Below are 57,382 nucleotides of genomic sequence, written 5' to 3'. Positions count from 1 at the left end.
CCGTTCACGTTGACCTGCGAGGCGTCGATCATCTGCTGCAGCATCAGGCGCTCCGGGCTCCACCAGTAGCCGGTGTAGATCAGGCTGGCGTACTTGGGCATCAGCTCGTCTTTCAGGTGGGCCACTTCGCGGTCCAGGGTGATCGACTCGATGGCGCGGTGGGCCTTGAGCATGATGGTGCCGCCGGGGGTCTCGTAGCAGCCACGGGACTTCATGCCGACATAGCGGTTCTCGACGATGTCGAGGCGGCCGATACCGTTGATCCCGCCGACGCGGTTCAGCTCGGTGAGCACCTCGGCCGGGGTCATGTCCTTGCCGTCGATGGCGACGATGTCGCCCTTGCGGTAGGTCAGCTCGATGTAGGTCGGGGTGTCCGGCGCGTTTTCCGGGGAAGCGGTCCACTTCCACATGTCTTCTTCGTGCTCGGTCCAGGTATCTTCCAGCACGCCGCCTTCGTAGGAGATATGCAGGAGGTTGGCGTCCATCGAGTACGGCGACTTCTTCTTGCCGTGGCGCTCGATCGGGATGCCGTGCTTCTCGGCATAGTCCATCAGCTTCTCGCGGGACAGCAGGTCCCACTCGCGCCAGGGCGCGATCACCTTGACGCCGGGCTTCAGCGCGTAGGCGCCCAGCTCGAAGCGGACCTGGTCGTTGCCCTTGCCGGTGGCGCCGTGGGAGATGGCGTCGGCGCCGGTCTCGTTGGCGATCTCGATCAGGCGCTTGGCGATCAGCGGACGAGCGATGGAAGTGCCCAGCAGGTACTCGCCTTCGTAGACGGTGTTGGCGCGGAACATCGGGTAGACGAAGTCGCGGACGAATTCTTCGCGCAGGTCGTCGATGTAGATTTCCTTGACGCCCATCGCGCGGGCCTTGGCGCGAGCCGGTTCGACTTCCTCGCCCTGGCCGAGGTCGGCGGTGAAGGTCACCACTTCGCAGTTATAGGTATCTTGCAACCACTTCAGAATTACCGAGGTATCCAGGCCGCCGGAATACGCCAGGACTACCTTCTTCACATCCGCCATGCCATCACTCCACGGGGGTCGTCACGAAAAGCGACAATTCTACGCAGGGCATTCGGGAAATTACAGAGGGGCGACAGCTTTAGACGCAAAAGCGACAGATTCTATCGTTTGCGCGACTCAAACCGTGGGTTTTCCCTGAAGCGAGGCGGCCGGAGGCTTCGGTGCGGCAGGTTCTGCCGCGGGCGGCGCCGGCTTGTCCTCGGCCTTCGGCGCTTCCGTCGCCGGCTCGACCACCGCCTCGCGCGACAGGTGCACGGTGACCCGGCGGTTGCGCGCACGGTTGGCGGCGCTGTTGTTGGCCACCAGCGGGTAGCGCTCGCCATAGAAGCGCACGTTGATCTGGCTTTCCGGCACCCCGTTGCTCTTCAGGTACTCCTGCACCGCCAGCGCGCGGCGGCGCGACAGGTCGCGGTTGGTCAGGCGGTTGCCGCTGTTGTCGGAGTGCCCGTCGAGTTCGATCCGGTTGATGCTCGGATCGGCCTTGAGCAGTTGCAGGATGATGTCCAGCTTGGCTCGCGCCACGTCGTTCAGCGCCGTGCCGCCGTCGGGGAAGCCGACCTGGGCCAGCTTGACCTGGTCGAAGTTCACCGGCAGCAGCTTGGCGATGCAGGCCTGGTACTGGCTGTAGACGCTGGCGAAGCGCGCCGGCAGCAGGCGCACCTCCAGGCGATCGCCCTGCCAGGTGCGATGGCGGACCAGCGGGCTGCGCCCCTCGAGCAGGCCGGTGAGCAACCGACCGGCCTGTTGCTGGTTGCTGTTGAACGGCACCTCGCCGCTACCGATGCTGACCTGGCCAAGGTTGATGTCGCCCTGTCCCGGTCGCCAGGGCGGCGCGGCAGCCAGCAGGGTCGCCGACCCGCGCCCCAGCCACTGGGCCTCGGGCTTCAGGCGGAAGGTCGCCTGCTCGCCGGCACGCCGGACGAACTCGCCGACCCCGAAATTCGCCACCGGCTGCGACAGGCGGCATTCGAACTGGTCGCCTTCGACCTTCCACTCGACGCTCTCCAGCCGCGTCTGGAAGGTCACCGCCAGTGCCGGCAGGCTGCTGAGCAGGAAAGGCAATAGAAGAAGGCGCGGCTGCACGACGGCGGGCTCCGGGAAAGCGTCCAAATACGAAGGATGTATCGGACGGCCCGGACAAAACTTGATAGCGAGTGCCCCGCCCCCCCTTTTCCGGTAGCATTTCCCCCCACGAAATCCCGTCCTGGAAGCCCCATGTCCGACCGTCTCACCCTCCTGCGCCCCGACGACTGGCACATTCACCTGCGTGACGGTGCCGCGCTGGCCAATACCGTCGGCGACGCCGCCCGCACCTTCGGCCGCGCCATCGTCATGCCGAACCTGGTGCCGCCGGTGCGCAACGCCGCCGAAGCCGACGCCTACCGGCAGCGCATCCTCGCCGCCCGCCCCGCCGCCAGCCGCTTCGAGCCGCTGATGGTGCTGTACCTCACCGACCGCACCAGCGCCGAGGAAATCCGTACCGCCAAGGCCAGCGGCTTCGTGCATGCCGCCAAGCTCTATCCGGCAGGCGCCACCACCAACTCGGACTCTGGCGTGACCCGCATCGACAATATCTTCGAAGCGCTCGAGGCGATGGCCGAGGTCGGCATGCCGCTGCTGGTGCATGGCGAGGTGACCCGCGCCGAGGTCGACGTATTCGATCGTGAGAAGCAGTTCATCGACGAGCACCTGCGCCGGGTGGTCGAGCGCTTCCCGACCCTGAAAGTGGTCTTCGAGCACATCACCACCGGCGACGCCGCCCAGTTCGTCCGGGAAGCCCCGGCCAACGTCGGCGCGACCATTACCGCCCATCACCTGCTGTACAACCGCAACCACATGCTGGTCGGCGGTATCCGCCCGCATTTCTATTGCCTGCCGATCCTCAAGCGCAACACCCACCAGGAAGCCCTGCTGGACGCCGCGGTGAGCGGCAACCCGAAATTCTTCCTCGGCACCGACTCGGCGCCGCACGCCCGCCACGCCAAGGAAGCCGCCTGCGGTTGCGCCGGCTGCTACAGCGCCTACGCCGCCATCGAGCTGTATGCCGAGGCCTTCGAACAGCGCAATGCGCTGGACAAGCTGGAAGGCTTCGCCAGCCTGCATGGCCCGGATTTCTATGGCTTGCCGCGCAACACCGACCGGATCACCCTGGTCCGCGAGGAGTGGCAGGCGCCCGCCAGCCTCCCCTTCGGCGACTTCGACGTGGTACCGCTGCGCGCCGGCGAGACACTCCGCTGGAAACTGCTGGAGGCCGGGGCATGAGCGAAGACAACTTCGACGACGAATTCGACGGCAGCCTCCCCAGCGGCCCGCGCCATCCGATGGCGCGCCGCTTCCGCGGCTACCTGCCGGTAGTGGTGGACGTCGAGACCGGCGGCTTCAACTCGGCCACCGACGCGCTGCTGGAAATCGCCGCGACCACCGTCGGCATGGACGAGAAAGGCTTCCTGTTCCCGGAACACACCTACTTCTTCCGCATCGAGCCCTTCGAAGGCGCCAACATCGAGCCGGCCGCGCTGGAATTCACCGGCATCAAGCTCGACCACCCGCTACGCATGGCGGTGCAGGAGGAAGCGGCACTCACCGAGATCTTCCGCGGCATCCGCAAGGCGCTGAAGGCCAATGGCTGCAAGCGGGCGATCCTGGTCGGCCACAACAGCAGCTTCGACCTCGGTTTCCTCAATGCCTCCGTGGCGCGTACCGGGATCAAGCGCAATCCGTTCCATCCCTTCTCCAGCTTCGACACCGCCACCCTGGCTGGCCTCGCCTACGGCCAGACGGTCCTGGCCAAGGCCTGCCAGGCCGCCGGCATGGAGTTCGACAACCGCGAGGCGCACTCGGCACGCTACGACACCGAGAAGACCGCCGAGCTGTTCTGCGGCATCGTCAACCGCTGGAAGGAAATGGGCGGCTGGATGGATGACGACGACTGAGCCTCGGCCCACTTAGGCGGATAACGCCAGGACGTTATCCGTCCTACGCGACCGGTCAGGCAATCTCCCCCTCTTCGGAGCGAGGCGCGTGACCTGGGATGGGGCTGCCGGCCCTCGCGAGCCCATGAAAAAGCCCCGCCGAAGCGGGGCTTTTTCCAACGCGCGAAGCAGGCTCTTCTTACAGCTTGCTGGCGTTCTCGGCCAGGTACTTGGCCACGCCTTCGGGCGATGCGGTCATGCCCTTGTCGCCCTTCTTCCAGTTGGCCGGGCAGACTTCGCCGTGCTCCTCATGGAACTGCAGGGCATCGACCAGACGCAGCAGCTCGTCCATGTTGCGGCCCAGCGGCAGGTCGTTGACGATCTGCGAGCGCACAACGCCTTCCTTGTCGATCAGGAACGCGCCACGGAAGGCCACGCCACCGTCGGACTCGACGTCATAGGCCTTGGCGATCTCGTGCTTGGTGTCGGCCGCCAGGGTGTACTTGACGGCGCCGATGCCGCCCTTGTCCACCGGGGTGTTGCGCCAGGCGTTGTGGGTGAAGTGGGAGTCGATGGAAACGCCGATCACCTCGACGTTGCGCGCCTGGAATTCCGGGATGCGGTGGTCCAGGGCGATCAGCTCGGACGGGCAGACGAAGGTGAAGTCCAGCGGATAGAAGAACACCAGGCCGTACTTGCCCTTGATGGCCTCGGACAGGGTGAAGCTCTCGACGATCTCGCCATTGCCCAGTACCGCGGCAACGTTGAAGTCAGGCGCTTTCTTACCTACGAGTACGCTCATTCCATGTCTCCTTTAAGCGGAAGGTTGAAGGACGGCACCGCAGCCTGCCGGCTCCTCGTGAAGCCTCGATGGCAGGGGCGCCGTTCCCCGGGAAACGGCCATCATACACCCCGCCCCAGCCGGCGCTAAGTCTTTGTCCGACAAAGCCATTTGTCGGGGGGCGAAAAAAACCCGACTAAAACGCTCCAGGGAACTTTGACAATCATTCTCATTATTATTAGTATCTTTTCCAACTCAACTTCCCAGTAGCCAGATCGCCATGTACGTCTGCCTCTGCCAAGGTGTTACCGACAACCAGATCCGCGATGCCATCTACGAAGGCTGCTGCAGCTATCGTGAGGTTCGCGAAGCCACCGGCGTCGGTACCCAGTGCGGCAAGTGCGCATGCCTGGCCAAGCAGGTGGTACGCGAAACCCTCAACGACCTGCAGAGTGCCCAGCCGGTACCGGCGTTCGGGACTACGGCGTTCGTCGCTGCCTGAAAAATATTTTTTATCCCTCTTTCAGAAGAACCGGGCCTGGCGCCCGGTTTTTTTATGCCTTCAATTCAATGACTTAGCGGCAGAACGCGGAAAGAAAACATTCGTATTCATATTCTTTTTCCCTTATATTTCAATAACTTAGGTTTGACACCCTGCTTCGTCGCGGCCAAACTTGGCGAATCACACCCACTACGACGGCAGGATTCGGCATGAAAGGCGACAAGAAAGTCATCCAGCACCTCAACAAGATCCTCGGCAACGAGCTGATCGCGATCAACCAGTACTTCCTTCACTCGCGCATGTGGAACGACTGGGGCCTGAAGCGCCTCGGCGCCCATGAGTACCACGAGTCGATCGACGAGATGAAGCATGCCGACAAGCTCATCGAGCGCATCCTCTTCCTCGAAGGCCTGCCCAACCTGCAGGACCTCGGCAAGCTGCTGATCGGCGAGAACACCCAGGAAATGCTGCAGTGCGACCTGAACCTGGAGCTGAAGGCGACCAAGGACCTGCGCGAAGCCATCGTGCATTGCGAGCAGGTGCACGACTACGTCAGCCGCGACCTGCTGAAGGACATCCTGGAGTCGGAAGAAGAGCACATCGACTACCTGGAGACCCAACTGGGCCTGATCCAGAAAGTCGGCCTGGAGAACTACCTGCAGTCGCACATGCACGAAGACGACTGATCGGGAACCACGACGAAGCGCCGGCGGCCTGCCCCGTCGGCGCTTTTTTCTTGCCCGCCAGAAAGCCTCAGGCGCTGCGCGGCCTGCGCCGGACCAGATCGGCGCGCAGGGCCAGCAACAGGCAAAGACCGACCAGCACCAGCAATGCCCAGCGCAGGCCGATCTCGTGGGCCAGCAGGCCGATCAGCGGCGGCCCCATCAGCAGTCCGCCATACCCCACGGTAGAGACGGCGGCGACCCCGATCACCGGATCGATGCCCGGCTGGTTGCCAGCAGCGCTGATCACGATCGGCACCATCACCGACAGTCCCAGGCCAACCACCCCGAAACCGGCGATGCTCAGCGCCGGCCAGGGGCTGAACAGCGCCACCAGCATGCCCAGCGTGGCCAGCGAACCCAGGCCGCGCAGCAATGGCGCATCGTCGATGCGTCCGCGCAGGCGGTCGCCGAACAGGCGCCCCACCACCATCGCCGCGGAAAACGCCGCGAAGCCCAGCGCCGCCACCCGCTCGGAAGCATCCAGAACGCTGTGCAGGAACAGCGCGCTCCAGTCAGCCACGCCGCCCTCGGAAACGAACGCGCAGAGAATCAGCAGGCCCAGGCCGAGCAAGGCCCGCGGCGGCAAGGTGAAGCCGCCGCCCTTGCGCGCGCCCGCCTTGCTCGGGTCCGGCGGAAGCAACGCGCGTACGAAGAATGGCAGGCTCAGCAGGCCGAGTGCGGTGAGAATGAGGAAGTGCCAGAACGGCGTCAGTCCGGCCAGTGCCGCGGCGCTCAACGCACCGACCAGGCAGCCGAGGCTGTACATGCCATGCAGCATGGACATGCAGGGTTTGCCGAGCAGGCGCTCGACATCCACCGCCTGGATGTTCATCGCCACGTCCATCCCGGCGAAGCTCACGCCCAGCACGTAGAAGGCCAGGGCCAGTTGCCACCAGCCCTGGCTCAGGCCGAGCAGCGGAAACACCAGCAGCATGATCAGGCAACCGCCGATCACTACGCTGCGGCTGCCGATGCGCTGGACCAGGAAACCGCTCAACGGGAACGCCGTGAGCGCGCCGACCCCGACGCCGAGCAGGGCCTGGCCGAGCGCGCGCTCGTCCAGCTGGGTCTGCTCCTTGAGCGCCGGGATGCGTCCCATCAGGTTGCCGATGACCAGCCCGGCCATGGCGAAGAAATAGATGCAAGCCAGGCGACCCTGGCGAGGATTGACTTCCGACATGGAGGTTCCCGGTTTCCTTGCTGGTTTCTCCGGACAAAAAAGAAACCCCGCACAAGGCGGGGCTCTTCGTCGGATGCGCGGATCAGGCGTTGGCTTTGGCCGCCGCGTCCTTGACCAGGGTCTGCAGTTCGCCCTTCTCGAACATCTCGGCGAGGATGTCGCTGCCGCCGACCAGTTCGCCATTGACCCACAGCTGCGGGAAGGTCGGCCAGTTTGCGTACTTCGGCAGGTTGGCGCGGATTTCCGGGTTCTGCAGGATGTCGACGTAGGCGAACTTCTCGCCACAGGCCATCAGCACCTGGGCCGCGCGCGAGGAGAAACCGCACTGCGGGGCGTTCGGCGAACCCTTCATGTACAGCAGGATGGGGTTGTTGGCGATCTGCTCTTTAATGGTTTCGATGATGTCCATGGCTTACCTCAACAGGAACGTTTCGACACGGTAACTCGGCAAATAATGACCGGTATTGTATCGGAAAGCCTAGCGCGACGCTCGGCTTTACTCTCGCGTTCCGTCGACCCGCTCAGGCCGCTTCCACCTCCACCGGCAGGCCGTTGAGCGCGGCGTTGCCCGACAGCAGGTCGAGATGACGCTCGTCGGTCAGGTCGTTGGCGCTGGCGCCGGCCTGGGCGCGGGCGATCGCCAGTTGCACGCCGGGCCGCGCGTGGCCCCAGCCGTGCGGCAGGCTGACCACCCCGGGCATCATCTCGCTGCTCGCCGCCACCTCCACCTCGACGCTGCCGACCCGCGAGCGCACCCGCACCCGTTGCCCGTCGACCAGGCCGCGACCCTCCAGGTCCCGCGGGTGCATCAGCAACTGGTGACGCGGCTTGCCCTTCACCAGGCGATGGTAGTTGTGCATCCAGGAATTGTTGCTGCGCACGTGGCGTCGTCCGATCAGCAGCAACTGGTCGGACGCAGGCAGTGGCTGTGCGGCGAAGCGTTGCAGGTCGTCGACGAACAGCGGCGGCGCGGCCTGGATGCGCTGGTCGGCGGTCTTCAGGCGCGGCGCCAGGTTCGGCCGCAGCGGCCCGAGGTCGATGCCGTGGGGATGTTCGCGCAGAGTGGCCAGGCTCAGCCTGTGCTCGGAACGGTCGCCGTAGGCGCCAGCGCGCAGGCCGAGGTCGATCATCTGCTGCGGCTCCAGGGTCGGTTTCAGCTCCAGGCCGTTGCGCGCGGCGAAGGCCCGCGCCAGGCCGACGAAGATCTCCCAGTCGTGCAGCGCACCCTCGGGACGCGGCAGCACGGCCTCGTTGAAACGGGTCACGTTACGCACGGCGAAGACGTTGAAGGTGGTGTCGTAGTGATCGTGCTCCAGCGGCGCGGTGGGCGGCAGGATGAGATCGGCGTAGCGGGTCGTCTCGTTGATGTAGAGGTCGATGCTGAGCATGAACTCCAGGCCGTCCAGGGCCTGTTCGAGCCGCCTCCCGTTAGGCGTGGACAGCACCGGGTTGCCGGCTACCGTGACCAGCGCGCGCACCTGCCCCTCGCCTTCGCCGAGGATTTCTTCCGCCAATGCCGCCACCGGCAGTTCGCCGCCATATTCCGGCAGCCCCGAGACGCGGCTGCGCCAACGGTCGAAGTGGCCACCCGAGGTACTCGCCACCAGGTCCAGGGCCGGCGAGGTGCACAGCGCGCCACCGACCCGGTCGAGGTTGCCGGTGACCAGGTTGATCAGTTGCACCAGCCACTGGCAGAGCGTGCCGAAGGCCTGGGTGGAAACGCCCATCCGGCCATAGCAGACCGCCCGTTCGGCGGCAGCGAAATCCCGCGCCAGTTGGCGAATGCTTTCGGCCGGCACGCCACAGCGCACGCTCATGGACTCGGCGTCGAAGACCGCGACCGCCTCGCGCACTCGCTCCAGCCCGTCGACCGGCAGCGGCGTGGGGCGACCGAGGTGCTCCTCGAACAGGGTGTTGAGTATCCCGAGCAACAGCGCCGCATCCTGGCCGGGACGAATGAACAGGTGCCGGTCGGCGATAGCCGCGGTCTCGCTGCGCCGGGGATCGACCACCACCAGCCGGCCGCCGCGGGCCTTCAGCGCCTTCAGGCGCTTCTCCACGTCCGGCACGGTCATGATGCTGCCGTTGGACGCCAGCGGGTTGCCGCCGAGCACCAGCATGAAGTCGGTGTGGTCGATGTCGGGGATCGGGATCAACAAACCATGGCCGTACATCTGCTGGCTGACCAGGTGATGCGGCAACTGGTCGACGGAAGTCGCGGAGAAGCGGTTGCGCGTTTTCAGCAGGCCGAGGAAGTAGTTGCTATGGGTCATCAGGCCGTAGTTGTGCACGCTCGGATTGCCCTGGTAGACCGCCACCGCATCGTTGCCATGGCGCTCGCGGATCTCGCCGAGGCGGCTGGCCACCAGCGCGAAGGCCTCGTCCCAGCCGATCGGCTGCCACTCGCTGCCGACCCGGCGCAACGGCTGGCGCAGGCGGTCGGGGTCGTCCTGGATGTCCTGCAGGGCCACCGCCTTGGGACAGACATGGCCGCGGCTGAAGCTGTCCTGCGGGTCGCCCTTGATCGAGCGGATCCGCGGCACGCCGCCCTCGTCGCTCTCGGTCTCGATGGCGAGCCCGCAGATGGCCTCGCAGAGATGGCACGCACGGTAGTGGAGGGTCTTGCTCATGGCTCGCCTCTTCATTGTCGTCGCCGGCCGCCGCGGCCCGGCGCGTACGCGAGGACCAGACGACCGGTCTAGTCGTCGAATCGGCACTATGCGGCGCCTTCCGCCGCCGCGCCAGCAGCGTCAGTCGGCTGAATCGCCAGGCATCAGGCTGGCCGATGGGCGCGGTAGAGGGGAAGCGTGCCGTTTGTCCGGCTGTCAACTATCCACCTGGGAATTCCGGCGCGGCGAAAGCCGGTGCTAAACCTTGTCTCTTCGAGTCCGCCCCTGTCCGACAAGACCAATAAAGCGTGGAGACCGCATGACCGACGCCCGCCCCTTCCGCCCTCGCCCCACCTCGTTGTCAGCCGCCCTGCTGCTGGGCGCCTGGATCGCCCAGCCGGCCACGGCCGCCTATGTCGAAGCCGGTCGGCCCGGCGATCCGGCCAGTTGGCGCTCCGCCGAATACCAGCAGGACTGGGGCCTGGAACGGATGCGGGCCGACCAGGCCTATGCCGCCGGTATCGACGGCCAGGGCGTGAAGATCGGCGAGATGGACTCCGGTTTCGACCCGAGCCATCCGGATACCCCCGCCTCGCGCTACCAGCCGGTGACGGCCAGCGGCACCTATGTCGACGGCACGCCGTTCAGCGTCAGCGGCGCGATGAACGGCAACAACGACTCCCACGGCACCCACGTCGGCGGCACCCTCGGCGCCTCGCGCGACGGCGTCGGCATGCACGGGGTGGCCTACGCAGCACAGGTGTACGTCGCCAACACCAACCAGAACGACAGCTTCCTGTTCGGCCCGACGCCCGACCCGAACTATTTCAAGGCCGCCTACCAGGCGCTGGCCGACGCCGGGGTGCGGGCGATCAACAACAGTTGGGGCAGCCAGCCCAAGGACGTCAGCTACGAGACCCTCGACGGCCTGCACGCCGCCTATGCCCAGCACTACGGGCGCTCCACCTGGCTGGACGCCGCCGCCGGCGTCTCCCGCCAGGGCGTGATCAACGTCTTCAGCGCCGGCAACAGCGGCTACGCCAACGCCAGCGTGCGCTCCGCCCTGCCCTACTTCCAGCCGGACCTGGAAGGCCACTGGCTGGCCGTGTCCGGCCTCGACCAGCAGAACGGCCAGCGCTACAACCGCTGCGGCATCGCCAAGTACTGGTGCATCACCACGCCCGGCCGCCTGATCAACAGCACCATGCCCGGCGGCGGCTACGCCAACAAGTCCGGTACCTCGATGGCCGCGCCCCACGCCACCGGCGCGCTGGCCCTGGTCATGCAGCGCTATCCGTACCTGAACAACGAGCAGGCGCTGCAGGTTCTGCTGACCACCGCCACCCAGCTCGACGGCACGCCGACCGGCGCCCCCACCGACACCGTCGGCTGGGGCGTGCCGGATCTCGGTCGGGCGATGCATGGGCCTGGACAATTGCTCGGCCGCTTCGAGGCCAACCTTCCGGCCGGCCTGCGCGACGAATGGAGCAACCCGATTTCCGATAGCGCCCTGCTCCAGCGCCAGGCCGAGGACGCCGCCGAGCACGCGGCCTGGCAGCGGACGCTGAAGGACAAGGGCTGGGAAAACGGCCTGCCGGCCGGCGCCAGCCAGCAGGAACGCACCGACTATGCCATCGGCATGGCCCGCGACCAGGCCGCCGCCCAGCGCCAGTACCAGGGCAGCCTGGTCAAGGCCGGTGCCGGCAGCCTGGTCCTGAGCGGCGACAGCACCTATCGCGGGCCGACCCTGGTCGATGGCGGGCTGCTCAGCGTCGACGGTTCGCTGCTGTCCGCCGTCGAAGTCAATGCCGGCGGCACCCTCGGCGGCAGCGGCAGGATCGGCGGCCTGCTGGCGCGCTCCGGCGGCACGGTGGCCGCGGGCAACTCCATCGGCACCCTGGAGGTCGCCGGGGACCTGCGCTTCGAATCCGGCTCGACCTACGCGGTGGAGCTTTCGGAAAGCGCCAGCGACCGGATCGTCGCCAGCGGCAAGGCGAGCATCGCGGGCGGCAATGTCACCCTGGCCATGGAAAACAGCCCCGACCTGCTCAGCCAGTCCCAGGTCGAGAGCCTGGTCGGCCGCCGCTACGACATCCTCGACGCCGCCGGCGGCATCGACGGGCGCTTCGACGCGGTATTGCCGAACTACCTGTTCCTCGGCGGCACCCTGGACTACGCGGCCAACGCCATCCGCCTGGATATCGGACGCAACGGCACGGCCCTCGCCAGCGTCGCGCAGACGCCCAACCAGGCGGCGGTCGCTGGTGCCGTGGAAGCGCTCGGCGCCGGCAACCCGGTCTACGAAAGCCTGCTCCTGTCGGAAAACGCCGCAACCGCCCAACGGGCCTTCCAGCAATTGTCCGGGGAAATCTACCCGGCGCTCGCCGGCCTGTTGCTCAACGACAGCCGCTATCTGCGCGACAGCGTCGGCGAACGCCTGCGCCAGGCCAGCGACGGCGAGGCCGGCAGGGAGGCTCCCGAAGGCTGGTTCAAGGCGCTCGGTTCCTGGGGCAAGAGCGCCGATGGCAGCCACGGCAGCGAAGGCTACCGGCATTCGGTCGGCGGCTTCCTGCTCGGCGTCGACAGCCAGGTCGCCAGCGACACGCGCCTCGGCCTGGTGGCCGGCTACAGCAACAGCTCGCTGAACATGGACAGCAGCCTGCAATCCTCCGCCAGCATCGACAGCTACCACCTCGGCGCCTACCTCGGCCGGCAATTGCAGCAATGGCGCCTGAGCCTGGGCGCGGCGCACACCTGGCACCGCGCCGAGGTCAAGCGCGACCTGCAATACGGCGCCGTGGCCGGCAAGCAGAAGGCCAAGCTCGACGCACAGAGCAGCCAGTTGTTCGCCGAGGCCGCCTACGCGCTGGGCTGGCGCAGCCTGGAGCTGGAACCCTTCGCCGGGCTGGCCTACGTGCACGTCGCCAGCGATGACTTCCGCGAACGCGGTAGTGCCGCGGCCCTGGAGGGTGGCGACGACAACCTGGACGCCGCCTTCACCACCCTGGGCCTACGCGCGAAACGGCATTTCGAGCTGGATGCCGAACGCCGCCTGGCGCTCTCCGGCAGCCTCGGCTGGCGCCACAACCTGAGCGACACCACCCCGCAACGCCACCTGGCGTTCGCCAGCGGCAGCCAGCCATTCAGCGTGGAAAGCGTGGCCCTGTCCCGCGACGCCGCGCTGCTCGGCGTCGACGCCAGCCTCGCGGTGAATCGCGAAGTGAGCGTGCGGCTGGGCTACAACGGCCTGCTGGGCAGCCGCGAGAAGGACCATGGCGTCGGACTGGCCGTCGACTGGCGTTTCTGACTTCGGTTACGAGGGCATGCCAGCCGTTGGATGGGTTCCGGCGGGCGGCAAGGGGAAAAAGCCACTTCATTGCCCTCGGTCACGAAACCGCTGCAAATATGAGAAAAAGACCTAACTAAAGGATTCATGCGAAATGCATAGCGCTATACTGTCCATCCAGCGCTGTACTATCCCTTCCAGCGCTGATCGCGACCCGGTGCCCGCACCACCGTGCCGCACGAGCCCCGGAGATCCGCACCTCCGGGGCTCACCTTTTTGCTCCTCTCGCGCCCTCCTTCCCCGACTGAGCCCCTGCCCCTGCAAATCCGCGACGAGTGTCCGCAATGCGGCCATTCGATGAACGAGCGGCCGAACGGCGGGCGCCCAGGCTGCCTGCGCATAGTCGCGGAACGGGTCAGGCCTGGCGGAAGAAGATCATGCCGAACAGCACCGCCAGGGCGCTGAGGAACGACAACCCGGTTTGCCCCAGGACCATCAGGATCGCGGCCGCCGCCGTGCTCAGCGCATGCCAGCCCCAGAGCAGGCACGACAGGTTGAGGACGATGCCGGCCAGGGCCAGGTGACGCTTGCGGCTGCGCCTGAGCAGGCCGGCCAGGCCCAGCACCAGGCCGCAGGTCGATACCGCGAAGACCGCCAGCAGGGCGGCGAACAGGCCGAGCAGATGGTTCTCGTCGCTGAGGTCGATCCGCTCGCCGAGCGCCAGCGCCATCACCACCAGCGCGATGGCGACCCCGGCCAGGGCGAGGAACAGCGACAGGCCGCCCAGCCGCGATTGGCGCAATGGCCGTGCCGGCGGCGCGGCGGCGAGTGTTTCTCCCGTGTGCATGTTCGACCTCCCTGGTCCGAAACCCGCCTCCTCCATGAAGGCATTCGGGCGCGCACAGCATAAAGCGTCGCCCCGCTCAACCGATAGATCGACGAGGCGGGACTTTGGCGGCGGGACAACCGCGAAGACCCGGGGAAAAACCCCGTAACCCGGGCCTTCCAAGCCCCTCCTTGTGTTTCCGCGACATTTCCTTATAAGATCGCGCCTTCCCCTATTTTCCCGCACGTTGCGGTCCCGCCGCAGGTCCAGTCCCGTTTTCTCTCGCGAAAGCCGGCCAGTGCCTCGGCCAGCAGTAAAAATAAAAGGTAGTCAGCGATGAGCGTACGGCACTTTCTCTCGTTTATGGATTACAGCCCCGAAGAGCTGATCGGTCTGATCCGCCGCGGCAGCGAGCTGAAGGACCTGCGCAACCGAGGCGTGCTCTACGAGCCGCTGAAGAGCCGGGTCCTGGGCATGGTCTTCGAGAAGGCTTCGACCCGTACCCGCCTGTCCTTCGAAGCCGGGATGATCCAGCTCGGCGGCCAGGCGATCTTCCTCTCCCCGCGCGACACCCAGCTCGGCCGCGGCGAGCCGATCGGCGACAGCGCCCGGGTCATGTCGCGGATGCTCGACGGCGTGATGATCCGCACCTTCGCCCACGCCACCCTGACGGAATTCGCCGCGCACTCGAAGGTGCCGGTGATCAACGGCCTGTCCGACGACCTGCACCCCTGCCAGTTGCTCGCCGACATGCAGACCTTCCACGAGCACCGCGGCAGCATCCAGGGCAAGACCGTGGCCTGGATCGGCGACGGCAACAACATGTGCAACAGCTATATAGAAGCGGCGCTGAAGTTCGACTTCCAGCTGCGCGTGGCCTGCCCCGAGGGCTACGAGCCGAAGGCCGAGTTCGTCGCCCTTGCCGGCGACCGCCTGCGCGTCGTCCGCGACCCGCGCGAGGCGGTGGCCGGCGCGCACCTGGTGAGCACCGACGTGTGGGCCTCGATGGGCCAGGAAGACGAAGCCGCCGCGCGCATCGCCCTGTTCCGTCCCTACCAGGTGAACGCCGCGTTGCTCGATGGGGCCGCCGACGATGTACTATTCATGCACTGCCTGCCGGCCCACCGCGGCGAGGAAATCAGCGAAGAGTTGCTGGACGACCCGCGCTCGGTAGCCTGGGACCAGGCAGAGAACCGTCTGCACGCGCAGAAGGCCCTCCTCGAATTGCTGATCGAACACGCCCATTACGCCTGAGCCCATGAGCCACGACCTGCTGCTGAACCTGAAAGATCTCGCCTGCGGCTACGCCTCGCAGAAAGTGGTGCAGGACCTCGACCTGCACCTCAATGCCGGAGACATCGGCTGCCTGCTGGGTCCTTCGGGATGCGGCAAGACCACCACCCTGCGCGCCATCGCCGGCTTCGAACCGGTGCTGGCCGGGCAGATCGAGCTGGGCGGCGAAGTCATCTCGCGTCCCGGCTTCACCCTGGCGCCGGAGAAACGCCGGATCGGCATGGTGTTCCAGGACTACGCGCTGTTCCCCCATCTCAGCGTGGCCGACAATGTCGGCTTCGGCATCCGCAAGCATCCACAACGCGAGCGCCTGGTGCGCGAGCTTCTGGAGCTGGTCAAGCTCGACCACCTCGCCGCGCGCCACCCCCACGAACTCTCCGGCGGCCAGCAACAACGGGTGGCCCTGGCCCGCGCGCTGGCGCCCGAACCGCTGTTGCTGCTGCTCGACGAACCCTTCTCCAACCTCGACGTGGAACTGCGCCGCAGCCTCAGCCAGGAGGTTCGCGAGATCCTCAAGGCACGCGGCACCAGCGCGATCCTGGTGACCCACGACCAGGAAGAAGCCTTCGCCGTCTGCGACCACATCGGCGTGTTCAAGGAAGGTCACCTGGAACAGTGGGACACTCCCTACAACCTCTACCACGAGCCGCTGACGCCCTTCGTCGCCAGCTTCGTCGGCCAGGGCTACTTCATTCGCGGCCAGTTGCTCAGCCCCGATACGGTGCAGACCGAACTCGGCGTGATCCGCGGCAATCGCGCCTACAGCCTGCCTTCCGGCAGCGCGGTAGACGTCCTGCTGCGCCCGGACGACCTGGTGCACGCGCCGCAGGGCGAGCTGAAGGCGCGGATCGTCGGCAAGACCTTCCTCGGCGCCGCCACCCTGTACCGCCTGCAATTACCCACCGGTACCCAGCTGGAATCGATCTTCCCCAGCCATGCCGACCACCAGCCGGGCGATGACGTCGGTATCCGCGTCGCCGCCGACCACCTGGTGGTGTTCGCCGCCCGGGGCAGCGTCGCCGCGCACCTCGCTCCCGTCCAGGCCTGATACCTCGGCGCCGTTCGGTCGGCGGCGCCTTTCCCTATCGACCGCATAGGTGGAGCCGGACGTCTCCAGCCCCTACAATCGCCCGACGATTCGAGGAGCCTGAACGATGCTGATGGTGATTTCCCCCGCCAAGACCCTGGACTACGAGACCCCGCCGGTCACCCACCGCTTCACCCAGCCGCAATACCTGGACCACGCCCAGGAACTGATCCAGCAACTGCGCCAGCTCACCCCGCTGCAGATCAGCGAACTGATGAAGCTTTCCGACAAGCTCGCCGGCCTGAATGCCGCTCGCTACGCCAGCTGGCATCCGGAGTTCACCCCGGAGAACGCCAAGCAGGCGTTGCTCGCCTTCAAGGGCGATGTCTACACCGGCCTCAACGCGGAAGACTTCGGCGAGGACGATTTCGCCTTCGCCCAGGATCACCTGCGCATGCTCTCCGGTCTCTACGGCGTGCTGCGCCCGCTCGACCTCATGCAGCCCTATCGACTGGAAATGGGCACCCGCCTGGCCAACGCCCGTGGCAAGGATCTCTACGCCTTCTGGGGCGAGCGTATCAGCCAGTGGCTGAACGAAGCGCTGGCCGCCCAGGGCGACGACGTGCTGCTCAACCTGGCTTCCAACGAGTACTTCGGCGCGGTGAAGCGCAAGGCGCTGCAAGCGCGGGTCATCGACACCGAGTTCAAGGACCTGAAGAACGGCCAGTACAAGATCATCAGCTTCTACGCCAAGAAGGCTCGCGGCATGATGGCTCGCTACGTGATCCGCGAGCGCCTGCGCGACCCGGCCGGGCTGAAGGACTTCAACGCCCACGGCTATTACTTCAGCGCCGAGCAGTCCGGCCCGGATCAGCTGGTATTCCTCAGGGACGCCCCGCAAGACTGACCTCCCCCGGCCCGCCGCCCTGGCGGGCCGCTCCTCTTTCGGCACGCCGACGCCTCCTGGCGCTACCGTTCGTCCCTCCGACACCCCTGCTGCGTCGCCTTTCTCCCCGGAAAAGCCCTTGTGGCGAATAGGCCTACTCAACCGTTCGTCTGCAAGTCATGCGGAACTGCATCACATTTTTTCACGCCCAGCCCACAGACTTTTCCCCAATTCAAGGCGGAAATGCCATCTCCGGCGTAATCCATTGGCCATTACCAGCCTCCCGCCATTACATGCAAATTACGATTGCAAAGTGCATGGATCGAAGATTAAGGAATCCTTAAGGTTTGCTTAAGGCGGTAAAAGCGGCTTCTGTTTCATTCCGGTGACGCGGAACTTTCAGCCGCCATGCATTCTGCAACTAGTGGCCATTGGCAGGCATTTAACGGAAAGGCCATCAAGTTGGTATCAAGTGATATCAAACGGATATTTCCAAATATTTCGCGAGCGGGACAAACGGCCGGAACTTCCCTCGCAGAGAAAATATCCTATCACCGCGATGCCTATCGATAGTTATGGGCAGAGCAACTTGAAACCGTCTCGAATAATCGGACTCCGCTCCGAGGGACAAACTCAACCTGTTGAAATTAAAGGCCTTTAGAAACTTGAATTCTATGGACCGAACTAAAACGAAGCATCCAAGGTCGGGTTATGCACCGTTATTGAAACCCACCTGAAACATTAAAGGGCATGAACTTATAACTTGCCCTATTAGAGTGCCGAACAACTAAGCACTCTATTCGAAACTGCCTGAAGGCGGATCAAGGGCTCTGGATCGGGGCTCGTAGTAACGGCTCGCCAGATAGGGAAGTGGCCATACGGCCACCTCATTAACGGCGCGACAAACAATCGAGGTGAATGCGATGCGAATCAGCATCTTTGGTTTGGGCTATGTCGGTGCAGTATGTGCTGGCTGCCTGTCGGCACGCGGTCATGAAGTCATTGGTGTGGATGTCTCCAGCACCAAGATCGACCTGATCAACCAGGGCAAGTCGCCCATCGTCGAACCGGGCCTGGAAGCGTTGTTGCAGCAAGGCCGGCAGACCGGACGGCTGTCGGGCACCACCGACTTCAAGAAGGCCGTGCTGGACTCCGACGTATCGTTCATCTGCGTCGGCACGCCGAGCAAGAAGAACGGCGACCTGGACCTGGGCTACATCGAGACCGTCTGCCGCGAGATCGGCTTCGCCATCCGCGAGAAGTCCGAACGCCACACCGTGGTGGTGCGCAGCACCGTACTGCCGGGCACCGTCAACAACGTGGTGATCCCGCTGATCGAGGACTGCTCGGGCAAGAAGGCCGGGGTCGACTTCGGCGTCGGCACCAACCCCGAATTCCTCCGCGAGAGCACCGCGATCAAGGACTACGACTTCCCGCCGATGACCGTGATCGGCGAACTGGACAAGCAGACCGGCGACCTTCTCGAGGAAATCTACCGCGAGCTGGACGCGCCGATCATCCGCAAGACCGTCGAGGTCGCCGAGATGATCAAGTACACCTGCAACGTCTGGCACGCCGCCAAGGTCACCTTCGCCAACGAGATCGGCAACATCGCCAAGGCGGTCGGCGTCGACGGCCGCGAGGTGATGGACGTGATCTGCCAGGACCACAAGCTCAACCTGTCGCGCTACTACATGCGTCCCGGCTTCGCCTTCGGCGGCTCCTGCCTGCCCAAGGATGTACGCGCCCTCACCTATCGCGCCAGCCAGCTGGACGTCGAGCACCCGATGCTCGGTTCGTTGATGCGCAGCAACTCCAACCAGGTGCAGAAGGCCTTCGATCTCATCACCAGCCACGACACCCGCAAGGTCGGCCTGCTCGGCCTGTCGTTCAAGGCCGGCACCGACGACCTGCGCGAAAGCCCGCTGGTGGAGCTGGCCGAGATGCTCATCGGCAAGGGCTACGAGCTGCGCATCTTCGACCGCAACGTCGAATACGCGCGTGTCCACGGGGCCAACAAGGAATACATCGAGTCGAAGATCCCGCACGTCTCCTCGCTGCTGGTCTCCGACCTCGACGAAGTGGTGGCGAGTTCCGATGTGCTGGTGCTGGGCAATGGCGACGAGCTGTTCGTCGACCTGGTGAACAAGACCCCGAGCGGCAAGAAGCTGGTCGACCTGGTGGGCTTCATGCCGCACACCACCACTGCCCAGGCCGAGGGCATCTGCTGGTAGCGGGCCGCCCCTGGCCCCGTGAGCCGGTAAAGAACCTCTTTATCGCCCTCGGACCGAAGGCCGTCTCCGCGGCGTGCGCCATAACAACAACAAGCGCACGCCGGCGTCGAGGCCAAGGTCCCCAGCCCGATGGAACTGATGATGGAAACTTACAAACGTGGCCTCGCCGAAGCCACCGGCTGGCTGGTGTTCCTCAGCCTGCTGATGGTGCTCGCGCTGGCAGTGCCGAAGACCGTGTTCGACGCCGACTCCAAGGATTTCATCCTGCTTATCGGCGCCGTCGGCATCTGGCGCTACTCCATGGGCGGCGTGCACTTCCTGCGCGGCATGCTGTTCCTCCACGTGGTCTACCCGTACTACCGCCGGCGCGTGCGCCAGTTGGGCAGCGCGGCCGACCCGTCGCACGTGTTCCTGATGGTCACCAGTTTCCGCATCGACGCCCTGACCACTGCCATGGTCTATCGCTCGGTGATCCGCGAAGCCATCGACAGCGGCTACCCGACCACCGTGGTCTGCTCCATCGTCGAGATGTCCGACGAGGTCCTGGTCCGTTCTCTGTGGGAGAAGATGAACCCGCCGGACCGGGTCAGCCTCGACTTCGTGCGGATTCCCGGCACCGGCAAGCGCGACGGCCTGGCCTATGGCTTCCGCGCGATTTCCCGGCACCTGCCGGACGACGACGCGGTGGTCGCGGTGATCGACGGCGACACCGTGCTCGACCACGGCGTGGTGAAGAAGACCGTGCCCTGGTTCAAGCTCTTCCCCAACGTCGGCGGCCTCACCACCAATGAATTCTGCGAAGTGCAGGGCGGCTACGTGATGAGCGAGTGGCACAAGCTGCGCTTCGCCCAGCGCCACATCAACATGTGCTCGATGGCCCTGTCCAAGCGCGTGCTGACCATGACCGGACGGATGTCGGTGTTCCGCGCCCGGGTGGTGACCAACCCCGAGTTCATCACCGACGTCGAGAACGACCACCTGGAGCACTGGCGCCTGGGTCGCTTCAAGTTCCTCACCGGTGACGACAAGTCCAGCTGGTTCAGCCTGATGCGCCTGGGCTACGACACCTTCTACGTGCCCGACGCGGCGATCAACACGGTAGAGCACCCGCCGGAGAAGAGCTTCATCAAGGCCAGCCGCAAGCTGATGTACCGCTGGTACGGCAACAACCTGCGGCAGAACTCGCGCGCGCTCAAGCTCGGCGCGCGGCGCCTGGGCTGGTTCACCATGCTGGTGCTGTTCGACCAGCGCGTCTCGATGTGGACCAGCCTGCTCGGCCTGGTGGTGGCGATCCTCGCCAGCCTCAAGTACAGCATCGCCTTCCTGCTGGTGTACCTGCTCTGGATCGGCCTCACCCGCGTGGTGCTGACCCTGCTCCTCTCGCTCTCCGGGCACCGCATCGGCCCGGCCTATCCGCTGATCCTCTATTACAACCAGATCGTCGGCGCGCTGGTGAAGATCTACGTGTTCTTCCGCCTCGACCGGCAGTCCTGGACCCGCCAGCCGACCAAGCTGGAGCGCGGCCTGGCCAGCTTCCAGCGCTGGTTCAACGCCTGGTCGTCGCGGGCCATGACCTTCTCTGCCGCCAGCATCTTCGTCGCCGTGCTGCTGACCATCGTATGACCACCGAATCGACTACGGACAACGCCAGGGCCGCGGCCCGCGCGCAAATCGACCCAGATTGGACCGAACAGGACCCGACACCATGAATACAGCCGTCAACGTCAACGTCGTGCACGAATCCGAAGCCCAGCGCCAGTTCGCCCGGGTCAAGCTGCCGGCGCGCATCCGCTACATCGGCGCCAACCGCGAAGGCGTCGACGCACGCCTGCTGGATCTCTCCGCCGGCGGCTTCGCCTTCACCGCGAGCGGCGCGCCGATCCAGCCCGGCGACCTGTACAAGGGCAAGCTGCTGTTCCAGGTCGACAGCATCAGCTTTTCCCTCGAAGTGGAGTTCCAGGTGCGCTCGGTGGACCCCGCCAGCCGCCGCGTCGGCTGCGAGTTCCAGAACCTCAAGCCGCGCGAGGTGGCGGCCCTGCGCTACCTGATCACCTCCTACCTGGCCGGCGAGGTGATCGGCGTCGGCGACATGCTCAATACCCTCCAGCGCGAGAACTTCACCAAGGCCCGCAAGCAGGGCGGCGGCAACGGCGGGATGGGCTTCTTCGGCCGGGTCCGGGCGGTGACCCTGAGCACCGCGATCTTCGTCGTCGGGGTCGGCGCCTTCGCCTTCATTCTCAACCAGATGTACAACCTGTACTTCGTCACCCATGCCGATTCCGGCGTGGTCAGCGTCCCCAACCAGCAGATCACCATGCCCCGCGAGGGCACCGTGCAGAGCCTCCTCGGGCCCAACGCGGAAGTCGCCAAAGGCGCGCCGATCGCCACCTTCTCGGCCAACCTGCTGGACATGCTCAAGGGCAACCTGACCGAGGAGCAGCTCAACCCGGGCAACATCGAGAAGCTCTTCGGCCACCAGATGAAAGGGACCCTGACCAGCCCCTGCGACTGCCGCGTGGTCCAGCAACTGGTAGCCGACGGGCAATACGCCAACAAGGGCCAGGTGATCTTCACCCTCGCCCCGCGCGACAGCGTGGCCAGCATCGAGGCGCGCTTCCCCTACCGCAACGCCGCCGAGCTGGCGCCGGGCACCCGGGTGAACTTCCAGGTCGCCGGCGACGGCGTCAACCGCAGCGGCCGCATCGTCAACACCGCGCCGGTGGACGGCGACCTGTCCTCGGAAATCCGCGTGCAGATCCAGCCCGACCAGCCGCTCGACGCCCAGTACGCCGGCCGCCCGGCCGAGGTCAGCATCGGCGGCCTGCCCGGCCGCACCCTGCTGAACAAGGCCGTGACCCTGGCCACCGCTCGCTGACCGGTACCCGACCATGAAGATGCCCATCCTCCCTCCCCTGCCCCTGGCGTCCCGGCACCTGCTGCTGGCCTCGGCCATCGCCCTGGCCGCCGGCTGCGCCGGGCTGCCCGACCAGCGCCTGGCCCAGGAGGCCCTGGAACGCGGCGACCTCGCCACCGCCCAGAGCAACTACCAGACCCTGGCCGCGATGGGTTACGCCGACGCCCAGGTCGGCCTCGCCGACATGCAGGTCGCCAGCGGCGACAGCGCCCAGCAGGCCAAGGCCGAAAAGCTCTACCGCGAGGCCGCGCAGACCTCGCCGCGGGCCCGCGCGCGCCTTGGCAAGTGGCTGGCTGCCAAGCCCGGCGCCAGCGACGCCGAGCACCGCGAGGCCGAGCGCCTGCTCAGCCAGGCCTTCGAACAGGGCGAGGACAGTGCCCTGGTGCCGCTCATCGTGCTCTACCTGCAATACCCGCAGTCCTGGCCGGAAATCGACCCGCAGCAGCGCATCGACCAGTGGCGCGCGCGCGGACTGCCGCAGGCCGACCTGGCGCAGATCATCCTCTACCGCACCCAGGGCACCTACACCCAGCACCTGGGCGAGATCGAGCAGGTCTGCCAGCGCTGGCTGCGGCGCATGGACGTGTGCTGGTACGAACTGGCCACGGTCTACCAGATGCAGGGCAACGCGGAAAAGCAGAAGGCCCTGCTCGAACAGCTGCGCGCCGCCTACAAGGCCGGCCGGGTGCCCGGCGAGCGGGTCGACTCGGTGGCCGGGGTGCTCGCCGACGGCGAACTCGGCCAGCCCGACCCGCAGACCGCCCAGGCGCTGCTGGAAGAGATCGCGCCGAGCTACCCCGCGGCCTGGGTCAGCCTGGCCAAGCTGCTCTACGACTATCCCGACCAGGGCGACCTGGAAAAGATGCTCGGCTACCTGAAGAACGCCCAGGACGCCGCCCAGCCACGCGCCGAACTGCTCCTCGGGCGCCTCTACTACGACGGCAAGTGGGCGCCGCAGGACCCGCGCAAGGCCGAGCGGCACCTGCTCAAGGCCGCCGCCAGCGAACCCCAGGCCAACTACTACCTGGGGCAGATCTACCGCCGCGGCTTCCTCGGCAAGGTCTATCCGCAGAAGGCCGTCGACCACCTGATCCTCGCCGCCCGCGCCGGCCAGGCCAGCGCCGACATGGCCCTGGCCCAGCTCTGGTCGCAGGGCCGCGGCATCCAGCCGAACCGGGTCAACGCCTACGTCTTCGGCCAGCTCGCCGTGCAGCAGCAGGTACCGCAGGCCAGCGACCTGCTCGGGCAGATCGAAGCGCAACTGCCGCCGGCCGAACGCAGCCAGGCGCAGCAATTGCTCAAGCGCGAACAACAGAGCCGCGGCAACAACTGGCAGGCCACCGTCAGCCTGCTGCAGAGCCAGGACTCGCCGATCAACGAAGAAGAGCCAGAAAGCCTATGAACAGCTCCCGTTCCGTCAACCCGCGGCCGTCCTTCGCGCCGCGCGCCCTGTCCCTGGCCATCGCCCTGCTGCTCGGCGCGCCGGCGTTCGCCGCCAACAGCGGCGAGGCGCCGAAGAACTTCGGCCTGGACGTGAAGATCACCGGCGAATCGGAAAACGATCGCGACCTCGGCACCGCTCCCGGCGGCACCCTCAACGACATCGGTATCGACCTGCGGCCCTGGGCCTTCGGCCAGTGGGGCGACTGGAGCGCCTACTTCATGGGCCAGGCGGTGGCCGCCACCGACACCATCGAGACCGACACCCTGCAATCGGACACCGACGACGGCAACAACAGCCGCAACGACGGTCGCGAGCCGGACAAGAGCTACCTCGCCGCACGCGAATTCTGGGTCGACTACGCCGGCCTCACCGCCTACCCCGGCGAGCACCTGCGCTTCGGCCGCCAGCGCCTGCGGGAAGACAGCGGCCAGTGGCAGGACACCAACATCGAGGCGCTGAACTGGAGCTTCGAGACCACCCTGCTCAACGCCCATGCCGGGGTCGCCCAGCGTTTCAGCGAATACCGCACCGACCTCGACGAACTGGCTCCGGAGGACAAGGACCGCACTCATGTGTTCGGCGACATCTCCACCCAGTGGGCGCCGCACCACCGCATCGGCGTGCGCATCCACCACGCCGACGACAGCGGCCACCTGCGCCGCCCCGGCGAGGAAGTCGACAACCTCGACAAGACCTATACCGGCCAGCTCACCTGGCTCGGCATCGAGGCTACCGGGGATGCCTACAACTATCGTTCGAGCATGCCGCTGAACTACTGGGCCAGCGCCACCTGGCTGACCGGCGACCGCGACAACCTGACCACCACCACGGTCGACGACCGGCGCATCGCCACCGGCAAGCAGAGCGGCGACATCAATGCCTTCGGCGTCGACCTCGGCCTGCGCTGGAACATCGACGAGCAATGGAAGGCCGGCGTCGGCTACGCCCGCGGCAGCGGCGGTGGCAAGGACGGCGAGGAGCAGTTCCAGCAGACCGGGCTGGAGAGCAACCGCTCCAACTTCACCGGCACCCGCTCGCGCGTGCACCGCTTCGGCGAAGCCTTCCGCGGCGAACTGAGCAACCTCCAGGCAGCCACCCTGTTCGGCTCCTGGCAACTGCGCGAGGACTACGACGCGAGCCTGGTCTACCACAAGTTCTGGCGCGTCGACGACGACTCCGACATCGGTACCAGCGGCATCAACGCCGCCCTGCAGCCGGGCGAGAAGGACATCGGCCAGGAACTCGACCTGGTGGTGACCAAGTACTTCAAGCAAGGCCTGCTGCCGGCCTCGATGAGCCAGTACGTCGACGAGCCCTCGGCGCTGATCCGCTTCCGCGGCGGCCTGTTCAAGCCGGGCGACGCCTACGGGCCGGGCACCGACTCGACCATGCACCGCGCCTTCGTCGACTTCATCTGGCGCTTCTGAGCCCCGCGAGGAAACCGGACATGCCCGACATTTCCCTTTCGATCCCCCGCCGCCGGCTCCCGCGCCTGCGCCCGCTGGCCGCGGCAGTGCTCGGCGCGGTGCTGCTGCACGGCCAGGCGTGGGCGGCGCAGCCGGTGGAGAAACCGCAGCCGGTCCCGGCGCAGGCCGGCAACGAGCCGGGCCTGACCCAGGGCCTGAAGGAAACCGGCAACTACACGGTGACCACCGCGCCGGCCGAACCGTTGCACCTGGACCCGCCGAAACTGCCCGACCTCTCCGGCTACACCGCCGCCGCGGTGGAAGCCAAGATCGTGCGCAAGCCGGGTGGCCGCGCCAGCGTGCAGCGCATGGTCCAGCAGCAGCCGCTGAAGGAGTTCACCGGTGGCAGCAACCGCCTCGCCGAATGGGTCAAGCGCCAGCGCCAGATGCCCCAGGCGATCTTCATCGAAGGCGGCTACGTGAACCTCGCCCAGCTCGCCGGCAAGCTTCCCGCCAGCGCGCTGGAACAGGTCGAGCCGGGGGTGTTCGTCGCCCGCCTGCCGATCGTGGTCAGCCAGGGCGCGACCCTCGACATCGACAAGCAGGTCAAGGAACTGCGCCTGTCCCAGGAGCGCGGCGCGTTCCTGGTCAACGACGGCATGCTGTTCGTCCGCGACAGCAAGGTCACCGGCTGGAGCGAATCGAAGAAGGAGCCGGCCTGGTTCAAGACGCCCAACGAGTTCCGTCCGTTCCTGATCTCCTGGGGCGGCGCCGAGGTGTACCTGAGCAACAGCACCTTCACCAGCTTCGGCTACAACGCCTCCAAGGCCTACGGCATCTCCATCTCGCAGTACAGCCCGGGCATGGACAAGCAGATGAAGCGCCCGCGCCCCAAGGGCTGGGTGATCGACTCGACCATCGTCGACAGTTGGTACGGCTTCTATTGCTACGAGGCCGACGACCTGGTGGTGAAGGGCAACACCTACCGCGACAACATCGTCTACGGCATCGACCCGCACGACCGTTCGCACCGCCTGATCATCGCCGACAACACCGTCCACGGGACCAGGAAGAAGCACGGCATCATCGTCTCGCGGGAGGTCAACGACAGCTTCATCTTCAACAACCGCAGCTACGAGAACAAGCTTTCCGGGATCGTCCTCGACCGTAACAGCGAGGGCAACTTGGTGGCCTACAACGAGGTCTATCGCAACCATTCCGACGGCATCACCCTCTACGAGAGCGGCGACAACCTGCTCTGGGGCAACCAGGTCCTGGCCAACCGCCGCCACGGCATCCGCGTGCGCAACAGCGTGAACATCCGCCTCTACGAGAACCTCGCGGCGGGCAACCAGTTGATCGGCGTGTACGGCCACATCAAGGACCTCACCAACACCGACCGCAACATCGCCCTCGACCCGTTCGACACCAAGGTCTCGCTGATCGTGGTCGGCGGCAAGCTCGCCGGCAACGGCTCCGGCCCGCTCTCGGTGGATTCGCCGCTGAGCCTCGAACTGTACCGGGTGGCGATGCTCGCCCCGACCAAATCCTCCGGCATCAGCCTGCCCGGCGTTCTCGGCGAGAAGCAGGACCAGATCCTCGACCTGCTGGTGCGCCAGGACAAGGCAGTGCTGATCGACCCCGTGGAAAGCCAGGCCGAACTCCAGGACTGAGGACCCAGACGCATGAAAACCCGCACTTCCCGACTGTTCCGCCTGAGCGCCCTGGCCGCCGGCCTCTGCCTGGCCCAGGCAGCCCTGGCCGCCGACCCCGGCGCGGCGCCGAGCTACCAGGCGCTGCCGGCCGGCAACCTGTGCCCGGCCGCCGCCGACGACTCGCGCTACAACACCAAGTACCTGGGCTTCTTCACCCACCTGGTGCAGGCCCAGGACGACTGGCTGTTCCGCACCACCTACGACCTGCGTACCGACTTCGGCACCAGCGCCGAAGGCTGGCGCGAACTCCGCGCACTGCGCGACGAACTCAAGCGCAAGGGCATCGAGCTGGTGGTGGTCTACCAGCCGACCCGCGGCCTGGTGAACCGCGAGAAGCTCAGCCCGGCGGAAAAGGCCGGCTTCGACTACGAGCTGGCGAAGAAGAACTACCTGGCGACCATCGCCCGCTTCCGCCAGGCCGGCATCTGGACCCCGGACTTCTCGCCGCTGTTCGACGAGAAGGAGGAGCACGCCTACTACTTCAAGGGCGACCACCACTGGACTCCCCATGGCGCCCGGCGCAGCGCGAAGATCGTGGCCGAGACGCTGAAGCAGGTGCCCGGCTTCGAGGAGATCCCCAAGAAGCAGTTCGAAAGCAAGCGCGTCGGCCTGCTGTCCAAGCTCGGCACCTTCCACAAGGCCGCCGCGCAGCTCTGCGGCAACAGCTACGCCACCCAGTACGTCGACCGCTTCGAGACCGAGCCGGTGGGCGCCAGCGACAGCGGCGACCTGTTCGGCGACGGCGGCAACCCGCAGATCGCCCTGGTCGGCACCTCCAACAGCGGCCCGGCCTACAACTTCGCCGGCTTCCTGGAGGAGTTCAGCGGCGCCGACATCCTCAACAACGCGGTGTCCGGCGGCGGCTTCGACAGTTCGCTGCTGGCGTACATGACCAGCGAGGAATTCCACAAGAACCCGCCGAAGATCCTCATCTGGGAATTCGCCACCCACTACGACATGGCGCAGAAGAGCTTCTACCGCCAGGCCATGCCGCTGGTGGACAACGGCTGCTCCGGCCGGAAGACCGTGCTCAGCCGCAAGGTCAAGCTGCGCCAGGGCCGCAACGAGGTGTTGCTGAACAGCGCCGCGCTACCGATCCGCAGCGGCAGCTACGTCGCCGACGTGACCTACAGCGACCCTTCGGTACACGAGTTGAAGAACACCATCTGGTACATGAACGGCCGCCGCGAGCAGTTGAAGATCGAGCAGTCGAAGGCCGTCGATACCGGCGGCCGCTACGTCTTCCAGCTGCGCAACGACAGCGACTGGGCCGACCAGCAGTTCCTTTCCCTGGAAATCGAAGCGCCGGAGGACATGCCCCAGGGCCTGGAGGTCCAGGCCAGCATCTGCCAGGCGGCGCCCGCCAAGGCCAGCCAGTCGGTGGCCGGGAGGTAAACGATGAAAACGTCCCACCTGATCCGTATCGCCCTGCCCGGCGCCCTCGCCGCGGCATTGCTCGCCAGCCAGGTCAGCCAGGCCGCCGACCTGGTACCCCCGCCCGGCTACTACGCGGCGGTCGGCGAGCGCAAGGGCAGCGCCGGCAGTTGCCCCGCGGTGCCGCCGCCGTATACCGGCAGCCTGGTCTTCACCAGCAAGTACGAAGGCTCCGATTCGGCGCGGGCGACCCTCAACGTCAAGGCGGAGAAGACCTTCCGCTCGCAGATCAAGGACATCACCGACATGGAGCGCGGCGCCACCAAGCTGGTCACCCAGTACATGCGCAGCGGCCGCGACGGCGACCTGGCCTGCGCACTGAACTGGATGAGCGCCTGGGCCCGCGCCGGCGCCCTGCAGAGCGACGACTTCAACCACACCGGCAAGTCCATGCGCAAGTGGGCGCTGGGCAGCCTCTCCGGCGCCTACATGCGCCTGAAGTTCTCCAGCTCGCGGCCGCTCGCGGCCCACGCCGAGCAGAGCCGGGAAATCGAGGACTGGTTCGCCCGGCTCGGCACCCAGGTAGTCCGCGACTGGAGCGGCCTGCCGCTGAAGAAGATCAACAACCATTCCTACTGGGCGGCCTGGTCGGTGATGTCCACCGCGGTGGTGACCAACCGCCGCGACCTCTTCGACTGGGCGGTGAGCGAGTTCAAGGTCGCCGCCAACCAGGTCGACGAGCAGGGCTTCCTGCCCAACGAACTCAAGCGCCGCCAGCGCGCCCTCGCCTACCACAACTATGCGCTGCCGCCGCTGGCGATGATCGCCGCGTTCGCCCAGGTCAACGGCGTCGACCTGCGCCAGGAGAACCACGGCGCCCTGCAGCGCCTGGCCGAGCGGGTGATGAAGGGAGTCGACGACGAGGAAACCTTCGAGGAGAAGACCGGCGAGGACCAGGACATGACCGACCTCAAGGTCGACAACAAGTACGCCTGGCTGGAGCCCTACTGCGCCCTTTACCGCTGCGAGCCGAAGATGCTCGAGGCGAAGAAGGACCGCGAGCCGTTCAACAGCTTCCGCCTCGGCGGCGAAGTGACGCGGGTGTTCAGCCGCGAAGGGGGAAGTTGAGGGCGTGGCGGGAAGCGGGCGCACAGGCCAGAGGCCACGCGCCCCTCTGCCCCATTCGCCGACCAGGCGTCCCACCAGGCGCCACACCCCGACCCATGCGCGACAGACGCGGGCGGGCGCAACACCTTAGGCAACACCACGGGGAGGAAAACGGCGGGTCGTCCCGCCTTTCCTCGAGCGCTCCAGGGCGCGGAAAGGCAGGGCCGACCTGAATGGTTGACGCTCTAGAGAGAGAGACGGCATGGTCTTTTCTTCAAACGTGTTCCTGTTCCTGTTCCTGCCGGTCTTTCTCGGCCTGTACTACCTGAGCGGCGAACGTTACCGGAACCTGCTGCTGCTGATCGCCAGCTACGTGTTCTACGCCTGGTGGCGGGTGGACTTCCTCCTGCTGTTCGCCGGGGTCACCGTCTTCAACTACTGGATCGGCCTGCGCATCGGCGCCGCCGGCGTACGCACCAGGGCCGCGCAACGCTGGCTGATCCTCGGCGTGGTGGTCGACCTCTGCGTGCTCGGCTACTTCAAGTACGCCAACTTCGGCGTCGACAGCCTCAACGAGATCATCACCTCGTTCGGCATGCAGCCGTTCGTGCTGACCCACATCCTGCTGCCGATCGGCATCTCCTTCTACACCTTCGAGTCGATCAGCTACATCATCGACGTCTACCGCGGCGATACCCCGGCGACCCACAACCTGATCGACTTCGCCGCCTTCGTCGCGATCTTCCCGCACCTGATCGCCGGCCCGGTGCTGCGCTTCAAGGACCTGGTCGACCAGTTCAACCACCGCACCCACACCGTCGACAAGTTCGCCGAAGGCTGCACCCGCTTCATGCAGGGCTTCGTCAAGAAGGTGTTCATCGCCGACACCCTGGCCGCCCTCGCCGACCACTGCTTCGCCCTGCAGAACCCGACCACCGGCGACGCCTGGCTCGGCGCCCTGGCCTACACCGCGCAGCTCTACTTCGACTTCTCCGGCTACAGCGACATGGCCATCGGCCTCGGCCTGATGATGGGCTTCCGCTTCATGGAGAACTTCAACCAGCCCTACATCAGCCAGTCGATCACCGAGTTCTGGCGGCGCTGGCACATCAGCCTGTCGACCTGGCTGCGCGACTACCTCTACATCAGCCTGGGCGGCAACCGCGGCAGCACCTTCCAGACCTACCGCAACCTGTTCCTGACCATGCTCCTCGGCGGCCTGTGGCACGGCGCCAACTTCACCTACATCATCTGGGGCGCCTGGCACGGCATGTGGCTGGCGATCGAGCGGGCCCTCGGGGTGAACGCCGCGCCGCGCGTGCTCAACCCGTTGAAGTGGACGTTCACCTTCCTCCTGGTGGTGATCGGCTGGGTGATCTTCCGCGCCGAGAACCTGCAGGTCGCCTGGCGCATGTACGAAGCCATGTTCAGCTTCGGCACCTGGCAGCTCTCCGAACTGAACCGCGCCAGCCTCACCGGCCTGCAGGTCGGCACCCTGGTCCTGGCCTACCTGGTGCTGGCGTTCTTCGGCCTGCGCCAGTTCTACAACCAGCCATTGCAGACCAAGGCGCCCAAGGCCGCGGCGAACAGCGACGAAGTGGCCGCCGACGGCCCGGCCAGTGCCCAGCCGCGCGCCCCGCGCGAGGCCGCCGGCGACCCGGCGGCGATCGCCTACTCGCCGAGCGGCGCGCTGGTCTACCAGCCGAGCTGGCTCAGCCAGTTGCCCGTCCTGGCCACCCGCCTGGCGCTGCTCCTGCTGTTCGCCGCCTCGGTGCTGAAGCTCTCCGCGCAGAGCTACTCGCCATTCCTCTACTTCCAGTTCTGAGCGAGGCCCACGCCATGACACAGAGCATTTCCCGCCCCCTGCAATACGCCTATATCGCCGCCTTCGGCGGGCTGCTGCTGGGGCTCGCCGGATGGTCGCTGAAGAGCGTGCCGGGCTTCTCCGCCGCGGCCGATACGCCACTGCTCAACGGCAAGCTGGCGCACGCCTTCGAAGCCCACTACGACAAGGAATTCCCGATCAAGCGCCTGGGCACCAACCTCTGGGCCGCACTCGACTACACGCTGTTCCACGAAGGCCGCCCCGGCGTGGTGATCGGCAAGGACGGCTGGCTGTTCACCGACGAAGAGTTCAAGCCGGCACCGAGCGGCCAGCAACTGGAAGACAACTGGGCACTGGTACGCGGCGTGCAGCGGGAGCTGAACCGGCGCGGCGTCAAGCTGGTGCTCGCGGTGATCCCAGCCAAGGCCCGCCTGTATCCCGAGCACATCGGCCGCGAGCAGCCGGCCGCGCTGCACGACAGCCTCTACCAGGACTTCCTGGCCCGCGCCCGCGCCGCCGGCATCGACAGTCCCGACCTGCTCGGCAGCCTGCGCCAGGCCAAGGACAACGGCGCGGTGTTCCTGCGCACCGACACCCACTGGTCGCCGCTCGGCGCGGAAACCGTGGCCCAGCGCCTCGGCGCGGAGATCCGCGAGACGCACCTGCTGGATGTGCCGGCGCAGAACTTCGTCACCCGCGTCGGCGAAGAACGCACGCACAAGGGCGACCTGCTCAGCTTCCTGCCGCTCGACCCGCTGTTCGACGAACTGCTGCCGCGTCCGGAGCAGTTGCAGCAACGCACCACCGAAGCCGCGCCGGCACTGCCGGGCGGCCAGCAGTCCGGCGCGGGCGACGACCTCTTCGGCGATAGCCAGCAACCGCGCCTGGCGCTGGTCGGCACCAGCTACAGCGCCAACCCCAGGTGGAACTTCGAGGGCGCGCTGAAACAGGCGCTGTCCGCCGACCTGATCAATTACGCGAAGGAAGGCAAGGGCCCCCTCGAACCGATGCTGGAACTGCTGCAGGACGAAGGCTTCCGCAAGGACCCGCCGCAACTGCTGGTCTGGGAGTTTCCCGAGCGCTACCTGCCGATGGCCAGCGACCTCAGCCAGTTCGACGCCGACTGGGTCGCCCAGCTGAAGGCCAGCGGCGGCCGCGACGAGCGCCTGGCCGCCAGCCGCAACGATTGAACGAACACAGCCAAGGCTGTTTACCCACGGGGCCGAACGCCCCGCTGAAGAAGAAGCAACGGAGGAATACCCATGAACCCGATGACCCGCCGCCACACCTGGACCCGCCTGGCCTGCGCACTTTCCCTCGGCGTCGCCGCATTCGCCGCGCAGGCCGACGAGGGCGCCCTGTACGGGCCCCAGGCACCCAAGGGCTCGGCCTTCGTCCGCGCCTACAACGCCGGCAACAGCGAACTCGACGTGTCGGTCGGCAGCACCAGCCTGAACGACGTCGCGCCGCTCGGCTCCAGCGACTTCAAGTTCCTCCCCCCCGGCAGCTACACCGCCCAGGTCGGCCAGCAGAGCCTGCCGGTCAAGCTCGACCCGGACAGCTACTACACCCTGGTCAGCCAGCCCGGCGGCAAGCCGCAGCTGGTGGCCGAGCCGCCGTTCAAGAACAAGCAGAAGGCGCTGGTGCGGGTGCAGAACCTCAGCGGCTCGAAGCTGACCCTGAAGACCGCCGACGGCAAGACCGACGTGGTCAAGGACGTCGGCCCGCAAAGCCACGGCGACCGCGAGATCAACCCGGTGAAGGTGAACCTGGCGCTGTTCGACGGCAGCAAGAAGGTCAGCGACCTGAAGCCGGTCACCCTGGCCCGCGGCGAGGTGGTCTGCCTGTATGTCACCGGCAGCGGCGGCAAGCTCGCGCCGGTCTGGGTCAAGCGCCCGGTGAAGGCGGACTGAGACCGACCGGGAGGGGCTCGCCCCTCCCGGCATTCCACACAACAAGACCGGCCCGACACCGGCGCACCAACCGTCAGCGCTCCCGCAGAAGGAGCGCACTGGAGAGGTCACCCGGGGCTCCGTGGAGCCCGGTAACGAGATATCCCGCCGCGCGGCGGGATCCCTAGACAGACGCATCGCTTCAAGGAGAAACAACATGATCCCAGTAATCCTTTCCGGTGGCAGCGGCTCGCGACTCTGGCCTCTTTCCCGCAAGCAGTACCCCAAGCAGTTCCTCGCCCTTACCGGCGACGACACCCTGTTCCAGCAGACCATCAAGCGCCTGGCCTTCGACGGCATGCAGGCGCCGCTGCTGGTGTGCAACAAGGAGCACCGCTTCATCGTCCAGGAACAGCTGGAGGCGCAGAACCTGGCGAGCCAGGCGATCCTCCTCGAACCCTTCGGCCGCAACACGGCGCCGGCGGTGGCCATCGCCGCGATGAAACTGGTCGCCGAAGGCCGCGACGAACTGCTGCTGATCCTTCCCGCCGACCACGTGATCGAGGACCAGCGCGCCTTCCAGCAGGCCCTGGCGCTGGCCACCAACGCCGCCGAAAAGGGCGAGATGCTGCTCTTCGGCATTCCCGCCAGCCGCCCCGAGACCGGCTACGGCTACATCCGCGCGAGCGCCGATGCGCAACTGCCGGAAGGCGTCAGCCGGGTGCAGAGCTTCGTCGAGAAGCCCGACGAAGCCCGCGCCCGCGAGTTCGTCGCCGCCGGCGGCTACTACTGGAACAGCGGCATGTTCCTGTTCCGCGCCAGCCGCTACCTGGAAGAACTGAAGAAGCACGACGCCGACATCTACGACACCTGCCTGCTGGCCCTGGAGCGCAGCCAGCACGACGGCGACCTGGTGAACATCGACGCCGCCACCTTCGAATGCTGCCCGGACAACTCCATCGACTACGCGGTGATGGAGAAGACCTCACGCGCCTGCGTGGTGCCGCTGTCCGCCGGCTGGAACGATGTCGGCAGCTGGTCGTCGATCTGGGACGTGCACGCCAAGGACGCCAACGGCAACGTCACCAAGGGCGACGTGCTGGTCCACGACAGCCACAACTGCCTGGTGCACGGCAACGGCAAGCTGGTCTCGGTGATCGGCCTGGAGGACATCGTGGTGGTGGAAACCAAGGACGCCATGATGATCGCCCACAAGGACCGGGTGCAGGACGTCAAGCACGTGGTCAAGGACCTCGACGCCCAGGGCCGCAGCGAGACCCAGAACCACTGCGAGGTCTACCGTCCGTGGGGCTCCTACGACTCGGTGGACATGGGCGGCCGCTTCCAGGTCAAGCACATCACCGTGAAGCCCGGCGCGCGCCTCTCGCTGCAGATGCACCACCACCGCGCCGAGCACTGGATCGTGGTTTCCGGGACCGCCCAGGTGACCTGCGACGACAAGACCTTCCTGCTCACCGAGAACCAGTCGACCTACATCCCGATCGCCTCCGTGCACCGCCTGGCCAACCCCGGCAAGATCCCGCTGGAGATCATCGAGGTGCAGTCCGGCAGCTACCTCGGCGAGGACGACATCGAGCGCCTGGAAGACGTCTACGGGCGCACCGCAGAACCGGCCCTGCAAGTGGTCGCCGGCAGCCGCTGAAGCGTCGACCCGGCCCCCTGGCGGAGCGATCCGCCAGGGGGTTGTTTTTTTCCGACAACCCACGGGATTGACTTTCCCTGGCCCGCCCCATGTTTCCATGAAGTTTCCGGAATATTCACGGGGAGCGGACATCAAGTATTAATGAACCCTTAAAGAAACAGGACTCGGGTTATTAATAAAGCCACTCAGAAAACACCCGAGATCCATTCCAACTAACCCTGCAAGCCTCTGAAAACGCGGCTTCCGGCTTTATCCTCCAGTTTCTTCGAGTTCGTTCAGTCTTCATTCAGCCGTTGTTAAGCGAGTCTTAACAAACGTTCAGGCAGCATTCAGCGACATATAAATAACCTCTTCGTACCGCCCTCCCAGTACCGAGGCTTCATTACATGTCACTGGACTTTCTGCCATTCTCCCGGCCAAGCATCGGCGAGGACGAAATCGCCGCCGTGGAGCAGGTCCTGCGTTCCGGCTGGATCACCACCGGGCCGAAGAACCAGGAGCTCGAACAGCGCTTCGCCGAACGCCTCGGCTGCCGCCACGCGGTGGCGCTATCCTCGGCCACCGGCGCCCTGCACGTCACCCTGCTGGCGCTGGGCATCGGCCCCGGCGACGAAGTGATCACGCCGTCGCTGACCTGGGTCTCCACCGCCAACGTCATCACCCTGCTCGGCGCCACCCCGGTGTTCGTCGACGTCGACCGCGACACCCTGATGTGTTCGGCGCAGGCAGTGGAAGCCGCCATCGGCCCGCGCACCCGCGCCATCGTGCCGGTGCACTACGCCGGCTCCACCCTGGATCTCGAAGGCCTGCGCACGGTCGCCGGGCGCCACGGCATCGCCCTGGTCGAGGACGCCGCCCACGCGGTCGGCAGCGAATACCGCGGGCGCCCGGTAGGCTCCCGCGGCACGGCGATCTTTTCCTTCCACGCGATCAAGAACCTGACCTGCGCCGAAGGCGCGATGTTCGTCAGCGACGACAGCGCCCTCGCCGAACGGGTCCGCCGCCTCAAGTTCCACGGCCTCGGGGTCGATGCCTACGACCGCCTGAGCCATGGACGCAAGCCGCAGGCGGAAGTGATCGAGCCCGGTTTCAAATACAACCTGGCCGACCTCAACGCCGCCCTCGCGCTGGTCCAGCTCAAGCGCCTGGACGCGCTCAACGCGCGCCGCCAGGCCCTCGCCGAACGCTACCTGGAGCGCCTCGCCGGCCTGCCGCTGGCGCCGCTCGGCCTGCCCGCGCACAAGCAGCGCCACGCCTGGCACCTGTTCATCCTGCGCATCGACGCCGAGGCCTGCGGCCTGGGCCGCGACGCCTTCATGGAAGCCCTGAAGGCGCGCGGCATCGGTAGCGGCATCCATTTCATCGCCAGTCACCTGCACCACTACTACCGCCAGCGCCAGCCGCGCCTGAGCCTGCCCAACAGCGAGTGGAACTCGGCCCGCCTGTGCTCCATCCCGCTGTTCCCCGACATGCGCGACGACGACATCGAGCGCGTCGCCCGCGCCATCGAGGACATCCTGGAGAAACGTCGATGAAGCCCTATCCGATCGACCTGGTCTCGGTGGTGATCCCGGTCTACAACGAGGAAGCCAGCCTGCCCGAACTGCTGCGCCGCACCGAGGCCGCCTGCCTGGAGCTGGGCCGCGCCTTCGAGATCGTGCTGGTCGACGACGGCAGCCGCGACCGCTCCGCGGAACTCTTGCAGGCCGCCGCCGAACGCGACGGCAGCGCCGTGGTGGCGGTGATCCTCAACCGCAACTACGGCCAGCACGCGGCGATCCTCGCCGGCTTCGAACAGTCCCGTGGAGACCTGGTGATCACCCTCGATGCCGACCTGCAGAACCCGCCGGAGGAAATCCCGCGCCTGGTGGAGCGCGCCGCGCAGGGCTACGACGTGGTCGGCAGCATCCGCGCCGAGCGCCAGGACTCGGCCTGGCGGCGCTGGCCTTCGCGCCTGGTGAACCTGGCGGTGCAGCGCTCCACCGGGGTCGCCATGCACGACTACGGCTGCATGCTGCGCGCCTACCGGCGCAGCATCGTCGAAGCGATGCTGGCCTGCCGCGAACGCAGTACCTTCATCCCGATCCTGGCCAACGGCTTCGCCCGGCATACCTGCGAGATCCGCGTCGCCCACGCCGAGCGCGCCCACGGCGAATCGAAATACAGCGCGATGCGCCTGCTCAACCTGATGTTCGACCTGGTCACCTGCATGACCACCACGCCGCTGCGCCTGCTCAGCCTGGTCGGCGGCGGCATGGCCCTGGCCGGCTTCCTCTTCGCCCTGTTCCTCCTCGTGCTGCGCCTGGCCTTCGGCGCCGCCTGGGCCGGCAACGGCCTGTTCGTGCTGTTCGCCGTGCTGTTCATGTTCAGCGGCGTGCAGTTGCTCGGCATGGGCCTGCTCGGCGAGTACCTCGGGCGCATGTACAGCGACGTGCGCGCGCGGCCGCGCTTCTTCATCGAGCGCGTGGTCCGCGCCACGCCCTCCGCGCTTCCCTCGGCCCTGCAGCGGGCCGGTTTCACCTCTTCATCCAGCGAGCCTTCCACGCCATGACCTCGAAAGCCGTCGTCTTCGCCTACCACGACATCGGTTGCACCGGTATCGAAGCCCTGCTCAATGCCGGCTACGAGATCGCCGCCGTCTTCACCCATGCCGACGACCCACGGGAAAACACCTTCTACGCCTCGGTCGCGCGCCTCTGCGCCGAGCGCGGCATTCCGCTGCACGCGCCCGAGGACGTGAACCATCCGCTGTGGCTGGAGCGCATCCGCCAACTGCGCCCGGACTATCTGTTCTCCTTCTACTACCGCCGCCTGCTTGGCGCCGAACTGCTCGCCTGCGCCGCACGCGGCGCCTACAACCTGCACGGTTCGCTGCTGCCGCGCTACCGCGGACGCGCCCCGGCGAACTGGGTGCTGGTCAACGGCGAAACGCAGACCGGGGTGACCCTGCATCGCATGATCGAGCGCGCCGACGCCGGGCCGATCCTCGCCCAGCAGGCCGTCGCCATCGACCCCGAGGACACCGCCCTGAGCCTGCACGGCAAGCTGCGCAAGGCCGCCGGCGCCCTGCTGCGCGACAGCCTGCCGCTGCTCGCCCTCGGCGTGCTGCCGGAAGTCGAGCAGGACGAGAGCCAGGCCAGCCACTTCGGCCGGCGCACCCCGGCGGACGGCCTGCTCGACTGGCACAGGCCGGCACGGCAGTTGTACGACCTGGTGCGCGCAGTGACCCAGCCCTACCCCGGCGCCTTCTGCCAGGTCGGCGAACAGAAGCTGATCGTCTGGAGCGCCGAGGTGGTCGCCGGCAACCACGGTCGCGAGCCGGGCAGCGTACTGTCCTGCGACCCGCTGCGGATCGCCTGCGGCGAGGACTCGCTGGTGCTGCGCTTCGGCCAGCGCGGCGAGCGCGGCCTGTACCTGGCCGGCACGCAACTGGCCACCGAGCTGGGCCTGGTCGAGGGCGCGCGCCTGCGTGGCGCGGCGTCCGGCCCGCAGCGCCGCACGCGGGTGCTGATCCTCGGGGTCAACGGCTTCATCGGCAACCACCTGTCCGAACGCCTGCTGCGCGACGGGCGCTACGAGGTCCACGGCATGGACATCGGCTCCGACGCCATCGAACGGCTCAAAGCCGACCCGCATTTCCACTTCGTCGAAGGCGACATCGGCATCCATTCGGAGTGGCTCGAATACCATGTGAAGAAATGCGACGTGGTCCTGCCGCTGGTGGCCATCGCCACGCCCATCGAGTACACGCGCAACCCGCTGCGGGTGTTCGAACTGGACTTCGAGGAAAACCTGCGGATCGTCCGCTACTGCGTGAAATACGGCAAACGCGTGGTGTTCCCTTCCACCTCCGAGGTCTACGGCATGTGCCAGGACCCAGACTTCGACGAAGACCGCTCGAACCTGGTGGTCGGGCCGATCAACAAGCAGCGCTGGATCTACTCGGTGTCCAAGCAGTTGCTCGACCGGGTGATATGGGCCTATGGCCAGCAGGGCCTGCGCTTCACCCTGTTCCGTCCGTTCAACTGGATGGGCCCGCGCCTGGACCGCCTGGATTCGGCGCGGATCGGCAGCTCGCGGGCGATCACCCAGCTCATCCTGCACCTGGTCGAAGGCACGCCGATCCGCCTGGTCGACGGCGGCGCGCAGAAGCGCTGCTTCACCGACGTCGACGACGGCATCGAGGCCCTCGCGCGGATCATCGACAACCGCGACGGCCGCTGCGACGGGCAGATCGTCAACATCGGCAACCCGGACAACGAGGCGAGCATCCGCCAGCTCGGCGAGGAACTGCTGCGCCAGTTCGAGGCCCACCCGCTGCGCGCGCAGTTCCCGCCCTTCGCCGGCTTCCGCGAGGTGGAGAGCCGCAGCTTCTACGGCGACGGCTACCAGGACGTGGCCCACCGCAAGCCGAGCATCGACAACGCCCGGCGCCTGCTCGACTGGCAGCCCACCATCGAACTGCGCGAGACCATCGGCAAGACCCTCGACTTCTTCCTCCACGAAGCGCTCCGCGAGCGCGAGGCACAGGCGTGATCCAGGCCGGCCTGCGCATCGACGTCGACACCTTCCGCGGCACCCGCGACGGGGTGCCGCGGCTGCTCGAGCTGCTCGACGAAGCCGGGCTGAAGGCGACCTTCTTCTTCAGCGTCGGCCCGGACAACATGGGCCGCCACCTCTGGCGCCTGGCGCGCCCGGCGTTCCTCTGGAAGATGCTCCGCTCGCGCGCCGCCAGCCTGTATGGCTGGGACATCCTGCTGGCCGGCACCGCCTGGCCGGGCAAGCCGATCGGCCGCGAACTCGGCCCGCTGATGCGGCGGACCCAGGCCGCCGGCCACGAGGTCGGCCTGCACGCCTGGGACCACCATGCCTGGCAGACCCACGCCGGCGTCTGGAGCGTGCAGCAGCTCGGCGAGCAGATCCGCCGCGGCAGCGATTGCCTGGCGGACATCCTCGGCCAGCCGGTGCGTTGTTCCGCCGCCGCCGGCTGGCGCGCCGACGGCCGGGTGGTCGAGGCCAAGCAGCCCTTCGGCTTCCGCTACAACAGCGACTGCCGCGGACGCGGCGCGTTCCGCCCGCGCCTGGCCGACGGCAGCCCTGGCATCCCGCAGGTGCCGGTGAACCTGCCGACCTTCGACGAGGTGGTCGGTCCCGGCCTGCCGCGCGAGGCCTACAACGACTTCATCCTGGAACGCTTCGCCGCTGGCCGCGACAACGTCTACACCATCCACGCCGAGGTCGAGGGGCTGCTCCTCGCCCCGGCGTTCCGCGAACTGCTGCGGCGCGCCGAACGGCGCGGCATCCGCTTCCGCCCGTTGGGCGAACTGCTGCCGGACGATCCGCGCAGCCTGCCGCTGGCCGAACTGGTGCGCGGCCGCCTGGCCGGCCGCGAGGGCTGGCTGGGAGTGCGCCAGCCATGAGCCGCCGCCAGACCTGTTCGCTGCTGCTGATCGCCTTCGGCCTGTTCTACCTGGTTCCACTGAGCAACCATGGCCTGTGGATTCCCGACGAGACCCGCTACGCGCAGATCAGCCAGGCGATGCTGCTGGGCGGCGACTGGGTGTCGCCGCACTTCCTCGGCCTGCGCTACTTCGAGAAGCCGGTCGCCGGCTACTGGATGATCGCCCTCGGCCAGGCGGTCTTCGGCGAAAACCTGTTCGGCGTGCGCATCGCCTCGGTCGTCGCCACCGCCCTCAGCGTCCTGCTCGCCTACCTGCTGGCCCGCCGCCTGTGGCGCGACCCGCGCACCAGCCTGGCGTGCGCGCTGCTCTACGCCAGCTTCGGCTTGATCGCCGGGCAGTCCGGCTATGCCAACCTCGACCCGCAATTCACCTTCTGGGTCAACCTGAGCCTGGTGGCGCTGTGGTATGCCCTCGACGCGGGGAGCCGCCGCGCGCGCCTGCTCGGCTGGACCCTGCTCGGCCTCGCCTGCGGCATGGGCTTCCTGACCAAGGGCTTCCTCGCCTGGCTGCTGCCGGTGCTGGTCGCCCTGCCCTACATGCTCTGGCAGCGGCGCTGGCGCGAGCTGCTTGGCTACGGCGCGCTGGCGGTGCTGGCGGCGCTGCTCGTCTGCCTGCCCTGGGCGCTCGCCGTGCATGCGCGGGAAGCGGACTACTGGCGGTTCTTCTTCTGGCACGAACACATCCGCCGCTTCGCCGGCGAAGACGCCCAGCACTCTCGCCCGTGGTGGTTCTACCTGCCGTTGCTGGCGGTCTCCTGCCTGCCCTGGAGCGGCCTGCTGCCGAGCGCGCTGCGCCAGGCCTGGCACGAGCGGCGCCAGGCGCCGGTGGTCTTCCTGGCGCTATGGCTGCTGTTGCCGCTGGCGTTCTTCAGCCTGAGCCGGGGCAAGCTGCCGACCTACATCATGCCCTGCCTGCTGCCGCTGGCGCTGCTCATGGGCCACGCTCTGGTGCAGCGGCTGCGCCAGGGGAACAGCGTCGCGCTGCGCGGCAACGGGCTGCTCAACCTGGGCCTGGCGCTCCTCGCGCTGGCGGCCCTGGCCTACCTGCAACTGCGCAAGCCGGTGTACCAGGAAGAACCCTTCGAGCTGTTCCTGGTCCTCCTGGTGATCGGCGCCTGGGCCGCCGCCGGCCTCGCCCAGTGGCGCTACCCGCTACGCGCCTGGGCCGCGCCGCTGCTGGCGAGCTGGGTACTGATCGCACTGCTGCCGGCGGCGATGCCCAACCATGTGGTGCAGAACAAGACCCCCGACCTGTTCGTCGCCGAACACCTCGACGAACTGGCCGGCGCCCGCCATCTGCTGAGCAACGACCTCGGCGCCGCCTCGGCCCTCGCCTGGCGCCTGCGCCGTAGCGACGTGACGCTCTACGACACGCGCGGCGAGCTGAAGTACGGCCTCTCCTACCCCGAGCACAGCCAGCGCAGCGTGCCCTTGGCAGACATCCGCCAGTGGCTCTGGCGGGCACGCCAGGACGGCTCGGTTGCCGTGCTGCTGCGGATCAACAGCGCCAGCGACCGCTACCAGCTGGCGCTGTTGCCGGGCGACGGCGAACGCTACCGGAACGGCAACCTGGTCCTGGCGATCCTGCCGCAGGTGCGCCCATGAGCGCCGCGCTGCTGCTCGCCACCCTGCTCATGACCGGCCTCGGCCAGGTTGCGCAGAAGCTCACCGTGGAGCACTGGCGCCTGGTCGCCGCCGACGGCTGGACGGCGCGCCTGCGCAGTCCGTGGCCGTGGCTGGCGCTGCTCGCCCTCGGGCTCGGCCTGCTCTGCTGGCTGCTGCTCCTGCAACGGGTGGAAGTCGGCAGCGCCTATCCGATGCTGGCGCTGAACTTCGTCCTGGTCACCCTGGCGGCACGCTTCGTCTTCGATGAGCCGGTGGATCGCCGCCACCTCGCCGGCCTGTTGCTGATCGTCGCCGGCGTGGCCCTGCTCGGGAGGAGCGCATGAACGCGCTACGCGGCTGGCTGGCGGCCCTGGGCAGCGTGCTGCTGGCCAGCGCCGCCCAGCTCGGCATGCGCTGGGGCATGAGCCGCCTGCCGCTGCCGGAAGCCTGGGCCGGGCAAACGCCGGAGCGCGCCGCGCTGCTCGCGGTAGCCCTGGCGGTGGCGGCCTACGCCGCCTCCCTGCTGTGCTGGCTGGCCGCCCTGCGCCACCTGCCGCTGGGCCGCGCCTACAGCCTGTTGAGCGCCAGCTACGCGCTGGTCTACCTGCTGGCGGCGAGCCTGCCGGCGTTCGATGAAACCTTCAGTACCAGCAAGACCCTGGGCGTAGGCCTGGTGGTGCTCGGCGTGTTGACCGTCAACGCCCGCCGCACCGCTGCCGCGCCCGCGCATCATCCGTCGAGGAAAGCACCATGAAGATCAGCGTATTCGGCAGTGGCTATGTAGGACTGGTGCAGGCCGCCGTCCTCGCCGAAGTGGGCCACGATGTACTGTACATGGACATCGACCGGAACAAGGTCGAACGCCTCGCGCAGGGCCTCGCCAGCATCTACGAACCCGGGCTCGACGCCTTGCTGCGCGAAGGCCTGGACAGCGGCCGCCTGCGTTTCAGCAGCGATGCGCGCCTGGCCGTGGAGCACGGCCGGGTGCAGTTCATCGCGGTCGGCACCCCGCCTGGCGAGGACGGCGCGGCCGATCTCGGCGCGGTCTTCGCGGTGGCCGATGCCATCGCCGAGCATCGCCGCAAGCCCGTCATCGTGGTGGAGAAATCGACCGTCCCGGTAGGCACCGGCGACCGCCTGCGCGCGCACATCGAGCGGCGCCTGGAAGCCGACGGACGCGAACTGGAATTCGAGATCGTCTCCAACCCGGAATTCCTCAAGGAAGGCTCCGCCGTCGCCGACTGCCGACGCCCGGACCGCATCGTGGTCGGCTGCGACAACGAAGAGGTGCGCCAGGTGATGCGCGAACTCTACGAGCCGTTCAACCGCAACCACGACCGCATGCTGTTCATGGGCCTGCGCAGCGCCGAACTGACCAAGTACGCGGCGAACGGCATGCTGGCGACCAAGATCAGCTTCATCAACCAGATCGCCGAACTGGCCGAACACCTCGGCGCCGACATCGAGGCGGTGCGCCAGGGCATCGGCGCCGACCCGCGGATCGGCTACCACTTCATCTACCCCGGCTGCGGCTACGGCGGCTCCTGCTTCCCCAAGGACATGCGCGCGCTGATCCACAGCGCCGAGCAGGCGCATTGCTCCAGCGACCTGTTGCAGGCAGTGGAAGCGATCAACCGGCGGCAGAAGCACAAGCTGTTCGAACGCATCCGGGTGTTCTACGACGGCGACCTGCGCGGCAAGACCTTCGCCCTCTGGGGCCTGGCCTTCAAGCCGAACACCGACGACATGCGCGACGCGCCCAGCCGCGAACTGATGGAAGCGCTCTGGCGCCACGGCGCGCAGGTGCGCGCCTACGATCCCGAAGCCATGCAGGAAACCCAGCGGCTCTATGGCCACGACGAACGCCTGAGCCTGATGGGCACCCCCGAGGCGACCCTGGGAGGCGCCGATGCGCTGGTCATCTGCACCGAGTGGCAGCAATTCAAGGCACCGGATTTCGAGCTGCTCAAGGAGCGCCTGAAGGCCCCGGTGATCTTCGACGGGCGCAACCTCTACGACCCCGAGCGCATGGCCCGCCACGGCTTCCACTACTACCCGATGGGACGCGGGCAGTCCTGCTCGTTGCCGATCAACGAGGCCAGCCTCGCACAGGAAGATGGCCTGCGCCTGTTGCGCCAGGCCTGAGGGCGCCCCAGGTCGGATCGACCGCTGGGGCGAATAACCGCTGCGGTTATCCGCCGGTTCGCCGGAGTATCGGCGGATAACGCCTGCGGCGTTATTCGCCCTACCCCCTGCCACGTCGCTCAGGTGGCGTAGGGCGCATGACCGCCTCGCGGCTATCCGCCAGCCGCCGGCTCCCGCGAGGACGAGGTCCCCAGCGCCAGCCCCGGCTCGGCGCCGCGCTTGAGCACGGCGTAGAGCAGCCCGGTAAGCAGGCTGCCGGCGACGATCGCCAGCAGGTACGCCAGGGCGTGGTTGATCGCGTTGGGCACCAGCATCACGAACAACCCGCCGTGAGGCGCCTGCAACTTGCAGCCGAAGTACATCGACAGGGCGCCGGTCAGCGCGCCGCCGGCGATGCTCGCCGGGATCACCCGCAGCGGGTCCTTGGCGGCGAACGGGATGGCGCCTTCGGAGATGAAGCACAGCCCCAGCACCGAGGCTGCCTTGCCGGCCTGCCGCTCGCTCTCGGCGAACTTGCGCCGCGCCAGCAGGGTCGCCAGGCCCATGCCGATCGGCGGCACCATGCCCGCCGCCATCACCGCCGCCATCGGCGCGTAGCTGTGCGACGAGAGCAGGCCGACGGAAAAGGCGTAGGCGGCCTTGTTGACCGGTCCGCCGAGGTCGACGCACATCATCCCGCCGAGCAGCAGGCCGAGGAGGATGGCATTGGAGGTGCCCATGCCGTCAAGGAACCCGGTCAGTGCCGCGAGCATCCCGGCCACCGGCTTGCCGACCACGTAGAGCATCAGCAGGCCGGTGACCAGGCTGGCCAGCAACGGGATGACCAGGATCGGCTTCAGCGCTTCCAGGCTCGCCGGCAGCCTCAGCCCGTGGCTGATGGCCCGCGCCGCATAGCCGGCGATGAAGCCGGCGACTATCCCGCCGATGAACCCGGCGCCGAGGGTCCCGGCGAGCAGGCCGCCGAGCATGCCCGGCGCCAGGCCCGGGCGGTCGGCGATGGAATAGGCGATGTAGCCGGCGAGCACCGGCACCATCAGGACGAAAGCCGTGTCGCCGACCGTCCTCAGCACCGCCGCCAGGCTGCCCGGCTGCTTGTAGGCATCGATGCCGAAGGCCAGCGACAGGGCGATCAGCAGGCCGCCCGCGACCACCATCGGCAACATGAACGACACCCCGGTCAGCAGGTGCTTGTACACCCCGCGCTTCTCGTCCCTGGCGACCACCGCGCTGGCTGCGCCCGCGCTCTCGACCTGCCCTTCCGCCAGCGCCCGCTCGAGCGTCGCGCGGGCCTGCTTGAGGGCCACGCCGGTGCCGCAACGGTAGATCTTCTTGCCGGCGAAACGGGCCGTGTCCACGTCGATGTCGGCGGCCAGCAGGACCACGTCGGCGGCGGCGATGTCCGCCGGGTCGAGCGGGTTGCGCGCGCCGACCGAGCCCTGGGTCTCGACCTGCAACGCGAAGCCCAGTTGCCCCGCCGCGAGCTGCAACGCCTCGGCGGCCATGAAGGTGTGCGCCACGCCGGTCGGACAGGCGGTCACCGCGACGATCCGCGGTGCCGCTCCGGCCTCCGGCGCAACCAGGCCGGCCTCGTCCCCGGCGACCTCCACGCTCGCCAGGGCGGCGGCCCGCTGGAGGAAGGCGCGCGGATCGGCCAGCGCCTCGGCGGGACGCGCGCGATACACCGGCTTGCCGACGAAACGCGCCGCCGCCAGCGGCTCGACGCCGACCAGCAGGACCCAGTCGGCTTCGGCGATCTGTTCGGCGCTCAGTTCGCCCTCGGGCCTCGACCCGGCATTCGCCTCGACGCAGGTTTCCCAGCCCAGGCGCTCGGCGGCGCCCCGCAGCAGGCGCGCGGCGAGCACGCTGGTGACCTGTCCGCCAGGGCAGGCGGTGACGATCGCTAGTTTCATCTCAGGCCTCCTCGACCAATGGCTGCACCACGACGCCCGCTTCGATCCGCGCCAGGCGCTGCGGATCGCCGATGCCGAACTCGAACTGGGTCACCGCCAGGCTGGCGATGGCGGTGGCCTGACGCAGCACCCGCTCGGCCGGCCAGCCGCTGGCCAGGCCGTGCAGCATGCCGGCCAGCAGGGAATCGCCGGCGCCCACCGTGCTGGCCACTTCCACCGCCGGCGGCCGCGCCTGCCAGGCACCCTCGGCGGCGAACCAGTTGACCCCCGCGGCGCCCTGGGAAATCACCACCTGGCCTACCCCGTCATGGCGCAGACGTTCGGCCGCCTGGCGCTGTGCGACCAGGTCATCCATCGGCGCCGAGCAGAGATCGGCCAGTTCCTCGACGTTCGGCTTGATCATCCACGGCGCAGCCTTCACACCTTCGCGCAGGGCCGCGCCGCTGCTGTCGAAGGCGACCTTCAGGCCGAGGCGCCGCAAGCGCCGCAGCAGTTCGCCCAGCCATTCCGGCTCGACCCCGCGCGGCAGGCTGCCGGCGACCACCGCCAGCTCGTGCTCCCCGGCAAGCCGGTCGAGGCGTTCGAGCAACGCCGCCTGGGCTCGCTCGTCGGCCTCCGGGCCCGGCCCGTTGAGGTCGCTGACGCGCCCGCCGCGCTCGGCCAGCTTGATGTTGCTGCGGGTTTCGCCCGGCACCCGGACGAACGCATCGGCGAAGCCACGACGCTGGAACATGGCGGTGAACGGCGGCTGGTTGTCTTCGCCGAGGAAGCCGCTGACCGTCAACCGATGGCCGAGGTCGGCAAGCACCTGGGCGACGTTCAGGCCCTTGCCGGCGGCCTGGGTCAGCACCGCCTCGCTGCGGTTAACCGCCCCCAGTTCCAGCTGGCGCAGGCGCACGGTGAGGTCCAGCGCCGGGTTCAGGGTAATCGTCAGGATCCGCGCCATTACTGCACCTCCGCTTCCACCAGGGCCCGGACCTCGGCGGCGCTCGCCAGGCCCAGGGCTTTGCGGGCCAGGCCGCGCGCAGCGACCAGCTGCAGTTCGCGCACGCCGGCCTTGACCAGGGCGATGCTGCGCGCCGAAACGCTCAGCTCGTCCACTCCCAGGCCGACCAGCAGCGGCAACGCCAGCGGGTCGGCCGCCAGTTCGCCGCAGACGCCGACCCACTTGCCCTCGGCATGGGCGGCGCGGACGGTCATGTCGATCAGTTGCAGCACCGCCGGATGCAGGCCGTCGGCCTGGGCCGAAAGACTCGGGTGGCCGCGATCGATAGCCAGGGTGTACTGGGTCAGGTCGTTGGTGCCGACGCTGAAGAAGTCCACCTCGCGGGCCAGCACCGGCGCGAGCAACGCCGCCGAGGGCACCTCGACCATGATCCCCAGTTGCAGGTCGGCCAGCGGGATTTCCTCGCGCAGGCGCAGCGCCAGGTCACGCGCCTGGCGCCATTCGTCGAGGCTGCCGACCATCGGAAACATCACCCGCAGCGGTCGCTCCCCGGCGGCGCGGAACAGCGCGCGCAACTGGGTCTCGAGGATCTGCGGTCGCTGCAGGGTCAAGCGGATACCGCGCAGGCCCAGATAGGGATTCTCTTCGTGGGGAATCGGCCAGTACGGCAGCGGCTTGTCCCCGCCGACATCCAGGGTCCGCGCCACCAGCGGACGTCCGTCGAGGGCGTCGAGCACCCGACGGTATTCCGCTTCCTGGGTCGCCAGGTCCGGCGCGCGGGCGTTGTTCATGAAGACGAACTCGGTGCGCAGCAGGCCGACGCCCTCGGCGCCCAGCTCCACCGCGCGCGCGGCGCCGGCGGTGTCGCCAAGGTTGGCGCAGACTTCCACCGCGTGGCCGTCGCGGGTCCGCGCAGGCTCCAGGCGCTGCGCGTCGGCGCGGGCCTGGCGCTGCTGGCGGGCGTCGCGCTCGGCGGCGGCCTGCTGCAACTGTTCGGTGCTCGGCGCCACCTGCAGCCAGCCGTGCTCGCCATCCAGCAGCAGCGCCGTGCCCGGCTCCAGGCCGAGCACCGCCGCGCCGGCGCCGACCAATGCCGGAATGCCGAGGGCGCGGGCGATGATCGCGCTGTGCGAAGTGGCGCCGCCGCGCGCCGTGAGGATGCCGGCGACCCGCTGGGCGTCGAGGCGGGCGACATCGGAGGGGCCGACCTCGTCCATCACCAGGATGTACGGCTGCTCCGGCTCGCGCGGCGCCTCCACCCCGCAGAGCCTGGCCAGCACCCGCCGGCCGAGGTCGCGGAGGTCGGCGGCGCGCTCGGCGAGCAGCGCGTCGTGCAGCGCCTCCTGCTGCGCCGCGCTGTCTTCCACCACCCGACTCCAGGCCGCTTCGGCGCTTTCGCCGCGATTCAGGCGCAGTTGCACCTGCTCGGCCAGTTCCGGATCGTCGAGCATCTCCCGGTGGGTGACGAAAATCTCGCGGATCGCCTTCACCGTGCTGCGTTCGACCAGGCCGACGATCTCCTCGTCCACCGCCCGCTTGGCCCGCAGCAGGCGCTCGCGTTCATGGGCCGGCGACTCGCCACGCGGCTGGAACTCGAAGCGCTGCGCCACCTGGACATGCGCCGGACCACTGGCGATGCCCGGCGACGCGGCGATCGCCTGCAGGCGCTCGCCGGCGCGCAGCGGCGCCGGCCGGGCATCCTCTTCCGCCTCGCCGACGGCATCGGGCAAGGCCTCCTCCGCCAGCGCTTCGACCTCCTCGCCGAGCCCCTCGCGCACCGCGGCCAGCAAGGCTGGCAGCGCGTCCTCGGCGATCGCCGGCTCGGCGCTGAACTCCAGCGTCTGGCCGCGTCGCGCGCCGAGGGCGAGCAGCTTGCTCAGGCTCTTCGCCGAGACGGGGGCCGCCTCGCTGTCGGCCAGGCGTACCCGGATCTCGCCGGCGAAGCCCTTGGCCAGCTGCGCCAGCGCCTGCGCCGGGCGGGCATGCAGGCCATGCGGGTTGGCCAGGACCGCTCGCGCGCTGGGCCAGTCCGGCGGCAGCTCGCCACCGAGCGCCGCGAGTACGCTGCGGCTGCTGGTGGCGCGCACCAGCTCGGCGCCACGCCCTTCCAGCAACAGGTCGCACAGGCGTTCGAGCAGCGCCTGGTGCGCTTCGCCCAGGCTGGCCAGGCAGAACAGCCCGGTGACCGGTTGACCCTGGTGCTGCAACGGTTGCGCCGGAGTGACGAAGGCCAGCCCGGGGCGCTTCACCAATTGTTCGCTGTGCAACCAGCACAGCCCGTCGCCCAGCGGCAACGGTTCGGTCTGCTGGAGCACGGCGGCGAAGCCGTTCTCCACGCAGCCGGCCTTCTTCAACAGGCGCGCGCCGAGCCAGGCCAGTTCGTCGAGGTCCTCGGCGTTCTGGCCGAGGCCGACCAGTTGTGCGTCCAGCGCCAGTTCCTGCGGCGCGCCCTGCAACAGGCCGAGGACTTCCTCGGCGCTGGCGGCCGCGCTCAGCGCCGGTCCCAGGTCGGCCTCGCCGAGGGCGCGGGTGAGCAATTGCAGGAGCTGCAGGTGTTCGTCGGACTTCGCCGCGATGCCGATGGCCAGGTAGACCTGCTGGCCATCGCCCCAGTCCACTCCCTCGGGGAATTGCAGCAGGCGCACACCGGTGCTGAAGACCAGCTCGCGGGTATCCGGGGTCCCATGGGGTATGGCGATGCCCTGGCCGAGGTAGGTGGAGCCTTGTGCCTCGCGCGCCTTCAGGCCCTCGGCATAGCCGGGCGCGGCCAGGCCGTCGGCGACCAGCGCCGCGCCGAGCAGGCGCAGGGCTTCGGCCTTGTCCGCGGCGCGCTGGCCCATGCGGATCTGCCGGGTATCGAGTTCGAGCATGGAAACCTCCTCAGGAGCGAACGGCTCCCCGTCTCACGTCCGGATCGTCCCGCCGCGCCGAGGCGCGGGCGCGGGATGTGCCGGCGGTAGCGGAAAGCGGCTCGCGGGAGCCTTCCGTACAGCCTGGGGCGGTGATCCGCTTGTTGTCATTGACCTGCCATAGCGTAGGCGGCGCCGCGTTCGGGCTGCGCGAGGCAGCCTGGGGCAGGGGCGCCGGCTTCGCCGGAATCTTTTGCTGAATCGATTCACTTAATTAAATTGGCACGTTACCCGATAATGATTGATCCTTGAAGCCCAACTTGTCGTCGCCTCCAGTAGAGATCGGTTTGAAACTCAGTGATATCGCCCGCCTGGCCGGGGTCTCGGTGACCACCGCCAGCTACGTCATCAATGGCAAGGCCGCCCAGCGGCGCATCAGCGCCGCCACCGTCGAGCGCGTGCTTGCCGTGGTCGAGGAACACGGCTACCAGCCGGACCAGCAGGCCGCCGGCCTGCGCCGCGGGCAGACCCGCACCCTCGGCTTCATCCTCCCGGACCTGGAAAACCCCAGCTACGCCCGCCTCGCCAAGCAACTCGAACAAGGCGCCCGGGCGCGCGGCTACCAGTTGCTGATCGCCTGCTCCGACGACGAGCCGGAGACCGAGCGCCAGGTGGTCAACCTGTTCCGCGCGCGCCGCTGCGACGCGCTGATCGTCGCCAGTTGCCTGCCGGCCGGGGATGATACCCATGCCCGGCTGGTCTCCGAAGGCCTGCCGGTGGTGGCCATCGACCGCCAGCTCGACCCGCAGCGCTTCGCCTCGGTGATCAGCGACGACCAGGACGCCGCGCGCCGCCTCACCGAAACCCTGTTGCAACCGGCGCCGCGCCATATCGCCCTGCTCGGCGCGCGGGCGGACCTGATCATCAGCCACGACCGCGCCGCCGGCTTCCGCCAGGCGCTGAAGGACTTCCGCGGCGAGGTCATCGTCGAGCATGCCGAGGTGTTCAGCCGCGAGTGCGGACGCCGCCTGATGGAGCAATTGCTCGAGCGCCTGGGCTACCTGCCCGACGCCCTGGTGACCACTGCCTATGTACTCCTCGAAGGCGTCTTCGATGTGTTCCAGGCGCGCGCCGACGGTTGGCCCGAAGGCTTGCGGGTGGCGACCTTCGGCGACACCCAGTTGCTCGACTTCGTGCCGCTGAAGGTCAACTCGATCTACCAGCAGCACGCGCTGATCGCCGCCAACGCCCTCGAACTGGCGCTCCGCGCGGTCGAGGAGAACGACTACCGGCCGGGCCTGCACGCCGTCCCCCGGCAACTCAAGCTGCGCGACTGAGCCGGCCGCCATGCGCCTGGTCGACACCCACAACCACCTCGACTTCCCGGACTTCGACGCCGACCGCGCCGCGCTGCTGCAACGCAGCCGCGCGCTGGGGGTCGAGCGCCAGGTGGTGCTCGGCGTCTACCGCGAGAACTGGCAACGGGTCTGGGACCTGGCGCAGGCCGAGGATGGCCTGTACGCGGCGCTCGGCCTGCACCCCGTCTACCTGGCGCGGCACCGCCCGCAGCATCTGGACGACCTGCGCCAGTGGCTGCAACGCCTGCGCGGCGAGACGAAGCTCTGCGCGGTCGGCGAGATCGGCCTGGACTACTACCTGGAACACCTCGACCGCGACGCCCAGCAGGCGCTGTTCGAGGCCCAACTGCGGCTGGCCGCGGAATTCCGCCTGCCGGCACTGATCCACGTGCGCCGCGCCCACGCGGCGACCATCGCCACCCTCAAGCGCATCCGCCTGGAGCGCCGTGGCATCATCCATGCCTTCGCCGGCAGCCGCGAGGAAGCCCGCGAGTACCTCAAGCTCGGCTTCCGCCTCGGCCTCGGCGGCGCGCCGACCTGGCCGCAGGCCAACCGCCTGCGCAAGGTGGCGGCGGAGCTGCCGGCCGAGGCCATCGTGCTGGAAACCGATGCGCCGGACATGGCGCCATCGATGCATCCCGGCCAGCGCAACAGTCCGGAGCACCTGCCGGCCATCTGCCGCGCCCTCGCCGAGCTGCGCGGGGTCGACGCCGAGGAACTGGCGGCGAGCAGCAGCCGCAACGCCGCCGAGCTGTTCGGCTGGGACTGATCAAGCGTCGCGCAGGACTTCCGGCGCCAGTTGCGGGTACGTCTCGCGCAACGCCTCCAGGCAGGCCGAAAGCTGCGCCGCTTCCTCCGGCAGGCGCCGGGCGAAGTCGCTCCAGCCTTGCAGACGCAATCGCCGGGGCATCGGCACCAGGCCGCTGATGGCGTCCCAGAAGGCATCCCAGTTGCATCCGTACCACGGCGGCAACGCCAGGGCCTCGCGCAGGCGTTCGTGCAACCGCGCGGCGCTGTCCACGTCCGCCAGCTCGATGGCCAGGCTCGCCGCCCGGTTCAGTTCCTCGTCCATGGAGCCTCCGCCAGCAATGCGTCGCAACGCTCGCGCACGAACGCGCGCAAGAGGGTCACCGGACGGGTCAACTGAGCGCGGTGGGTACACAAGAGGTTCATCGGCGTCGCCTCGCCCTGCCACTCCGGCAGCAGCAGGCGCAGGCGCCCGGCGCGCACGTCCTCGGCCACGTCCAGCCAGGACTTGTAGACCAGCCCCTTGCCGGCCAGGGCCCAGCGCCGCACCACGTCGGCGTCGTCGCAGACACGGTCGCCGGCGACCGTCAGGGTCAGGCTGCGGCGGCCCCGCTGGAACGCCCAGCGGTCGTGTACCCGGCCGCCGAGTTGGTAGAGCAGGCAATTGTGCTCGCGCAGGTCGTCCGGCTGGCGCGGCTCGCCGCGCTCCGCCAGGTAGCCCGGCGCGGCGCAGAGCACTCGCCGGTTGTCCGGCGCCAGCGGCAGGGCGACCAGGCTGGAGTCGGCCGGTGCGCCGTAGCGGATCGCCACGTCCACCGGTTGCCGGTAGAGATCGGTCACCCGGTCGCCGAGCAGCAGGCGCAGGCTCAGTTGCGGATAGCGCGCCTGGAACTCGTCGAGCCAGGGCAGCAGCAGATTGCGGCCGAAGTCGGAGGGCGCGGAAAGCTGCAGTACCCCGGCGATCTGGTCCTTGCCGCCCTGCAGCAACCGGCGCCCCTCCTCCAGGCTGCGCAACGAGGCGCGGGCATGCAGGAGGAACGCGTCGCCCTCGGGAGTCAGGCGCAGGCTGCGGGTGGAGCGGGCGAACAGGCGTACCTCCAGCTCGCTTTCCAGGCGCTTCAGCGCCGCGCTGGCCACCGCCGGGGAAATCTCCAACTGGCGCGCGGCGGCGGACAACGAGCCGCTGTCGCTGGTGTGGACGAACACCTGGAGGTCGTCGTAACGCAGCATTTTCAAGATTCCTTTGAAAGAGTCTTCCCTGATAGCCTGTTTTTCAGCGATTTGAAATAGCCCATCCTGACTCCGCCCCATCGAAGGAACCCACCATGAGCACACCCCTCACCCTGATCGCCACCATCACCGCCGCCCCCGGCCACGCCGAGGCCCTGGAACGCGAATTGCGCGCCCTGGTCGCCCCGTCGCGCGCCGAGGCTGGTTGCCTGCAGTACGACCTGCATCAGGACCGCCACGACTCCCACCTGTTCTACATGATCGAGCAGTGGCGCGACGACGCCGCCCTGGAGCGGCACCAGAACACCGAACACTTCCTGCGCTTCAGCCGCGGCAACGAAGCCCTGCTGCAGAACGTGAAGATCGACCAACTCTATCGCCTCGCCTGAGGCCCGTTTCCCGGAGCCCCCATGAAAGCTGTCGGTTACTACCAGTCCCTGCCCATCGACCATCCCGATGCCCTGCTCGACCTCGAACTGCCCGAGCCCACGCCGGGCCCACGCGACCTGCTGGTGGAGGTCCGCGCCATCTCGGTCAACCCGGTGGATACCAAGGTCCGCCAGCGCGCCCAGCCGGAAGCCGGCCAGGCCAAGGTGCTGGGCTGGGATGCGGCGGGCGTGGTGCGCGCGGTCGGCAGCGAGGTCAGCCTGTTCCGTCCTGGCGACCGGGTCTGGTACGCCGGGGACATCACCCGCCCCGGCAGCAACAGCGAGCGGCATCGGGTCGACGAGCGCATTGCCGGGCACCTGCCGAAAAGCCTCGACTTCGCCCAGGCCGCGGCCCTGCCGCTGACCACCATCACCGCCTGGGAACTGCTCTTCGAGCGCTTGCAGATCGCCGAAGGCAAGGCCGACCAGGGCCAGAGCCTGCTGGTGGTCGGCGCCGCCGGCGGGGTCGGTTCGATCCTGGTCCAACTGGCCCGGCAACTGACCGGCCTGAACGTGATCGGCACCGCTTCGCGCGCAGAGACCCAGGCCTGGGTCCGCGACCTCGGCGCGCACCATGTGATCGACCACGGCAAGCCGCTGGCCGAAGAGCTGAAGCGGATCGGTGTCGCCGAGGTCAGCCACGTCGCCAGCCTGACCCACACCGACCAGCACCTCGAACAGATCGTCGCCGCGCTGCGCCCGCAAGGCCGCCTGGCGCTGATCGACGACCCGGCGTCGCTGGACATCGGCAAGCTGAAGCAGAAGAGCCTGTCGCTGCACTGGGAGTTCATGTACACCCGCTCGATGTTCCAGACCGACGACATGATCGAGCAGCACCGGCTGCTGGAGCGGGTCGCCGGGCTGATCGACGAAGGCGTGCTGAAGACCACCGTCGGCGAGCATTTCGGCCGCATCGACGCGGCCAACCTGCGCCGCGCCCACGCGCTGCTGGAGAGCGGCCGGGCCAAGGGCAAGATCGTTCTCGAAGGGTTCTGAACGGCAGGACCACGGGGCGCGGCGTTTTCCACCCTACCGCCGTGCCCCTGGCCTTTGCTATCCCGCCTTGCGCACCCTCAGCGCAGCCTCGATCTCGCCAAGGATCGTCGGGTCGTCGATGGTCGATGGCGCCGCGTAGTCCTCGCCATCGGCGATCTTGCGCAGCACCGCGCGGAGGATCTTCCCGGAGCGGGTCTTCGGCAGCCGCTTGACCACCACCACCCGCTGGAAGCAGGCCAGCGCGCCGATCTGTTCGCGGACCAGCGCCACCAGCTCGCGCTGCAGTTGCTCGGCGGCGATCCCGGCATCGTCCTTGAGCACCACCAGGCCCAGCGGCACGTGGCCCTTGAGTTCGTCCCGCACGCCGATCACCGCGCACTCGGCAACCGCCTGGTGCTGCGCCACGCGTTCCTCCATCTCGCCGGTGGAGAGGCGATGCCCGGAAACGTTTATCACGTCGTCGGTGCGCCCCATGATGTAGACGAAGCCGTCCTCGTCGAGATAGCCGCCGTCGCCGGTGTGGTAGTAGCCGGGATAGTTGCCCAGGTAGGCCTGCAGGTAGCGCGGGTGGTCGCCCCAGAGGGTCTGCGCGCAGCCCGGCGGCAACGGCAGGGCGATGACGATCGCGCCCTGGCGGTTCGCTCCCAGCGGCCGGCCTTCGTCGTCCAGCACCTGCACGTGGTAGCCGGGCACCGCGCGGTTGGTCGAACCGGCCCGCAGGTCGTGGCCGGCGATCCCGATGCAGGGCGCGGTCACCGGCCAGCCGGTCTCGGTCTGCCACCAATGGTCGTGGACCGGCCGCCCGGTGTGCTCCTCCAGCCAGTGCTGGGTGCTGCTGTCGAGCTTCTCGCCGGCCAGGAACAGGTGGCGCAGCGAACTTAGGTCGTAGCGCTTCACCCGTTCGCCATGCGGGTCTTCCTTGCGGATCGCGCGGATCGCCGTCGGCGCGCAGAACAGGCTGTTCACCCTGTGCTCTTCGATCACCCGCCAGTAGGCGCCGGCGTCCGGCGTACGCACCGGCTTGCCTTCGTAGAACACTGTGGTACAGCCGCACATCAGCGGGCCGTAGACGATCAGCGAGTGGCCGACCACCCAGCCGACGTCGGAGATCCCCCACCAGACGTCGCCGGCCTGCATGCCGTAGATAGTGCGGACCGCGTAGCGCACCGCCACCGCGTGGCCACCGTTGTCGCGGACGATGCCCTTGGGCTTACCGGTGGTGCCCGAGGTGTACATGATGTACAGCGGATCGCCGCTGGCCACCGGCAGCGGATCGGCCGGCTCGGCGGCGGCGAGGCAGTCCTGCCAGTCCAGGTCGCGGCCCGGGTGCAGGCGCGCGGGCGCCTGCGGGCGTTGCCAGACCATGACGTGGGCAGGCTGGTGGATCGCCAGTTCGAGGGCCTTGTCCACCAGCGGCTTGTATTCGATCACCCGATCGAACTCCAGCCCGCAGGAAGCGGTGAGCACCAGCTTCGGCGTGGCGTCGTCGATGCGCAGGGCCAGCTCGTAGGGAGCGAAGCCACCGAACACCACCGAATGCACCGCGCCCAGGCGCGCGCAGGCGAGCATCGCCATGGCCGCCTGCGGCACCATCGGCATGTAGATGATCACCCGGTCGCCCTTGCCGACTCCGAGGGCCCGCAGGGCGCCGGCCAGGCGCGCCACTTCGTCGCGCAGCCGCAGGTAGCTGTAGCGGTCCTGGGTGCCGGTCACCGGCGAGTCGTAGATCAGTGCGGTCTGTTCGCCGCGCCCCTCCTCGATCTGCCGGTCGAGGGCCAGGTAGGCGCTGTTCAGACGGCCATCGGCGAACCAGCGATGGGTGCCGTCGGGCAGGCTTTCGAGGATGTTCGCGGGCGCCTGGTACCAGGCCAGGGAACGGGCCTGTTCGGCCCAGAACGCGGCCGGCTCGGCGATCGAGCGGGCGTGCTGCTGCAGGTACGTCATGTTCCAGCCCTCTGATTGTTCTTATTAGGGATGAAGCAGTGAGTGAGCCTTGGAGTATGGGCGGGCGCCGGGCATCCGCCATCAACCTTTGGTCGTAGGGGTCAGTCCTTGCCGCGGTAGAGCTTCTGGATGCTGGAGAAGTCCAGCCCGTCGTGCTCGGCATCGGCCTGGGCGTGCAGGCTGAACAGGTTGCGCGCCAGCGCGCCGAGTGGCGTCGAGGCCTGCACCGCCTGGGCGTTGGCCAGCGCCAGGCCGAGGTCCTTGTTCATCAGGCGCACCTGGAAACCGCCGGCATAGCCGTTGCTCGCCGGCGCCTGCGGCATCACCCCGGGCCAGGGGTTGTAGAGGTTCAGCGCCCAGTTGCCGCCGGAACTCTGCTTCATCACCTCGGACAGCACCGCCGGATCGAGGCCGTTCTTCACCCCCAGCGCCAGGGCCTCGGCGGTGCCGGCCATGAGGATGCCGAGGAGCATGTTGTTGCAGATCTTCGCCACCTGGCCGGCGCCGTGATCGCCGGCGTGGAAGATGTTCCGGCCCATGTTCTCGAGGATCGGCCGGGCCCGCGCGAAGCCTTCGGCGGGGCCGCCGACGATGAAGCTCAGGGTGCCGGCGCGGGCGCCGCCGACGCCGCCGGAAACCGGCGCGTCGAGCAGGGTCAGGCCCTTCGCCGCGGCGGCCTCGGCGACCTTGCGCGCGGTCTCCGGGGCGATGGTCGAGCAGTCGATCAGCAGGGGCTTGCCGGCGACCCGCGCGAGCAGGCCGTCGGCGCCGAGATACAGGCTTTCCACGTGCTGCCCGGCCGGCAGCATGCTGATCACCACTTCGGCGCCTTCGCAGCACTGCAAGGCGCTATCGGCGCCCTGCGCGCCCTGCTCGACCAGGCTCAGCACGGCCTTGGGCTGCAAGTCGAAGACATTCACCCGGTGGCCGGCCTTGAGCAGGTTGGCGGCCATCGGCCCACCCATGTTGCCCAGGCCGAGGAATGCGATGTCGGTCATCGGTCCGTCTCCCTTTCAGCGCATCTGGATCGAGAAGTTGGTCCCGGCCACGCTATCGCTGTCGAACCAGCGCGCGGTCACGGTCTTGGTCTCGGTGTAGAAGCGCACGCCCTGCTTGCCGTAGGCGTGCAGGTCGCCGTAG

At 67.8% G+C, this 57,382-nt stretch carries 47 protein-coding genes (1 of these 47 running past the window's edge); 32 read left to right on the top strand and 15 right to left on the bottom strand.

Annotation, left to right across the window (positions count from 1 at the left end):
• Positions 1-1,022, bottom strand: partial view of an argininosuccinate synthase gene (locus tag HMPREF2924_RS21600; protein ID WP_003092065.1) — the 5' portion only. The gene continues 196 nt to the left of window position 1, outside the view; the window shows 1,022 of its 1,218 coding nt (coding positions 1-1,022); its start codon is at positions 1,020-1,022; its stop codon lies off the left edge, out of view.
• Positions 1,023-1,139: 117 nt separating this feature from the next.
• Complete coding sequence (gene motY / locus HMPREF2924_RS21595; protein ID WP_003092066.1) at positions 1,140-2,105, bottom strand: flagellar protein MotY; 966 nt, start codon at positions 2,103-2,105, stop codon at positions 1,140-1,142.
• A gap of 132 nt (positions 2,106-2,237) precedes the next feature.
• Here motY and pyrC point away from each other — a divergent pair, with 132 nt between their 5' ends.
• Both pyrC and rnt read left to right on the top strand, forming a co-directional pair.
• Positions 2,238-3,284: a dihydroorotase gene (gene pyrC / locus HMPREF2924_RS21590; protein WP_003092068.1), complete on the top strand. Its 1,047-nt coding sequence runs from the start codon at positions 2,238-2,240 to the stop codon at positions 3,282-3,284.
• The gene (rnt, locus tag HMPREF2924_RS21585; protein ID WP_003130083.1) at positions 3,281-3,955 is read left to right on the top strand and encodes a ribonuclease T; all 675 of its coding nucleotides are present in this window, start codon (positions 3,281-3,283) and stop codon (positions 3,953-3,955) included. The genes pyrC and rnt overlap by 4 nt, the downstream gene beginning before the upstream one ends.
• Positions 3,956-4,133: 178 nt before the next feature.
• On the opposite strand, the gene HMPREF2924_RS21580 is transcribed toward rnt, so the two are convergent.
• Complete coding sequence (locus HMPREF2924_RS21580) at positions 4,134-4,736, bottom strand: peroxiredoxin (protein ID WP_003092073.1); 603 nt, start codon at positions 4,734-4,736, stop codon at positions 4,134-4,136.
• Positions 4,737-4,995: 259 nt separating this feature from the next.
• Here HMPREF2924_RS21580 and HMPREF2924_RS21575 point away from each other — a divergent pair, with 259 nt between their 5' ends.
• Positions 4,996-5,217, top strand: coding sequence for a bacterioferritin-associated ferredoxin (locus tag HMPREF2924_RS21575; RefSeq protein ID WP_003092075.1), 222 nt, complete (start codon positions 4,996-4,998; stop codon positions 5,215-5,217).
• 209 nt (positions 5,218-5,426) lie between these two features.
• Positions 5,427-5,903, top strand: a complete 477-nt coding sequence (gene bfrB / locus HMPREF2924_RS21570) for a bacterioferritin BfrB (protein WP_003092078.1) — start codon at positions 5,427-5,429, stop codon at positions 5,901-5,903.
• A gap of 67 nt (positions 5,904-5,970) precedes the next feature.
• Here the strand turns inward: bfrB and HMPREF2924_RS21565 are convergent, their stop codons facing one another.
• From HMPREF2924_RS21565 to HMPREF2924_RS21555, 3 genes are all read right to left on the bottom strand, one after another.
• Complete coding sequence (locus tag HMPREF2924_RS21565) at positions 5,971-7,122, bottom strand: MFS transporter (RefSeq protein WP_003104266.1); 1,152 nt, start codon at positions 7,120-7,122, stop codon at positions 5,971-5,973.
• 82 nt (positions 7,123-7,204) lie between these two features.
• Complete coding sequence (gene grxD / locus HMPREF2924_RS21560; RefSeq protein WP_003092082.1) at positions 7,205-7,531, bottom strand: Grx4 family monothiol glutaredoxin; 327 nt, start codon at positions 7,529-7,531, stop codon at positions 7,205-7,207.
• Between the two features lie 112 nt (positions 7,532-7,643).
• On the bottom strand, positions 7,644-9,752 hold the full coding sequence (locus tag HMPREF2924_RS21555) for a molybdopterin oxidoreductase family protein (RefSeq protein ID WP_023094565.1): 2,109 nt from the start codon (positions 9,750-9,752) through the stop codon (positions 7,644-7,646).
• 298 nt (positions 9,753-10,050) lie between these two features.
• Between HMPREF2924_RS21555 and HMPREF2924_RS21550 the strand changes: the two genes are divergently transcribed.
• The gene (locus HMPREF2924_RS21550) at positions 10,051-13,038 is read left to right on the top strand and encodes an autotransporter serine peptidase EprS (protein ID WP_003130077.1); all 2,988 of its coding nucleotides are present in this window, start codon (positions 10,051-10,053) and stop codon (positions 13,036-13,038) included.
• A 394-nt stretch (positions 13,039-13,432) separates the two neighbouring features.
• On the opposite strand, the gene HMPREF2924_RS21545 is transcribed toward HMPREF2924_RS21550, so the two are convergent.
• A complete protein-coding gene (locus HMPREF2924_RS21545; protein ID WP_003110011.1) occupies positions 13,433-13,864 on the bottom strand; it encodes a hypothetical protein in 432 nt (143 codons plus the stop codon).
• 315 nt (positions 13,865-14,179) lie between these two features.
• Between HMPREF2924_RS21545 and argF the strand changes: the two genes are divergently transcribed.
• The 23 genes from argF (at position 14,180) to HMPREF2924_RS21430 (ending at position 43,834) form a co-directional block, all read left to right on the top strand.
• Entirely contained in the window at positions 14,180-15,097 is a 918-nt protein-coding gene (argF, locus tag HMPREF2924_RS21540) for an ornithine carbamoyltransferase (protein WP_003092090.1), read from the top strand.
• Between the two features lie 4 nt (positions 15,098-15,101).
• Positions 15,102-16,184 (top strand): ABC transporter ATP-binding protein, encoded by a 1,083-nt coding sequence (locus tag HMPREF2924_RS21535; protein ID WP_003092092.1) that lies wholly within the window; start codon positions 15,102-15,104, stop codon positions 16,182-16,184.
• Positions 16,185-16,290: 106 nt separating this feature from the next.
• Positions 16,291-17,070, top strand: a complete 780-nt coding sequence (gene yaaA / locus HMPREF2924_RS21530) for a peroxide stress protein YaaA (protein ID WP_003092094.1) — start codon at positions 16,291-16,293, stop codon at positions 17,068-17,070.
• A gap of 902 nt (positions 17,071-17,972) precedes the next feature.
• Positions 17,973-19,283, top strand: a complete 1,311-nt coding sequence (algD, locus tag HMPREF2924_RS21525) for a GDP-mannose 6-dehydrogenase (RefSeq protein ID WP_003110461.1) — start codon at positions 17,973-17,975, stop codon at positions 19,281-19,283.
• A 138-nt stretch (positions 19,284-19,421) separates the two neighbouring features.
• Entirely contained in the window at positions 19,422-20,906 is a 1,485-nt protein-coding gene (alg8, locus tag HMPREF2924_RS21520) for a mannuronan synthase (RefSeq protein ID WP_003130062.1), read from the top strand.
• 82 nt (positions 20,907-20,988) lie between these two features.
• Positions 20,989-22,158 (top strand): alginate biosynthesis protein Alg44, encoded by a 1,170-nt coding sequence (gene alg44 / locus HMPREF2924_RS21515; protein ID WP_003092101.1) that lies wholly within the window; start codon positions 20,989-20,991, stop codon positions 22,156-22,158.
• A 13-nt stretch (positions 22,159-22,171) separates the two neighbouring features.
• The gene (algK, locus tag HMPREF2924_RS21510; protein ID WP_003130059.1) at positions 22,172-23,599 is read left to right on the top strand and encodes an alginate biosynthesis TPR repeat lipoprotein AlgK; all 1,428 of its coding nucleotides are present in this window, start codon (positions 22,172-22,174) and stop codon (positions 23,597-23,599) included.
• Positions 23,596-25,068: an outer membrane porin AlgE gene (gene algE, locus HMPREF2924_RS21505; protein ID WP_003130056.1), complete on the top strand. Its 1,473-nt coding sequence runs from the start codon at positions 23,596-23,598 to the stop codon at positions 25,066-25,068. Before algK ends, algE begins: the two co-directional genes overlap by 4 nt.
• A 20-nt stretch (positions 25,069-25,088) precedes the next feature.
• On the top strand, positions 25,089-26,720 hold the full coding sequence (gene algG, locus HMPREF2924_RS21500) for a mannuronan 5-epimerase AlgG (protein WP_003110465.1): 1,632 nt from the start codon (positions 25,089-25,091) through the stop codon (positions 26,718-26,720).
• 12 nt (positions 26,721-26,732) lie between these two features.
• Complete coding sequence (algX, locus tag HMPREF2924_RS21495; RefSeq protein WP_003092107.1) at positions 26,733-28,157, top strand: alginate biosynthesis protein AlgX; 1,425 nt, start codon at positions 26,733-26,735, stop codon at positions 28,155-28,157.
• A 3-nt stretch (positions 28,158-28,160) separates the two neighbouring features.
• Positions 28,161-29,264, top strand: a complete 1,104-nt coding sequence (gene algL, locus HMPREF2924_RS21490; RefSeq protein WP_003092108.1) for an alginate biosynthesis protein AlgL — start codon at positions 28,161-28,163, stop codon at positions 29,262-29,264.
• 241 nt (positions 29,265-29,505) lie between these two features.
• Positions 29,506-31,068, top strand: a complete 1,563-nt coding sequence (locus HMPREF2924_RS21485) for an MBOAT family O-acyltransferase (RefSeq protein ID WP_003130053.1) — start codon at positions 29,506-29,508, stop codon at positions 31,066-31,068.
• Positions 31,069-31,082: 14 nt separating this feature from the next.
• Positions 31,083-32,258, top strand: coding sequence for an alginate O-acetyltransferase (algJ, locus tag HMPREF2924_RS21480; protein WP_003092111.1), 1,176 nt, complete (start codon positions 31,083-31,085; stop codon positions 32,256-32,258).
• Positions 32,259-32,330: 72 nt separating this feature from the next.
• Positions 32,331-32,981: an alginate O-acetyltransferase AlgF gene (gene algF / locus HMPREF2924_RS21475; RefSeq protein ID WP_003092112.1), complete on the top strand. Its 651-nt coding sequence runs from the start codon at positions 32,331-32,333 to the stop codon at positions 32,979-32,981.
• Positions 32,982-33,177: 196 nt separating this feature from the next.
• Positions 33,178-34,623 carry a mannose-1-phosphate guanylyltransferase/mannose-6-phosphate isomerase gene (locus HMPREF2924_RS21470; protein WP_003130051.1) on the top strand — a complete coding sequence of 482 codons (1,446 nt, stop codon included), beginning with the start codon at positions 33,178-33,180 and terminating at the stop codon, positions 34,621-34,623.
• Positions 34,624-35,009: 386 nt separating this feature from the next.
• A complete protein-coding gene (gene arnB / locus HMPREF2924_RS21465; RefSeq protein ID WP_003130049.1) occupies positions 35,010-36,158 on the top strand; it encodes a UDP-4-amino-4-deoxy-L-arabinose aminotransferase in 1,149 nt (382 codons plus the stop codon).
• Positions 36,155-37,174 carry an undecaprenyl-phosphate 4-deoxy-4-formamido-L-arabinose transferase gene (gene arnC, locus HMPREF2924_RS21460; RefSeq protein WP_003112880.1) on the top strand — a complete coding sequence of 340 codons (1,020 nt, stop codon included), beginning with the start codon at positions 36,155-36,157 and terminating at the stop codon, positions 37,172-37,174. The genes arnB and arnC overlap by 4 nt, the downstream gene beginning before the upstream one ends.
• Positions 37,171-39,159, top strand: coding sequence for a bifunctional UDP-4-amino-4-deoxy-L-arabinose formyltransferase/UDP-glucuronic acid oxidase ArnA (arnA, locus tag HMPREF2924_RS21455; protein ID WP_003130047.1), 1,989 nt, complete (start codon positions 37,171-37,173; stop codon positions 39,157-39,159). Before arnC ends, arnA begins: the two co-directional genes overlap by 4 nt.
• Complete coding sequence (gene arnD / locus HMPREF2924_RS21450) at positions 39,156-40,043, top strand: 4-deoxy-4-formamido-L-arabinose-phosphoundecaprenol deformylase (protein ID WP_003110469.1); 888 nt, start codon at positions 39,156-39,158, stop codon at positions 40,041-40,043. The genes arnA and arnD overlap by 4 nt, the downstream gene beginning before the upstream one ends.
• Positions 40,040-41,689 (top strand): lipid IV(A) 4-amino-4-deoxy-L-arabinosyltransferase, encoded by a 1,650-nt coding sequence (gene arnT, locus HMPREF2924_RS21445; RefSeq protein ID WP_003130045.1) that lies wholly within the window; start codon positions 40,040-40,042, stop codon positions 41,687-41,689. The genes arnD and arnT overlap by 4 nt, the downstream gene beginning before the upstream one ends.
• On the top strand, positions 41,686-42,033 hold the full coding sequence (locus HMPREF2924_RS21440) for an EamA family transporter (RefSeq protein WP_003112876.1): 348 nt from the start codon (positions 41,686-41,688) through the stop codon (positions 42,031-42,033). Before arnT ends, HMPREF2924_RS21440 begins: the two co-directional genes overlap by 4 nt.
• Positions 42,030-42,443 carry a 4-amino-4-deoxy-L-arabinose-phosphoundecaprenol flippase subunit ArnF gene (arnF, locus tag HMPREF2924_RS21435; RefSeq protein ID WP_003110472.1) on the top strand — a complete coding sequence of 138 codons (414 nt, stop codon included), beginning with the start codon at positions 42,030-42,032 and terminating at the stop codon, positions 42,441-42,443. The genes HMPREF2924_RS21440 and arnF overlap by 4 nt, the downstream gene beginning before the upstream one ends.
• Positions 42,440-43,834, top strand: coding sequence for a UDP-glucose 6-dehydrogenase (locus HMPREF2924_RS21430; RefSeq protein WP_003130043.1), 1,395 nt, complete (start codon positions 42,440-42,442; stop codon positions 43,832-43,834). The genes arnF and HMPREF2924_RS21430 overlap by 4 nt, the downstream gene beginning before the upstream one ends.
• 152 nt (positions 43,835-43,986) lie before the next feature.
• Here HMPREF2924_RS21430 and HMPREF2924_RS21425 read toward each other — a convergent pair whose 3' ends face one another.
• Genes HMPREF2924_RS21425 through ptsP form a run of 3 tightly spaced genes read right to left on the bottom strand, consistent with a single transcriptional unit; the run spans position 43,987 to position 49,560 of the window.
• On the bottom strand, positions 43,987-45,744 hold the full coding sequence (locus HMPREF2924_RS21425; protein WP_003130041.1) for a PTS fructose-like transporter subunit IIB: 1,758 nt from the start codon (positions 45,742-45,744) through the stop codon (positions 43,987-43,989).
• 1 nt (position 45,745) lies between these two features.
• Positions 45,746-46,690: a 1-phosphofructokinase gene (gene pfkB, locus HMPREF2924_RS21420; RefSeq protein ID WP_003112874.1), complete on the bottom strand. Its 945-nt coding sequence runs from the start codon at positions 46,688-46,690 to the stop codon at positions 45,746-45,748.
• Entirely contained in the window at positions 46,690-49,560 is a 2,871-nt protein-coding gene (gene ptsP / locus HMPREF2924_RS21415) for a phosphoenolpyruvate--protein phosphotransferase (protein WP_016253090.1), read from the bottom strand. Before ptsP ends, pfkB begins: the two co-directional genes overlap by 1 nt.
• Positions 49,561-49,886: 326 nt before the next feature.
• Here ptsP and cra point away from each other — a divergent pair, with 326 nt between their 5' ends.
• Positions 49,887-50,876, top strand: coding sequence for a catabolite repressor/activator (cra, locus tag HMPREF2924_RS21410; RefSeq protein WP_003130028.1), 990 nt, complete (start codon positions 49,887-49,889; stop codon positions 50,874-50,876).
• A 10-nt stretch (positions 50,877-50,886) separates the two neighbouring features.
• Positions 50,887-51,666, top strand: coding sequence for a TatD family hydrolase (locus HMPREF2924_RS21405; protein ID WP_003092129.1), 780 nt, complete (start codon positions 50,887-50,889; stop codon positions 51,664-51,666).
• Here HMPREF2924_RS21405 and HMPREF2924_RS21400 read toward each other — a convergent pair whose 3' ends face one another.
• Entirely contained in the window at positions 51,667-51,969 is a 303-nt protein-coding gene (locus HMPREF2924_RS21400; protein WP_003111769.1) for a barstar family protein, read from the bottom strand.
• Positions 51,954-52,874 carry a LysR family transcriptional regulator gene (locus HMPREF2924_RS21395; RefSeq protein ID WP_003092132.1) on the bottom strand — a complete coding sequence of 307 codons (921 nt, stop codon included), beginning with the start codon at positions 52,872-52,874 and terminating at the stop codon, positions 51,954-51,956. The genes HMPREF2924_RS21400 and HMPREF2924_RS21395 overlap by 16 nt, the downstream gene beginning before the upstream one ends.
• 95 nt (positions 52,875-52,969) lie before the next feature.
• Between HMPREF2924_RS21395 and HMPREF2924_RS21390 the strand changes: the two genes are divergently transcribed.
• Positions 52,970-53,263 (top strand): putative quinol monooxygenase, encoded by a 294-nt coding sequence (locus tag HMPREF2924_RS21390; protein ID WP_003104358.1) that lies wholly within the window; start codon positions 52,970-52,972, stop codon positions 53,261-53,263.
• Positions 53,264-53,284: 21 nt separating this feature from the next.
• Positions 53,285-54,298, top strand: a complete 1,014-nt coding sequence (locus HMPREF2924_RS21385) for a zinc-binding alcohol dehydrogenase family protein (protein WP_003130023.1) — start codon at positions 53,285-53,287, stop codon at positions 54,296-54,298.
• Between the two features lie 57 nt (positions 54,299-54,355).
• Here the strand turns inward: HMPREF2924_RS21385 and HMPREF2924_RS21380 are convergent, their stop codons facing one another.
• From HMPREF2924_RS21380 to HMPREF2924_RS37060, 3 genes are all read right to left on the bottom strand, one after another.
• The gene (locus HMPREF2924_RS21380; protein ID WP_003130019.1) at positions 54,356-56,242 is read right to left on the bottom strand and encodes a propionyl-CoA synthetase; all 1,887 of its coding nucleotides are present in this window, start codon (positions 56,240-56,242) and stop codon (positions 54,356-54,358) included.
• Between the two features lie 101 nt (positions 56,243-56,343).
• Positions 56,344-57,240 carry a 3-hydroxyisobutyrate dehydrogenase gene (gene mmsB, locus HMPREF2924_RS21375; RefSeq protein WP_003130016.1) on the bottom strand — a complete coding sequence of 299 codons (897 nt, stop codon included), beginning with the start codon at positions 57,238-57,240 and terminating at the stop codon, positions 56,344-56,346.
• 15 nt (positions 57,241-57,255) lie between these two features.
• Positions 57,256-57,382 (bottom strand): hypothetical protein (locus tag HMPREF2924_RS37060; RefSeq protein ID WP_371857668.1); only part of this gene is annotated, 127 nt, incomplete at its 5' end.

The organism is Pseudomonas sp. HMSC063H08 (assembly GCF_001813645.1).
GTDB lineage: Bacteria > Pseudomonadota > Gammaproteobacteria > Pseudomonadales > Pseudomonadaceae > Pseudomonas > Pseudomonas aeruginosa.
This window is presented reverse-complemented; position numbering and strand designations above follow the sequence as displayed.

Bases quoted from the DNA above. Each gene is read 5' to 3' on its own strand.
- pyrC (WP_003092068.1), top strand. From the start codon at position 2,238: ATGTCCGACCGTCTCACCCTCCTGCGCCCCGACGACTGGCACATTCAC.
- rnt (WP_003130083.1), top strand. From the start codon at position 3,281: ATGAGCGAAGACAACTTCGACGACGAATTCGACGGCAGCCTCCCCAGC.
- HMPREF2924_RS21580 (WP_003092073.1), bottom strand. From the start codon at position 4,736: ATGAGCGTACTCGTAGGTAAGAAAGCGCCTGACTTCAACGTTGCCGCG.
- HMPREF2924_RS21575 (WP_003092075.1), top strand. From the start codon at position 4,996: ATGTACGTCTGCCTCTGCCAAGGTGTTACCGACAACCAGATCCGCGAT.
- bfrB (WP_003092078.1), top strand. From the start codon at position 5,427: ATGAAAGGCGACAAGAAAGTCATCCAGCACCTCAACAAGATCCTCGGC.
- HMPREF2924_RS21565 (WP_003104266.1), bottom strand. From the start codon at position 7,122: ATGTCGGAAGTCAATCCTCGCCAGGGTCGCCTGGCTTGCATCTATTTC.
- grxD (WP_003092082.1), bottom strand. From the start codon at position 7,531: ATGGACATCATCGAAACCATTAAAGAGCAGATCGCCAACAACCCCATC.
- HMPREF2924_RS21555 (WP_023094565.1), bottom strand. From the start codon at position 9,752: ATGAGCAAGACCCTCCACTACCGTGCGTGCCATCTCTGCGAGGCCATC.
- HMPREF2924_RS21550 (WP_003130077.1), top strand. From the start codon at position 10,051: ATGACCGACGCCCGCCCCTTCCGCCCTCGCCCCACCTCGTTGTCAGCC.
- HMPREF2924_RS21545 (WP_003110011.1), bottom strand. From the start codon at position 13,864: ATGCACACGGGAGAAACACTCGCCGCCGCGCCGCCGGCACGGCCATTG.
- argF (WP_003092090.1), top strand. From the start codon at position 14,180: ATGAGCGTACGGCACTTTCTCTCGTTTATGGATTACAGCCCCGAAGAG.
- HMPREF2924_RS21535 (WP_003092092.1), top strand. From the start codon at position 15,102: ATGAGCCACGACCTGCTGCTGAACCTGAAAGATCTCGCCTGCGGCTAC.
- yaaA (WP_003092094.1), top strand. From the start codon at position 16,291: ATGCTGATGGTGATTTCCCCCGCCAAGACCCTGGACTACGAGACCCCG.
- algD (WP_003110461.1), top strand. From the start codon at position 17,973: ATGCGAATCAGCATCTTTGGTTTGGGCTATGTCGGTGCAGTATGTGCT.
- alg8 (WP_003130062.1), top strand. From the start codon at position 19,422: ATGATGGAAACTTACAAACGTGGCCTCGCCGAAGCCACCGGCTGGCTG.
- alg44 (WP_003092101.1), top strand. From the start codon at position 20,989: ATGAATACAGCCGTCAACGTCAACGTCGTGCACGAATCCGAAGCCCAG.
- algK (WP_003130059.1), top strand. From the start codon at position 22,172: ATGAAGATGCCCATCCTCCCTCCCCTGCCCCTGGCGTCCCGGCACCTG.
- algE (WP_003130056.1), top strand. From the start codon at position 23,596: ATGAACAGCTCCCGTTCCGTCAACCCGCGGCCGTCCTTCGCGCCGCGC.
- algG (WP_003110465.1), top strand. From the start codon at position 25,089: ATGCCCGACATTTCCCTTTCGATCCCCCGCCGCCGGCTCCCGCGCCTG.
- algX (WP_003092107.1), top strand. From the start codon at position 26,733: ATGAAAACCCGCACTTCCCGACTGTTCCGCCTGAGCGCCCTGGCCGCC.
- algL (WP_003092108.1), top strand. From the start codon at position 28,161: ATGAAAACGTCCCACCTGATCCGTATCGCCCTGCCCGGCGCCCTCGCC.
- HMPREF2924_RS21485 (WP_003130053.1), top strand. From the start codon at position 29,506: ATGGTCTTTTCTTCAAACGTGTTCCTGTTCCTGTTCCTGCCGGTCTTT.
- algJ (WP_003092111.1), top strand. From the start codon at position 31,083: ATGACACAGAGCATTTCCCGCCCCCTGCAATACGCCTATATCGCCGCC.
- algF (WP_003092112.1), top strand. From the start codon at position 32,331: ATGAACCCGATGACCCGCCGCCACACCTGGACCCGCCTGGCCTGCGCA.
- HMPREF2924_RS21470 (WP_003130051.1), top strand. From the start codon at position 33,178: ATGATCCCAGTAATCCTTTCCGGTGGCAGCGGCTCGCGACTCTGGCCT.
- arnB (WP_003130049.1), top strand. From the start codon at position 35,010: ATGTCACTGGACTTTCTGCCATTCTCCCGGCCAAGCATCGGCGAGGAC.
- arnC (WP_003112880.1), top strand. From the start codon at position 36,155: ATGAAGCCCTATCCGATCGACCTGGTCTCGGTGGTGATCCCGGTCTAC.
- arnA (WP_003130047.1), top strand. From the start codon at position 37,171: ATGACCTCGAAAGCCGTCGTCTTCGCCTACCACGACATCGGTTGCACC.
- arnT (WP_003130045.1), top strand. From the start codon at position 40,040: ATGAGCCGCCGCCAGACCTGTTCGCTGCTGCTGATCGCCTTCGGCCTG.
- HMPREF2924_RS21440 (WP_003112876.1), top strand. From the start codon at position 41,686: ATGAGCGCCGCGCTGCTGCTCGCCACCCTGCTCATGACCGGCCTCGGC.
- arnF (WP_003110472.1), top strand. From the start codon at position 42,030: ATGAACGCGCTACGCGGCTGGCTGGCGGCCCTGGGCAGCGTGCTGCTG.
- HMPREF2924_RS21430 (WP_003130043.1), top strand. From the start codon at position 42,440: ATGAAGATCAGCGTATTCGGCAGTGGCTATGTAGGACTGGTGCAGGCC.
- HMPREF2924_RS21425 (WP_003130041.1), bottom strand. From the start codon at position 45,744: ATGAAACTAGCGATCGTCACCGCCTGCCCTGGCGGACAGGTCACCAGC.
- pfkB (WP_003112874.1), bottom strand. From the start codon at position 46,690: ATGGCGCGGATCCTGACGATTACCCTGAACCCGGCGCTGGACCTCACC.
- ptsP (WP_016253090.1), bottom strand. From the start codon at position 49,560: ATGCTCGAACTCGATACCCGGCAGATCCGCATGGGCCAGCGCGCCGCG.
- HMPREF2924_RS21405 (WP_003092129.1), top strand. From the start codon at position 50,887: ATGCGCCTGGTCGACACCCACAACCACCTCGACTTCCCGGACTTCGAC.
- HMPREF2924_RS21400 (WP_003111769.1), bottom strand. From the start codon at position 51,969: ATGGACGAGGAACTGAACCGGGCGGCGAGCCTGGCCATCGAGCTGGCG.
- HMPREF2924_RS21395 (WP_003092132.1), bottom strand. From the start codon at position 52,874: ATGCTGCGTTACGACGACCTCCAGGTGTTCGTCCACACCAGCGACAGC.
- HMPREF2924_RS21390 (WP_003104358.1), top strand. From the start codon at position 52,970: ATGAGCACACCCCTCACCCTGATCGCCACCATCACCGCCGCCCCCGGC.
- HMPREF2924_RS21385 (WP_003130023.1), top strand. From the start codon at position 53,285: ATGAAAGCTGTCGGTTACTACCAGTCCCTGCCCATCGACCATCCCGAT.
- HMPREF2924_RS21380 (WP_003130019.1), bottom strand. From the start codon at position 56,242: ATGACGTACCTGCAGCAGCACGCCCGCTCGATCGCCGAGCCGGCCGCG.
- mmsB (WP_003130016.1), bottom strand. From the start codon at position 57,240: ATGACCGACATCGCATTCCTCGGCCTGGGCAACATGGGTGGGCCGATG.